Raw genomic sequence first — 57,671 nt, 5'->3', positions numbered from 1 at the left:
CAGGGTCTGGGCCAGTTCTGTGTCAAGCCGGGCCTCGTCCTGCTCCCGGCGGGACTGGCGGGCGACGCCGTCATCCGGGCGGTCGTCGCGGCGGTGGTGCCGTCCGGGCCGCTGCTCGACCCGCGCATGCGCGCGGCGTTCCTCGCCGGAGTCCGCTCCCGCGCGGCGCTCCCCGGCGTCGCGGAACCGCTCGGGGCGGGGGAGGCCGGCGACGACGAGACGCCTCTGGCGGTCCGGCCGGGGTTGCTGACCGTCGCGGCGTCGCGGCTCGCCGAGGGCGGGCCGTACCGGGAACTGCTGGAGGAGTGCTTCGGGCCGGTGACCGTGCTGGTCCGCTACGGCTCGACGGTCGAGCGGGACGCGGTGCTCGGCGCCCTGCCGGGCAACCTCACCGCGACCGTGCACCTGGCCGCCGACGAGCGGGACGCCGCGGCGGCGGAACTGGTCGCCGGGCTGAGCGGGATCGCGGGGCGGGTCGTCGTGGACGGCTGGCCCACCGGGGTGACGGTCGCCCCCGCCATGCAGCACGGCGGTCCGTACCCCGCCTCCACCAGCGGCTCGACCTCGGTGGGAAGCACCGCGATCGAGCGCTGGCTGCGCCCGGTCTGCTACCAGAACACCCCGGACCCGCTGCTCCCACCGGAGCTACGTGAGGCCAACCCGCTCGGCCTTCCCCGCCTGGTCGACGGGATCCGTACGACCTCGTAGCGGCTCGGGTGCGGGCGCGGTGGGCCGCAGGTTCGCGTGATGATGAGAGATGGTCGCCGGAGAATGGAGTGAACGTGGCAGGTGACGACGACATCTCCGGGTGAGATCCCGGATCGGCCGCCGACGGGCGCGTGATCGCGCCCGTCGCCGCGGCCATCTCGTCGTCCCCTGTTCCCGCCGGGCGTCCGCCGTGTGTGCGTGCCCGGGAGCACCTGCAAGCCACGTACGACCATCGCTCGGTCCTGCTGGCTACGGCTGGCCGGCCCGACGAGCAGCGCCGAGAGCGACTTGCCTGACCTCTCCATCCGCCCCTCCCGCCGTCACCGGTCAACGGTCGCAGGATCCGCGTGACGAGATCTAGGATTGCGCCATGGGGGCGATGTTGCGTCGAAGTGCCCTGGTGCTCGAGGTCCCGGAGGCCGAAGCGGCAGTGGGGTGCCACCGTGATGTCCTCGACGCCAGCGCCAGGTTAGGAGTCCCGGCGCACATCACCGTGCTGTTTCCGTTTGTGCCGCCAGCTCAGATCGACGCGATGGTCGTAGCTGAGCTGCAAGGGATCTTCGCCGGCACGGCCGCGTTCGACTTCCGGTTGACCCGCACCGCATGGTTTGGCGACGAGGTCCTGTGGCTCGCGCCGGAGGATTCCCAGCCGTTCCGGATGCTCACCAAGCTCGTGCATGCGGCCTTCCCGGCTTTCCCGCCGTACGAGGGGCAGTTTGACGACGTCGTTCCGCACCTGACGGTGGCTGATGGCTGCGACCTGGCGGACATGCAAGCTGCAGAACGGGCTATCGAGCAGCATCTGCCACTCCGGGGACTTGCCCGGAAGGTGTCGCTCATGGCTCAGATCGATGACAGCGGCACCTGGACCAGACATACCACCTTCCCCTTGGCCGAGCCAGGCAGGAGTTGAAGGTCCTCGCATGCCGCCGCTCGGCCCGGGCGCGGTGGGACGAGGCCAACCTTCGGGGAGCCGTCGCCGAACGCGTCGGCGGGTGGCCGGACGGCGCCTGAAGCGCCACAGTCCGCGGCTCCGACCGGTGGGGACTGGATCTGCGAACCGAGGGCGGAGTGGCGGTGGTCTCGTCGCTGAGTTTGGCCAGTCTGGATCCCCACGCCAGCGCACTGTAGGCGTCGCTACGGGCAGCGGCGGTGGCCGTGACCATCACCGCCACCTCCCGGGGCGACAGGTCTTTTTGGGGTATTCAAGTCGTTTGTCGGGGCATCCCCTGAGGGGTGTCCGGCATTTCGGTCGAATCCGTTCGGACCGGTTCGGCCGGACGGCGGGTGGTGTCGCAACTTTGGCCCCGGTTGGGGATTGACACGTCGGCCCTATCTTCCGAGACTTTCTTCAGCCATCGAATTTGGCTTCGGAAGGAAGTGTGCCGTGACGGCTGCGACCTCAGGTCCCCGCCTGCGAGACGTCAACCGGGTCGCCGTGCTGGCCCTGATCGGGCGACACGGGCCGATCTCGCGTGCTGACATCGCCCGGCGGCTGGGCCTCAGCCCACCGACCGTCACGGCGGTCACCCGCTCCCTGATCGAGGCGGGCGTCATCCACAAGGTCGACGACGGCATGCCGCGCGGCGGACGGCCGAGCGAGCTCCTCGCCGTGGTGGGCCCGGCCGCACACGCGATCGGCGTCAAGGTCGCCGCCGGTCGGCTCACCGGGGTACGCGCCGACCTCGACGGCACTGTCCTGGACACCTTCGCGGCACCGTTCGACGAGAGCGCCGTCAACCCCTTCGACGCCCTGTCCGAGCTGCTCGCGCCGCACGTCGCCGCGGCCGGTCATCCACCGCTGCTCGGCGTCGGGCTCGGTGTTCCCGGCTTCGTCGACAGCCGCACCGGCCTGGTCGAGGCGCCACTGCTCGGCTGGCGGCACATGCCCCTGCGCGACTATCTCAGCCGGCTGCTCAACGCGCCGGTGCTGGTCGACAACGACGTCAACACCCTGGCGGCCTACGAGCACCTCTACGGGCTCGGCCGGCCGTATGAGGACTTTCTGACCATCACCCTCGGGCAGGGCGTCGGTGGGGCCGTCGTCCTGGGCGGCGACCTGCGCCGGGGTGGGCACGGCGCCGCGGGTGAGCTCGGGCACCTGCCGATCGACCCCGACGGGCCGCCTTGCCACTGCGGCAAGCGCGGCTGCCTGGAAACGTACGTGTGTGACGCGGCCCTGCTCGCCGAGGCACGGAAGCTGGGTGCCGTCGGCCCGGACGCCGGATCGGCCGACCTCCGGGCGGCGGCGGACCGCGGCGACCCGACGGCCCGAGCCGTCTACCGCGCCGCGGGCGAGCGCCTCGGCGCCGTCGCGGCCGGGTTGGCCACCGTGCTCGACCCGCAGGCGGTGCTGGTCAGCGGTGAGGGGACGCTGGCCTGGACGCACCTGGCCGAGGGATTCCTCACCGCCCTGCGCGCGGGCATGTTCCCGCCGATGGCCGACGGGGTCAGCGTCCACGTCGACCCGTGGGACGACGCGAAGTGGGCGCTGGGCGCGGCCGCGTTGGTGCTCCGGGCACCGTTCACGCTGAACGCCGAGGCGCAGGGCGACGCGATCCGGGCCCGGCTCGCCGCGTTCCCCGGTGCCGAGGTGTCCCAATGACCGCGCCGCCCGCCGCCGCGACCACCCGACCGGCACCCCGCGACGCGGGGAGGCGCTACCGCCGCCGCACCACCGGCCGCCGGGTGCGGAACATGGCCGCGGCGGCAGGCTTTCTCGCCCCCAGCCTGGTGCTGCTGCTCGGGTTCTGGATCGGCCCGATGGCCGGCACCGCCTGGGTGAGCCTGCAGGACTGGAACCTGATCGGCGTACCGACTTTCGTCGGCCTGGACAACTACACCGAACTGCTGGGCGACGCCGAGTTCCACGCCGCGCTCGGTCACACCCTGGCCTACCTGGCCGGCTACCTGCCCCTGGTGCTGGTCTGCGGGCTCGCGGTGGCGCTGCTGCTCGACGCGAAGCTGCCCGCGATGACCCTCTACCGGGCCGTCTTCTTCCTGCCCGTGATCAGCAGTTGGGTGGCGGTGTCGCTGCTGTGGAAGTGGTTGCTCAACCCGGCCGACGGGCTGGTCAACCGGATCCTCGGCGCGGTCGGCGTGGCCGGACCCGGGTGGTGGACCGACCCGGACTGGGCGATGCCGTCCGTGGTGCTCGCCTCCGTCTGGAAGGACGTCGGCTTCGTCGCGGTGATCCTGCTGGCCGGCCTGCAGGCCATCCCGCGTGACCTGCTGGAGGCCGCCGCCCTCGACGGTGCCGGCTGGTGGCGCAGGCTGCGCAGCGTCACCCTGCCGCTGCTCTCCCCGTCGCTGTTCTTCGTGACCGTGATCAGCCTCATCAACGGCTTCCAGGTCTTCGACCAGGTGTGGGTGATGACGGAGGGCGGCCCGGGTGGCGCGTCCAGCGTCGTGGTCGAGCAGATCGTCAACTACGCGTTCTCGTACGGGCGGGTCGGCTACGCCTCCGCGATGAGCATGGTGCTCTTCGCGGTGATCCTCCTGGTCACCCTGGTCCAGCTCCGACTGCAACGCAGGTGGGTGCACTATGAGTAGGAAGATCCTGCGCTACCTCGCGCTGACCCTCGGCGCGGTGGCGATGCTCGGGCCGTTCGCCTGGATGCTGGTCACCTCGCTCACCGGTGACCCGCAGCTCGCCCGGGTCGACGCGCCCCTGCTGCCCGATCCGCCCACCGTCGAGGCGTACCACCGGCTGGGCGACGCCTTCCCGTTCTGGCGCTTCGCCGCCAACAGCGTCGGCGTCGCCGTCGTGTCCACCCTGCTGCAACTGGTCACCAGCGCCACCGCCGGGTACGCGTTCAGCCGGCTGCGCTTCCCGGGCAGCAACGCGGTGTTCGCGCTCTACCTGGCCACCATGATGATCCCGATGCAGGTGATCATCGTCCCGCTGTTCATCGAGATGCGTCACCTCGGGCTGGTCGACAGCTACGCCGGACTGCTGCTGCCCACGGCGGTCTCCAGCTTCGGCGTGTTCATGCTCCGGCAGGCATTCCTGGCGCTGCCCAAGGAACTGGACGAGGCGGCGTACGTCGACGGGGCCGGCCACCTACGGGTCTTCGCCCAGGTGCTGCTGCCGTTGGTGGCCCCGGCGCTGGCCACGTTCGCCGTCTTCGCCTTCATGTCCAGCTGGAACGCCTTCCTCTGGCCGCTGGTCATCGCGCAGACCGAGGCGCACATGACCCTGCCGGTCGGGCTGTCGTTGCTCCAGGGCCGCTACAGCACCGCGTGGAACGTGGTGATGGCCGGCTCCAGCCTGTCCGTCCTGCCGATCCTCGCCCTGTACGTCTTCGCCCAGCGCTACGTCGTACGCGGCATCACCTTCACCGGAATCAAGTCCTAGCCATCACCCCCACCCCCCGAAGGAGATACCCGATGACCACGAGAAGACGGCTTGTGGCGGCTGCCGCCGGGGCCCTCGCCACGGCGACCCTGCTCGCCGCCTGCGGGCAGGACGCGTCCGGTGGAGCCGACGACGGCGCCACCGGCACGGTCACCTACTTCACCTTCTCGGCCGCCCCCGACCATCTGAAGGATCTCGACGCGATCAAGGCCGAGTTCGAGAAGCAGAACCCCGGCATCACCGTCCAGGTGCAGACCGCCGCGTACGACGACTACTTCACGAAGCTGCAGACGGCGATCGCCGGCGGCACGGCGCCGGACACGTTCGAACTCAACTACGAGAACTTCGTGACGTACGCCCGCGCGGGCGCGCTGCTGCCGCTCGACGAGCGGGCCAAGGCCGACAAGGACTACGACGCGAACCGGCTCTACCCGAAGGCGCTTGAGGCGTTCCAGTTCAAGGGCAAGCTCTACGCGGTGCCGTCGACGTTCTCCGACGTGGTGCTGTTCTACAACAAGAAGCTCTTTGACGCGGCCGGCGTCGCCTACCCGACGCCGGACTGGACCTGGGTCGACGAGCGGGCCGCGGCACAGAAGCTGACCGACAAGAGCAAGGGAATCTACGGCGACTACCAGCCGGTCACCTTCCACGAGTTCTACAAGGCGCTCGCCCAGAACGGCGGATCCTTCGTGTCGGAGGACGGCAAGAAGGCGACGTTCAACGACGCCAAGGGCCTGGAGGCGGCCCAGTGGCTGCTCAGCAAGCCCGGTACGGTGCAGCCGACGGTCGCTGAGATCGGCGGCAAGGCCGACTACGACACCGCGTTGTTCAAGTCGGGCAAGCTCGCCATGTGGCACAACGGGATCTGGCAGATCTCCGGGCTCGCCGGCACCGCCGGCCTGGACTTCGACATCGTCACCGAGCCGGGTAACGCCCGGAAGGCCAACGCGGTGTTCATGAACGCCACCGCGGTGTCCGCCAAGACGAAGAAGGGCACCGCCGCCTGGAAGTGGGCGAGGTTCCTCGGCTCCTCGCAGAAGGCGGTGGAGACCCGGCTCGCGTCCAACTGGGAGCTGCCCGCGGTCAACGACCAGGCCGCGTTCGACAGCTACCTCACCAAGACTCCGCCGGCCAACCGTAAGGCCGTTTTCGACGCGCTCGAGAACATCGCGCTGCCGCCGGTCCTCGACGCTCAGCAGGCGAAGATGCAGGACACGGTCACCAAGGCGCTGGAGAAGGCCGCCTCCGGGCAGGCCACCCCGCAGCAGGCCCTCGACGAGGCGGCAGCCGCCGTCAGCGCCCTCATCAAGTAGGTGACCGTAAACGGGGGTGCGGCCGTTCCGCGCTCGGCCGCACCCCCGCACGTACCATACCGACGTTTCCTCAAGGAGCCTCCCGTGCCGACCGCCGCACGGTCCGACCTGCGTACCCTGGTCGAGTCCAGCCTCACCCTCATCGAAGCCCACCAGCATCCATCCGGCGCGTACCCGGCCAGCCCCGACTACCCCGTCTACCGGTACAGCTGGCTGCGGGACGGCGCGTTCATCGCCGACGCGATGAGCCGCGCCGGCCGGGCCGACAGCGCCGACCGGTTCCTGCGCTGGTGCGCCACCGTGATCGACGCCCGGGCCGACCGGATCGCCGACCTGGTCGCCCGGGCCACCGGCGGCGAGCAGATCCCCGCCGACGAGATGCTGCCGACCCGCTACACCCTCGACGGCGGTGACGGCGACGAGCCCTGGTGGAACTTCCAACTCGACGGCTACGGCACCTGGCTGTGGGTCCTGGCGACGCACGCGACGCGGCACGCCCGCCCACTCGCCGCGTACCGACCGGCGATCGAGTCCACGGTGGACTACCTGGTCGCGTTCGGGGACCGTCCCTGCTACGACTGGTGGGAGGAGCACGCCACACACCGCCACGTCGCCACCGTCGGCGCGGTACTGGCCGGCCTGCGGGCCGCAGCCGAGGCTCGTGACGAGCACGGCGACCCGGTGCTCGACGCCGCCCGCGCCCGCGCCGCCGCCGACCGCGTCACGGCGCTCGAGGCGCTCGTCACCAGCGAAGGAGTCGCGGACGGGCACCTCACCAAGTGGCTCGGCGGCACCGCCGTCGACGGCAGCCTGCTGGCCTGCCTCACCCCCTTCGAGGTGGTCGACCCGCGCGGTCCGGTCGCCGAGCACACCTATGACCAGGTACGCCAGCAGCTGCTGCGCGGCGGCGTCTACCGCTACCTCGGTGACACCTTCTACGGCGGCGGGGAATGGCTGATCCTCACCGCCTGGCTGGGCTGGCACGAGGCACGCACCGGCCGTACGGAGGAGGCAATGCGCCGGCTGGACTGGATCGCCGCGCAGGCCACCATCGAGGGGCACCTGCCCGAGCAGGTCAGCGGCAACACCCAACGACCCGAGTACATCGCCGAGTGGACCGACCGCTGGGGCCCCGTCGCCACGCCCCTGCTGTGGTCGCACGCCATGTTCGTCACGCTCGCCCTGGAGGTCGGACTGTGACCGCTCCACCGATCAGCCACCGTCCGGCGGGCACCGGCCACCCCTACCGCCACGACCTCGACCAGCGCGTCCCGCTGCACCCGCTGCGGGGCGAGGAGTACGAGATCCGGGTACTCGCCGCCCCGGAGGTGACCGCCGTCGACGTCGAGTTCGGCGACGGCAACCGGGTGAGCGCCGACCGGGTCGACCCCGCCACCGTGACCCTCGACTTCGGCGCACCGGCCGCGCCCGCCGCCGGCTCCGTCGGCCACCTGGCGGCGGCGGCCACCGCGGCCCCGGACACCGGCGGCCGCACGGCCTGGATCGCCCGGGTGACGGCCGACGCCGACGACACGTACACCGTCGTCGGCCACACCGGCGCGGGCGGCGACGTCCGGACCGGCCCGTTCCCGGTACGGCCGCTGGCCTGGCGGCGCGACGGCGGACGCCTCGAACTGCGCGACCCCGACGCCGTGGACGCCCTCGACCCCGACAGCGTCGAATGGCTGGCCGGCAGCGACGGGCCCCACCGCGTGCGCTTCGCGCTGCGGCTCGCGGCGGCCGAGCACGTCGTCGGCTTCGGCGAGCGCTACCACGCGCTCGACCAGCGCGGCCAGGTGCTCGACGCGACTGTCTTCGAGCAGTACAAGCGGCAAGGTCACCGCACCTACCTGCCGATGCCGTTCGCCGTGGTCACCGGCGGGGACACCGGCTGGGGCTTCCACGTGGTGACCAGCCGGCGGACCTGGTACGACGTCGGCGCCAGCCAGCCGGACCGCATCATCGTCGAGGCCGAGATCGACCCCGCGGACCCCGCGCTGCCACTACGGTTCTACACGGGAGAGCCGGCGGTGGTGGTCCGGCAGTTCCTCGGCGAGACCGGGCAGCCCACCGTGCCGCCGTCCTGGGTGTTCCGGCCGTGGATGAGCGGTAACGAGTGGAACACCCAGGCCCGAGTGCTGGCCGAGGTACGCCGCAGCCTCGCCGAGGACATTCCCGTCGGCGCGATCGTCATCGAGGCATGGAGCGACGAGGCGACCTTCGTCGCCTTCCGCGACGCCCGCTACCGCGTGCACCCGGACGGCGCACCGCACCGCCTCGCGGACTTCGAGTTCCCGTCCGACGGCGCCTGGCCCGACCCGAAGGCGATGATCGACGAGCTGCACGAGGCCGGGGTGAAGGTGCTGCTGTGGCAGATCCCGCTGATCCCGACCGATCGGGGTGACGACGGTCAGATCGCCGCCGACCTGGCAACCCTGGCGGAGCGTGGGTACGCCGTCCGCGACGCCGACGGCTCGCCGCACCGCAACCGCGGCTGGTGGTTCCCCGGCGCGCTGCTGCCCGACTGGACCAACCCGCAGGCGCGGCAGTGGTGGCTGGACAAGCGTCGCTACCTGGTCGAGGATCTCGGCGTCGACGGCTTCAAAACCGACGGCGGCGAGCACCCCTGGGGGCATGACCTGCGATATTTCGACGGGTCGCGGGGCGACGAGGCGAACAACCTGTTCCCGGTGCGCTATGCGGCCGCCTACCACGAGCTGATGCGTTCGGCTGGGGTCGACGGGGTGACCTTCAGCCGGGCCGGCTTCACCGGGTCGGCCGCGGCACCGGCGCACTGGGCGGGTGACGAGGACTCCACCTGGGAGGCCTATCGGGCGTCGATCACCGCCGGGCTGACCGCCGGTGTCGGTGGCATCTACTTCTGGGGTTGGGACCTGGCCGGCTTCTCCGGCGAGGTTCCCGACGCCGAGCTCTACCTGCGCTCGGCCGCGGCCGCGTGTTTCGCCCCGCTGATGCAGTACCACTCGGAGTTCAACCACCACCGCGAGCCGTCGGTGGACCGCACGCCGTGGAACATCGCCGAGCGGACCGGCGAGCCGCGCGTGCTGGAGGTGTTCCGACGCTTCGCCCGGCTGCGCGAGGACCTCGTGCCGTATCTGGTGGAGCAGGCGGAACGGTCGGTACGGACCGGCAAGCCGCTGATGCGGCCACTGTTCTTCGATCACCCCGGCGACGAGCGGGTGTGGAACTGGCCGCAGCAGTGGCAGCTCGGCGACGATCTGCTGGTGTCACCGGTCACCGAGCCGGGCGTGACGACCTGGCCGGTGTGGCTGCCAACGGGGGAGTGGGAGGACTTCTTCACCGGCGAGCGGCACGTGGGCCCGGTCGAGGTGCACCGGAGCGTGCCGATCGACGAGATCCCCGTCTACCGGCGCCTGCCGGGGTGACCTGAACCGCCGGTCGCTGGCGTGGCGGGCCCCCGGGCGCGGCCCGCCCCCCCGGGGGTGGGGGGGGGGGGGGCGCGGGGGCCCCCGGGGGGGCCCCCGGGGGGGGCCCCCCCGCCCCCCCCCCCCCCCCCGGGGGCGGGGGGGGGCGCCCCCCCCCGCGGGGGGGGGGGGCGCCCCCCCGCGGCGCGCGCCCCCCACGCCGGTGTGTCGCGGCGGGCTGGCAGCGGGCGCCCGGCGAGGGCGGCCCCGCTTCGCGGACCGCCCTCGCCGGACCGATCGGATGGCTGTCAGTGGCAGTTGTTGGTGCCCCGGTCGGCGTAGCTCTTACCGGCCTCCGGCACGAACTCCCAGTCGTAGCTGTTGGTGTGCAGGGTGAACTTCAGCACCCCGTACGTGTCGCTGTTGCGTGCCTCGCTGTTCGGCTGAATGGTGCCGAAGCCGTAGTGGCCGGCGCCGCCCATGCCGGCGACGAACGCCCGGATGCCGCGGGCGTTGTCCAAGCCGCTGCTGGGGTTCTGCGGGGCGAACCGCTCGTACTGGTGGTTGTGACCCCACACCACGACGTCGGCGTTGTGGTCGTACAGCGCCTGATAGAGCGGCCGGGTCGAGGTGGACGGGCCGTGGTTGGCGCCCGAGGTGAACAGCGGGTGGTGCCAGTACGCGAGGGTGCACGGCTTCGTGCTGGCCGTCAGGTCCGCCCGCAGCCATTGCTCCTGTGCGGAGCCGGCGGACATGCTGACGTTGGAGTTCAGCGACACCACGTGCCAGTTGCCCACGTCGTAGGAGTAGTAGCCCCGCCCGGACGGGCCGGCGTTGGCGTCGAAGTAGCCGTAGTAGCCGGTGGCGCCAGCGGTGTTGTAGTCGTGGTTGCCCGGCGAGGGACGGGTGCGGGCCTTGTGCCGGCCCCAGGTCGGCTCGTAGTAGGTGTTGAACTCGGCTGCCGTGCCGTTGGTGTAGACGTTGTCGCCGGTGGTGAAGACGGTTCCGGAGATGTTGTCCAGCAGGGCGGCGGTGGCCGTGTCTCCCGAGCCGGAATCCGCGATGTCGCCCGCGCCCACCAGCACCGGGTCGCTGCTCGACGTGCCGGTGGTCACGACCAACTGGGGTGCCGTGGTGCCGGACTCGCGGGAGTCGTAGTCGGCGCCGTCGCTGTTCGACGAGGTCACGCCGATGCTGATGGTGCCGTTGCCGGTGACCAGCCGGGTCACGTCCACCTCGTACCACGTGTTCCGGGCGACGCTGCCGAGGGAACCGAGGGTCACCCCGTCGATGGCGGGCTGGTTGTTCCAGGTGACCCCGGTCTCCGACCAGGTGGTGTTGGTCATCGCCTTGAAGGTGCCGCCGCTGGGGCTCTCGGCACCTGCCACGTCGTCGGTGTGGATGCGGAGCCGGGCGCTGCTCGCCGGCGCGGTCAGGCCGTTGACCGAGAAGCGCAGGAACATCCGCTTGATCGGCGAGTTGTCGATGCCGAGCTGCGACCTCGTGCCGTAGTTGGTCGAGGTGGCGCTGTTGTCCACATAGGTGTCGGCGACGGAGGTGAAGGTGGTGGTGGCGGCCATTGCCGGGCCGGCCACGGGCACCACCGCCCCGGTGGTGACTGTGGTCAGCGCGGCCATCGTTGCGACGGCCGTGGCAAGCCGGATTCGGCGGGTACCCATGGTGATCCCTTCTCCCCGGGGCGGCTGTCCCGGGACCAGTGATCGACGAATGTAAGGATCCGCCGAAACGGTAGGGGCACGGCCGGGTGAACGGTGAGCATGCCGGGGGTTAGCTCTTCCGTCGGGGCGCCGGACCTGCCGCCGGCGTTTGCCGGATGCGTTGTTGGGGAGGGACGGCTCCGGCTCCGTGCCAAGTGGTCATCGCCCACTTGTTCGATTGAAGGAAACTTCCGCTCGATCTCTTGCGCGTGTCAGTGCTTGCCGCCGACAGTCTGGATCACCACCAGCCTTCGACATCCGTCGATGCGCTCTCCCGGTGGGCAGCTGAGGAGGAAGCATGGCACCCGTCGCCCCCCGCCACAGAAGCCGCCTCGTCACACTCGCGGTCGCCGTCCTGGCCGGCCTGGCGCCGGCCGTGCTGTGGGCGTTGCCCGCGCAGGCGGCCGCGCCGCTCTACACCGCCCTCGGCGACTCGTACGCCTCCGGCGTCGGCACCCGCTCGTACTACTCCGACGGCACCAGTTGCTCCCGCTCGCCGTACGCGTACCCGGTCCTCGACGCGAATCAGATCGGCGCCAGCCTCACGTTCGCCGCCTGCTCCGGCGCGAAGGTCGCCGACGTGTCCAACAACCAGCTCGGCAGCCTCAGCTCGTCGACCAGCTACGTCACGCTGACCGTCGGCGGCAACGACGCCGGGTTCTCCTCCGTCATCACACAGTGCGCCAAGCCTTGGCCGTACACCTGCTGGGGTGACATCGACAACGCCAACAACTACATTCGGAACACCCTGCCGGGCACCCTGGACGCGCTCTACACAAAGATCCGCTCAAAGGCACCGTCCGCCCGCGTGGTGATCGTCGGGTATCCGCGCCTGTTCAACGAGACCGACTGCCAGTCGCTGTCCCGGATCAGCCCGGGGGAGCAGGCGGCGCTGAACGACACCGCCGATCTGCTGAACCAGACGATCAAGGCCCGGGCGGTCGCGCACTCGTTCCCGTTCGTGGACCCCCGAGCCGCCTTCACCGGGCACGCCGTGTGCGACGCCGTCGAGTGGATCAACGGCCTGTCGAACCCGATCTCGGAGTCGTACCACCCGAACCGCACCGGCCAGTCGGGCGGATACGCCCCGCTGGTCAAGAGCGCCATGGTCGGCACCACGACGGCGGCCGCCGGCAAGGCGTAGTCACCGCCGGCGGTGCCGGCCGGTGCACGCGGTGCCAAGGGCAGCGCGGCGCCTCAGGTTCGCCTAGGGTGGTCGGGCGGGATCGGTGATCACTTTTCGGTCCCGCGCCGGCCATCTGCCGGTGGCCGCCGACGGTTCACGTTGGACGGGAGTAGAGGCGTGGCGAGCAGGTTGAATCGTAGGACCGCGCTGGGCGTCGGCACCGTGGCCACCGCCGGAGCGGTACTCGGGCTGGCGAGCCCGGCCGCGGGGGCGTCGCGCGGTGCGTCCACTTCGCACGGCGGAGAAGGCGGATCCCCGGTGAACCAGGTGGCGGCGGCCTACCAGCGGGAGCGGACCCGGGCCGGCGGAAACTGGTACTCCTACCTCAGTGTCGCCGGTGCCGGCGGCGCGCCCCGGGTCGCGGTGCAGGAGAACGCCGACACGGTGGTCGAGGCCTACAGCGTCAACAAGGTCGCGGTGGCCGTGGCGGTGCTGGACAAGGTCGATCGGGGCCTGCTCACCCTGGACCAGCGGGTGGAGGTCACGGCGGCGATCGTGGTGCCGGGCGGTGACGGCATCTTCGGCCTCGACACGGGATATCCCAGCTCGGTGACCCTGGGTCATGCGCTCGCCGCGCTGCTGACGGTCTCGGACGACACCGCTGTGCGGCTCTGTGGGCTGGTCTGCCCGGCCGCCGAGCTCAACCAGATCCTGGTCGCCAAGGGGTTCCCCCACACGCAGGTTCAACCGGTCGCCAACCCGAACCGGTTCTTCCTCGGCACCAGCACCGCTCGTGAGACGCACGATCTGCTGCAGGCGCTGGTCGCGGGCACGCTGCTCTCGCCCGCCTCGACCACCTTCCTGATCAACCTGCTGCGTTCCCCGATCGCCTTCACCGACGGGATCCGGCGCACCATGTCCTCGGCGGAGCGGGCCCGGGTGGCCACGAAGGCGGGCTGGTTCGCCGACGCCCGCCACGAGGCGGGGATCGTCTTCGACGCGGCCGGCGCCCCAGTGCTGACCTACGTGCTGTTCGCCGACGGGCAGGCGGATTCCGACAACTTCGGCGCCACCCATCCGGCGGTGCAGGCCCGGGCAGCGATGGGCCCGAAGTTCCTGACGGCGGTCGGTGGGGTGACCAATCCGGCCGCACCCGCCCGCCGACCGCGTACCTACCGGCCGACCAACGGCGGCTGACCCGGCCAGGCTCGGCGCAGCCGCACGGCCCGGTAAGGGCTCGCCCGGTGTGGATCAGGCCAGCTCGCGGTCGAGCACGGTGGGGGAGAGGACATGTTGGACGACCATCGCGGCGGCGCCGACCACGCCCGCGTTCGCGCCGGCCTGTGAGGTGACGATGCGCAGGCGCTCGGTGGCCAGCGGCAGCGAACGGCGGTAGATCGACTCCCGGACGCCCGCCAGCAGCATCTCGCCGGCCTGCGCGACCGCCCCGCCGATCACGATCAGCGACGGGTTGAACAGGCTGACGCCGGCGGCCAGCACCTCGCCGATGTCCCGGCCGGCCTGCCGTACGGCTTGGCCGGCGATCGGGCTGCCGGCCTGCACGAGGGCTACGACGTCGGCGTTGTTCGTCGCGTCGAGCCCGGCGGCGCGGAGCTTCGCGGCGATGGCGGGGCCGCTGGCCACGGCCTCCAGGCACCCGCTGTTGCCGCAGCGGCATTGCACGTCGCCTGCGTGTGGGGCCAGGATGTGTCCGAGGTCGCCGGCCGCGCCGACGTCGCCGCGGTGCAGTTGGCCGTTGCTGATGAGGCCGGAGCCGATGCCGGTCGCGACCTTGACGAAGACCATGTGCGCCTCGTCCGGAAAGCAGCGGACGTGCTCCCCGAGCGCCATCAGGTTGACCTCGTTGTCCACCAGGACCGGCACGGCGAAGTCGACTGCGATCCGCGCGGGCACGTCGTATCCGTTCCAGCCGGGCATGATCGGCGGGTGGGTCGGCTTGCCGGTCGAGTGCTCGACCGGGCCGGGCAGCCCGATGCCGACGCCGGCGATGGGGGCGGCGGGGTCGTGGTTGGCGCACAGCCGTCGCCAGGTGTCGATGAGCAGGCTGAGCACCGCGTCGGGCCCGTCGGCGATGTCCAGGGTGAGCCTCTCGACGGCCAGCGGCTCACCGGTCAGGTCGGCGATGGCGGCGGTGGCGTGGGTGGCCCCGACGTCGGCTGCCAGCACCGCCCGGCCGCGAGCGTTGAACACGAACCTGCTGGCGGGCCGACCGCCGGTGACGGCGTCGCTGCCCCAGTCGGTCACCAGTCCGGCATCCGTGAGCGCGTCGAGGCGCAGGCGCACGGTCGACCGGGCCAGTCCGGTTTCGGTGGCCAGCTCGGCTCGGGTGCGTGCCTGCCCGTCGCGCAGCAGCTGAAGCAACTCGCCGGACGATGTCGGGGCGGCGCTGTGCCCATTGTTCATCCCCCAATTAAACCGAAGCGGCCGCGTTACGTCGGCCGGCGCGAGGGTTCGAGATGTTGATCATCTGAACGCGGTCGATGTAGATACATCTTTTGATTGACGATCGTCATAAGTGGACGTTACCGTCGTCACATGTCTGTGACCGATGTCATTACGGCGTCTGGTGGTGGCCTCGAGTCCGACCAGCAGACGCTACGCGTGGCGGTGGTCGGCGCGGGGTTCATGGGCCAGGTGCACGCGGAGGCGGCCCGGCGCGCCGGAGCGACCGTCGTGGCCGCGATGGCGTCGCGCCCCGAGGGCGCCGCCGCTGCGGCTCGCGCCGTCGGCGCGGACGAGGGCTACCCGAACCTGGCGGCCCTGCTCGACGGCGCCGAGATCGACGTGCTGCACGTGTGCACTCCCAACGCGTCGCACGCCGCCGTGGCCGCCGCCGCGCTCGCCGCCGGCGTGCACGTCATCTGCGAAAAGCCCCTCGCCACGGGCAGCGCCGAGGCCACGGCGCTGATGGCGGCGGCCGGCGATCGAGTAGCCACGGTGCCGTTCGTCTACCGCTTCCACCCGATGGTGCGCGAGTTGCGTGCCCGGCTGGCCGCCGGCGAGGCGGGCGTCGTCGCCAGCGTGACCGGCGGCTACCTCCAGGACTGGCTGTCCCGCCCGTCCGACGACGACTGGCGGGTCGACGCCGCGCTCGGCGGGCCGTCGCGAGCCTTCGCCGACATCGGCTCGCACTGGTGCGACCTGTTCGAGTTCGTCACCGGTGACCGGATCGCCCGGCTGTCCGCGCGCACCGCGGTCGTGCACGAGCGCGCCCGCAGGGCCGGGGAGCCCACCGAGGACCTGGCCACCGTGCACTTCACCACGACCGCCGGCATGGTTGGCACGCTGGTGGTGTCGCAGGTCGCCGCGGGCCGCAAGAACCGGCTGCACCTGGAGCTTTCCGGCACCGAGGCGAGCTTCGGCTTCGACCAGGAGGACCCCGAGCGGCTGTGGGTCGGCCGGCGCGAGGGCGGCCAGACGCTGCTGCGCGACCCTGGCACGCTGCACCCCTCCGCCGCGCGCTACGTCCGGCTGCCCGCCGGGCACGCGCAGGGCTACCAGGACTGCTTCGACGCGTTCGTCGCCGACACCTACCGAGCGGTGCGTGGCGCGGACGTCCCGGACGGGCTGCCCACGTTCGCGGACGGCCTGCGCGCCGTCCGAATCACCGAAACGGTGCTGGCCTCCGCGGCGGCGGACGGCGCATGGACAGAGGTGCCGGCATGACACCCGGCCCAACGACGAGCGTGCGCCTGACCGGGATCACCAAGTCCTTCCTCGGCGTGCAGGTGCTGCGCGGGGTGGACCTGGAGCTGCGGGGCGGCGAGGTGCACGCCGTGATGGGCGAGAACGGCGCGGGCAAGTCCACGCTGCTCAAGGTGCTGGCCGGGGTGCACCGGCCGGACGGCGGCACCATCGAGGTCGACGGCGCCGAGATGTCGTTCGCCGGTCCCACCGACGCGCAGCGGGCCGGCATCGCCATCATCCACCAGGAATTCACCCTACTGCCGCACCGCAGCGTCGCCGAGAACGTCTACCTCGGCCGCGAGCCGGTGCGACGGATGCAGGTCGACCGCCGGCGCATGATGGCCGACACCCGCGAGCTGCTGGACTGGCTCGGCGAGGACGGGATCGATCCGGCCGACACCGTGTCGTCACTGTCGGTCGCCCAACGACAGGTCGTGGAGATCGTCAAGGCGCTGTCGACCGACGCGCGGGTGCTGGGCATGGACGAGCCGACCGCCGCGCTCGCCGATCACGAGGTCGAGCTGCTCTACGACCTGGTGCGCCGGCTGCGCGAGCGGGGCATCGCGATCCTCTACGTCTCGCACCGGATGCGCGAGGTGTTCGACCTCTCCGACCGGATCACCGTGCTCAAGGACGGCCAGTTCGTGACCTGCGCCCCGACCAGCGACCTGACCTCGGAGGACCTGGTCCGCCACATGGTGGGCCGTGACCTGGGCGAGTACTACCCGGACCGGGCGGCCCCCGACGACCTCGGGGCGGTCCGCCTCGCGCTGCGCGGCGCCGGCAACGACCGCCTCCGCGACCTGAACCTCGAGGTACGCGCCGGGGAGATTGTCGGGCTGGCCGGCCTGCAAGGGTCTGGCCGCTCGGCGGTCGCGCGCGCCGTGTTCGGCGTCGAGCCGTTCACCCGCGGCTCGTTGGAGGTCGACGGAGCGACCCAGCGGGTGACCCGGCCCCGCACCGCCGTACGCCTCGGGATCGCGCTGGTCACCGAGGACCGCAAGGGGGACGGGCTAGCGCTTGGACAGTCCGTGCGGGACAACACACTGCTGGTGCGCCGCGCCGCGCTGCGCGGCGGGCGCTCCCGCGAGAAGTCGGATGTGGCGCAGCTGCTCGACCTGGTGACCGTGGTCGCCCGCGGGGAGCACCAGGAGGTGCGCTTCCTATCCGGCGGCAACCAGCAGAAGGTCGTGCTCGCCAAGTGGCTGGCGGTCGAACCAAGGGTGCTGGTGGTCGACGAGCCGACGCGCGGCATCGACGTCGGCGCGAAGCGGGCCGTGCACGAGCTGCTGCGCGACCTCGCGAGGCGCGGGGTGGCGGTGCTGATGATCTCCTCGGAGCTTCCCGAGCTGATCGGGATGAGCGACCGGATCCTCGTCATGCACGACGGTGCGCTGGCCGGTGAGCTGCCCGCCGGCGCGAGTGAGGGGGCTGTGATGGCGCTGGCCACCGGACACGGGATCGGTGAGGCGGCGTGAGCATTCTTCAGGAGAACACGGTTCCGGTCGAGCAGAAGGCCATGCGGCCGGCGATGCGCCGGCGACTCACCCCGACCGTCATCGTCTACCTCGCTCTCGTCGCACTGCTGGTCGTCGGCAGCGTGCTCGTCGGGCTGCGCGGCGAGGTCCTGCTCGACCAGGGCGGCATCCTCAACATCCTCACCCGGGCCACCGCACTCGGCCTGGTGGCGATAGGACAGACGATGGTGATCCTCACCGGATCCCTCGACCTGTCCGTCGCCTACCTGGTCGGCCTCACCTCACTGATCGCCGCGGAGACGATGGCCGGGCGGGACGGCATGCTCGTGCCCGGCGTGCTGCTGGCGCTCGCCGTCGCCGCCGGCGTCGGCCTGGTCAACGGGCTGGTCATCACCATCCTCAAGGCCAACGCGTTCATCGCCACGCTCGGTGTGGCGCTGATCCTGCGAGGCTATCTCGAGGACAACTACACCGGCCCGGCCGGCGACGTGCCGCGCGGCTTCCAGCACCTCGGCTACGACCGGATCGGCCCGATACCGGTCGCGGCCCTGCTCATGCTGGCCGCCGCCGCACTGGCCTGGTGGTACCTGTCGCGGACCCGCCCCGGCTACCACATGTACGCCGTCGGCGGTGACATCGAGGTGGCCCGGCTGTCCGGGGTGCCCACCCGCCGGGTCATCGTCACCGCGCACGTGCTGTGCTCGGTCGCCGCCGGTCTCACCGGGATCTACCTCGCCAGCCGGCTCGGGTCGGGGGCACCGTACGTCGGCACCGACGCCGGGTACGACCTGGAGTCGATCGCCGCCGTCGTGCTCGGCGGGACGCTGCTCGCCGGAGGCCGGGGCGGCGTCGTCGGCACCATCGGCGGCGTCCTCATCCTCGCCACCCTGGACACCATCTTCGACGACCTCGAGGTCGACCCGTTCTTCAAGGACGTGGTGCGCGGCGTCGTCCTCGTGACCGCGGTCGCGCTCTACGCCCGCCGCATGATCGCCAACCGTTCCCGCGGGAGGTTGACATGACCTGGCGTCCCCGCCTTGCCGAGGGCACCGCGCCGGTGCTCGTCGTCCTGCTCCTGCTGCTGGTCGGGCTCGCGATCGCCGGCCCGGCCTACGCCGAGCCGTCCGGCTACCTGGCACTGCTCAAGCGGGCCGCGCCGCTGATGATCCTCGCGATCGGGCAGTACTTCGTCATCGTCTCCGGCGGGTTCGACCTGTCGGTCGGCGCGCTGGTGACCGCCGGGGTCGTCATCGCCGCCCGTCTGATCAACGGCAGCGAGTCCGCGACCGCGCGGGTGATCCTGCTCGTGCTCGGCTTCGGGCTGCTGGTCGGCCTGGTCAACGGGCTGGTCACGACGAAGCTCCTGGTGCCGTCGTTCATCGTCACGCTCGGCATGCTGCTCGTGCTCAACGGCGCCATCTTCCTGTGGACCGGCGGCGCCCCACGCGGCGCCCTGTCCACCGGGTTCCGGACGTTCGGGCGCGGCGCCGTGGAGGTCCCCGTGCTCGGCGAGGTCCCCTGGTCGGTGCTCATCCTGCTGGCGATCCTGGTGGCCGCGGCGCTGTTCATGCGCGGCGGCACCGGCCGGGCGCTGGTCGCGGTCGGCGACAACGAGGCCGCCGTGCGGCTGTCCGGCGGCCAGGTCGACCGGCTCCGCTTGCTCGCGTTCGTCCTGTCCGGGCTGCTCGCGGCGGTCGCCGCGATCCTGCTGGGCGGGTTCGCCGGCGTATCGGCGCAGGTCGGCAACGGCCTGGAGTTCCGGGCGATCACCGCCGTCGTGCTGGGCGGCGTGCTGCTCGGCGGCGGACGCGGGTCCGTGGTCGCGGCCGCCGCCGGCGCCCTCTCGCTGGAATCCCTGTTCACCCTGCTGAACCTGCTCGGCGTCAGCGGCGCCCTCGAGTCGGCCGTACAGGGCGTGATCATCATCGCCGCCGTCGCCTACGCCTCCCTCGGCAGCGGCGTGCGGCAGCGGCTGCAGTGGCGGCCAAAACAGCGGAACAGCGCGGCCCCCGCGCAACCCGCCTCCTCCTGAAATACCCAAGGTTAGTAAGGAGATCAACGATAATGACCAAGAAATGGGCCACGGTGGTCGCGGCGGGCGCGCTCGCGCTCGCCGGATGCTCGAGCGACCTGCCCGACGACAAGGCCACCGTCGGCGGCACACCCAGTTCGGAAGCGAGCAAGTCGACCTTCTTCGACCAGGCCGAGTACAACCGCCAGCTGGCGTTCCGCGGTGCCACGCCGCAGGGCCCGGACGGCAAGCCGTGGGAGCAGATGCTCGAGCCGGAACTGGTCGACACCGCGAAGTTCGCCAAGCCCGGCGGAAACTACACGATCTGCTTCTCCAACGCCGCGGTGAACAACCCGTGGCGGCAGGTGGGCTTCAAGACCATGCAGCAGGAGGTGAAGCAGCACCCGGAGATCACCACGTTCACGGTGCTCGATGCGGAGGCCAAGGACGACAAGCAGATCAGCGACATCCAGTCGCTCACCGGCAAGAAGTGCTCCGCGATCATCATTTCACCGAACACCACCGCCACGCTGACACCAGCCGTCGAGCAGGCGTGCCAGACCGGCGTGCCGGTGATCGTGTTCGACCGAGGCGTCAACACCAAATGCCCGGTCACCTTCATCCACCCCATCGGCGGCTTCGCCTTCGGCGCGGACGGCGCGGAGTTCCTGAAAGAGAAGGTCAAGCCGGGCGGCAAGGTCCTCGCCCTGCGCATCCTGCCCGGCGTGGACGTGCTCGAGCAGCGCTGGGCGGCCGCCAACGAGATCTTCGCCGGCAGCGAGCTGAAGGTGGTCGGTGTGGAGTTCACCGACGGCGACGCGGCGAAGACCAAGAGCATCGTGGCCGACTACATCCAGCGCGAGGGCCGGATCGACGGCGTGTGGATGGACGCCGGCGCGACCGCCGTCGCCGCGGCCGAGGCGTTCCAGGACGCCGGGGTCGACGTCCCGGCCATCGTCGGCGAGGACCAGCAGGACTTCCTGCGGCTGTGGGTCGACGAGGGCCTCACCGCGGTCGCGCCGACCTATCCGACCTACCAGTGGCGCACGCCGATCATCGCCGCGCTGAAGATCCTCAAGGGCGAGCAGGTGCCGAAGGAGTGGGTGCTGCCGCAGCCGCGGATCACCGGCGACAACGTCAAGGACTACGTGAAGCAGGACATGCCGCCACTGCACTACGCCATGTGCGGCTGCGAGGGCATGCCGGGCTACCCGGGGCCGTGGCGGTGATCAGTCATCCGCTCGGGGTCAACACCTGGGTGTGGGCCTCGCCGCTGACCGACGCGACCTTGGCCGCCCTCGCGGCCAGGGTCGCGGGGTGGGGCTTCGACGTGCTCGAGCTTCCGGTGGAGAACCCGGGCGACTGGGAGCCGAGGCGGGCCGCCCAGGTGCTCGCCGACCACGGCCTGGGCGCCACCGTGTGCCTCGTGATGCCGCCCGGTCGTGAGCTGGTCGCGGCGGACCCGGCCACCATCCGGTCCACACAGGATTACCTGTTGCGCGTGGTCGACGCCGCCGCGGCCGTCGGCTCGCCGGTGATCGCCGGACCGGCGTACGCCTCGGTCGGCCGGACCTGGCGGCTGTCACCGGCCGAGCGGGCCGCGGCGTACGCGCAACTGCGGGAGAGCCTCGCCCCCGTCGTCGAGTACGCGGGCGCGGCCGGCGTCACGGTGGCCGTCGAGCCGCTCAACCGTTACGAGACGAGCCTGCTCAACACCGTCGGCCAGACCCTCGAGGCGATCGGCGACCTGCCGCACTGCGGCGTCGCGCTCGACCTCTACCACCAGAACATCGAGGAGACGGACATCCCGGCGGCGATCCGCTCGGCCGCCGGCCGGGTGGCACACGTCCAGGTGTGCGGCAACGACCGCGGCACGCCCGGCGCCGATCACCTGGACTGGTCGGCGATCCTCGCCTCGATCGACGCGGCGGGCTACGGCGGCCCCCTGTGCATCGAGTCGTTCACCGCGGAGAACGCGACGATCGCGACCGCCGCCTCCATCTGGCGTCCGCTCGCCGCGAGCCAGGACGCGATCGCCATCGACGGCCTGAAGTTCCTGCGGGCGGTGATGCCCTAGCACCGACAGTCGACTCCACGCAGTCCGACGGCGCCGGCACGCCGCATGGTCACGGCCATCCCCGTAGTTCCTCGCGTCCCAGGAGGTACCGCATCTTTTGACTTCCTCCGCCGCCTGAGAGTCGGCGATTCCTCCCCTCGCAGGGTGGACCTTCCTGCTTCACCGGCGATTGCCCCCGGGACGAACCCAAGCCGGGGTCTTACATGGCCTCCACAGGCTTCACATCCCGCCAGCCCGGCGGTAGACCGGCCGAGTTTCCTCAACCGGCACCACCGAGGTTATCACCACTTTGCAGACCCCTACGGCCGGGTGGGCGGTGGACGGCTATCCGCCGTGGCGGCGGATTCCCTATCCCTGTCCTGCTTGGCAGGAGTCCGTTTCCTCTCCGGCCTACGGCCGGGGTATCCACGGAAGGTATCTGATGAACGTGACCTGGCGTTCCCGGTGGGGACGACTGTTAGCGATACCCGTCGTCGGCGCGCTCGCGCTGTCCATGATCAGCCCAGCGCCGGCGGTCGCCCACCCGGGCGACCATGGCCAAGCGCACGTGCTGATCTTCACCAAGACCACTCAGTTCCGGCATACCGAGGCGATCGAGCAGGGCGTTCCCGTGCTGCAGGCCGCCTTCGCCGACGCCGGGATCACCTCGCAGCACACCGAGGACTCGTCGATCTTCAACGACGAGGACCTCGCGCACTTCGACGCCCTGGTGATGTTCCAGGCTTCCGGCGACCCGTGGACCGCCGACCAGAAGGCGGCGATGGAGCGCTACATGAAGGCCGGGCACGGCATCGTCGCCATCCACAACGCCACCGACATGCGCGGGAACTACGCGTGGTGGGACAACATGATCGGCTCGCTGATGCCCGGCCACGCGGCCACCGGCACCAGCCCCGGCCTGCCCGGCACTGTCCGCGTCGAGGACCACAGCCACCCGTCGACCGCGCACCTGCCCCAGCGGTGGGAGCGCGCCGACGAGTGGTACAACTACGCGCTCAACGTCCGCGGCAACGCGCACGTGCTCGCCACGATGGACGAGACGACGTACAACCCGGGCAACAACGCCATGGGCTACGACCACCCGATCTCGTGGTGCAAGCCGTACGACGGCGGCCGTGCCTGGATGACCGGCATGGGCCACTTCGGCGCGCACTACACCGGCGAGCCGGGCCTGGTGCAGCACATCGTCGGCGGCGTGAAGTGGGCGGCCGGCATGGTCGAGGGCGACTGCGGCGGCACGGTGTGGGACCAGTTCGAACGGGTCCCGCTGGACCAGAACACCAGCGCCCCGTTCGCCATGGACGTCGCACCGGACGGCCGGGTCTTCTTCACCGAGCTGGTACGCGGCCAGATCCGGGTGTACGACCCGCGGACGAAGACCACCTCCACCGCGATCACGATCCCGGTGTACTCCGGCGGTGAGGACGGCCTGCTCGGCATCGCGCTCGACCCGAAGTTCGCCCAGAACGGCTACCTCTACATCTACTACGCGCCGGCGAGCACGAACGACAGCGACCCGGCGAACTTCGTCAGCCGCCTGTCCCGGCTCACCGTCGGGCCGGGCTCGCAGATCGACCGGGCCACGGAGAAGGTCCTGCTCGAGGTGCCGGCGCGCCGGCTCCCCGACGAGCCCGGGCACACCGGCGGCGGCCTCGCGTTCGGCCCGGACGGGAACCTCTACCTGAGCGTCGGCGACGACGTGAACCCGCACTCCGAGCCGTCCGGCGGCTACGCGCCGCTGTCCGAGCGGGACGGCACGTTCCACGACGCGCGGGCGACCTCGGCCAACACCAACGACCTGCGCGGCAAGCTGCTGCGGATCCGCCCCGAGGCGGACGGCACCTACTCCATCCCCGCGGGCAACATGTTCCCGCCGGGCACCGCGAAGACCCGGCCGGAGATCTACGCGATGGGCTTCCGCAACCCGTTCCGGTTCTCGATCGACTCGCAGACCGGGGCCATCGGGCTGGCGGACTACTCGCCGGACAACAGCAACGACAACCCGGACCGCGGGCCCGCCGGCATCGCCGAGTGGAACCTCATCACCGAGCCCGGCTTCTACGGCTGGCCGCTGTGCATGGGCAACAACGAGCCGTTCCGGGACGTGGACTACCGGACGAACCCGGTGACGGTCGGGGCGTACTTCGACTGCAACAAGCCGATCAACGACTCGGTGCGCAACACCGGCCTGACCGAGTTGCCGGCGGCCAAGGCACCCAAGATGTGGTACGGCTACAAGCGTTCCTCGGTGCCGTCCGTGATCCCGCAGGGCGGTGGCCTGGCGCCGATGGGCGGCCCGTTCTACAAGTACGACCCGAACCTGCAGTCCGACACCAAGTTCCCGGCGTCCTACGACGGCAAGCCGTTCTTCTACGAGTGGTCGCGGAACAAGATGTACTCGATCATCCCGAACGGGCAGGGCGGGGTCGAGAAGGTCAACCCGTTCCTGCCGCAGCAGCAGTTCCTCGCCCCGATCGACTCCAAGTTCGGTCCCGACGGCTCGATGTACGTCCTGGACTGGGGTGGCGGCTTCGGCCGCGACAACCCGAACTCGGGGCTGTACCGGGTCGACTACATCTCCGGCTCGCGCTCGCCGACGGCGAAGATCAGCGCGACGCCGGACTCCGGCCAGGCGCCGCTGCAGGTCCGCTTCGACGGCACGGGCAGCACCGACCCGGAGAACGAGCAGCTACGCTACGAGTGGGACTTCACCGGTGACGGCTCCGCCGACTCCACCGAGCTGAAGCCGAGCTTCACCTACACCGCGAACGGCGTCTACAACGCCCGCCTCACGGTGACCGACCCGGCCGGCAAGACCGGGACGGCGACGGTGCCGATCACGGTCGGCAACACCCGGCCGAAGGTGAAGTTCAACCTGCCGCCCAACGGCGCGTTCTTCGACTTCGGCGACGAGGTGAGCTGGGACCTGTCGGTCAGCGACGCTGAGGACACCCAGATCGACGACGCCGATGTGGTGATCCAGCCGGCGATGGGCCACGACGAGCACGCGCACCCGGCCGACCCGTTGCACGGACGCACCGGCAAGGTGGTCACCGCCCTCGGCGGCGGGCACGGCGAGGACATGAACGTCTTCTACGCGATCGACGGCCGCTACGCCGACTCCGGTGGCGCGGGTGGCATCCCGAGCCTGACCGGATCGGACACCACCCTGATGTTCCCGAAGCAGCGGGAGGCGGAGTTCTTCGACAACTCGTCGAACATGACGGTCGGCTCGTCGCGGGACGTCGAGGGCCATGGAAGCTCCATCGCCGGCCAGAACGGCGCCTGGGCCTCGTACGACCCGGTCAACCTGCACAACGTCGACCGGTTGATCCTGCGCGCGTCGGCCGCCAGTGCGGGCAAGATCGAGCTGCGGCGGGGCGCGCCGGACGGCGCACTGCTGGGCACCGCGCAGGTGCCGGCGACCAGCGGCGGCGGCTACGTGGACGTCCCGGTCGAGGTGGCCGACCCCGGCGAGACGTTCACCCTGTACGCGGTGTTCCCTGGTGCCGGTGAGCGGCGCCTGAACTTCATCGAGGCCGACGGCAAGGGCGTCTCGCCGACGAGCAAGCCGAAGGTGGCGGTGACCTCCCCGACGCCGACCGACGAGCTGGAGCCGGGCGAGATCCAGGTGACCGCGGCCGCGAGCGACGCGGAGAACACGATCACCAAGGTCGAGTTCTTCGTCGACGGCACGTCGATCGGCGTCGACACCACGGCGCCGTACTCGATGAAGTGGAACGCGTCCACCCAGAAGCGCTACCAGCTGACCGCGGTCGCGACCAACGACAAGGGCTACCACGCCAAGTCCCGCGTCGTGCAGGTCGAGGTCGGTGACCTCTACGGCGCCTGGCAGACCTACAGCAACACCACCGCCGCGTTCGACCGGCCGGACCAGGACACCTGGATCATCAACGCCGGCGGCGAGAACATGTGGCAGGGCACCGACCAGTACGGCTCGGTGTACCTGACGGCGGCGGCCGGCAACACCTGGACCGCCACGGTGAAGATCGAGAGCCAGACGAACACGAACAACTCCGCCAAGGCCGGCCTGATCGTCCGGAACGACGCCACTCAGCCCGGCAGGTCGCCCGGGTACGCGGCGATGACGATGCGGGCGGGCCTCGGCTTCGAGTGGCTGCGCGACACCGACGGCAACGGCCAGCTCGACGCCAGCACCGGCGCCAGCAACACGAGCTACCCGTCCTGGGTGCGGATCGTGCGCGACGGCGGGAAGTACTACGGGTACTGGAGCAAGGACGGGAAGTCGTTCACCCTGGTCGGCGACCCGGTGACGCTGCCCGGCGCGGCCAGCCCGCAGGACATCGGCCTCGCGGTCACCGCGCACAACGCGTCGGCCACCAGCGAGGTGAAGTTCACCGGCTTCACCCTGGTCGACAAGGCCATCCACCCAACACCGCCGGAGACCGCTCCGGGCTGCGCGATCCGCGGCTCGGACACCTTCGACGGTGACACGCTGAACACCAACCGGTGGACCACCGTGCGCAACGCCCCGAACCTGCCGGTGCGGGTCACCAACGGCGGGCTGGTGCTGCCGGTCACCAACGGCGACATCAACGAGGCGAACACCGGACCGATCAGCTACGCCGGCCAGCGCGCCAAGGTCGGACCGTGGACGATCACCACGAAGGTGACCGTCCCGCACGACCGCGAGTGGCAGCACGCCGGTTTGCTCATGCACGGCACCGACAACGACTACGTCAAACTGGCGTTCACCCGCTCCTCGTCCGGCGGTCGGATCCTGGAGTTCCAGACCGAGGCCGGCGGGACGCGGACCTGGCACGCCAACGTGGGTCTGCCGGCGGACTTCCCGGCCAGCGCGCACCTGCGACTGGTCAGCGACGGTCAGAAGCTGACCGCGGCGTACTCCGCCGACGGTCAAAGCTGGACGGCGCTCGCCGGCTCCGCGACCGTCATCCCGAACGCGACCGTCGGCCCCATGGCCGCCGGCGACACCGGGGCGGCGCGGGTCAACGCGGTGTTCGACCACTTCACCATCACGCCGGACGGCACGGACGACGGGGTCCGCGCGCCCAGCGACGAGTTCGACGGCAGCACGCTCGACGGCTGCCGGTGGAACTCGGTGGTGCGGTACGACTCGACCAAGGCCGCGGTGAGCGGCGGTGCGCTGCGCATCGAGACCCAGCCGGGCGACATCAACGGCACCAACAACGACTCGCCGCGGAACTTCATCCTGCAGAAGATCCCCGCGGACGTCGCGGCCGGCGACTGGACGATCGAGACCAGGCTGACGCCGTCGATGCTGCACAAGTGGCAGCTGGCCGGCTTCCTGGTCTACAACAACGACGACAACTACGTGAAGTTCGACGTCGTGGCGAACAACAATGCCGGAACGCCGACCAACCTGCGCGCCGAGCTCGTCTCGGAACGCAACGCGCAGTTCGGCAACGGCGGCAACCGGTCGATCGACATCGCCGACTCGTCCGAGAGCGGCTGGTACCACCTGCGGCTGAGCCGGAGTGGGAACACCTACTCGGCCCAGATCAGCGACGGCGGGGTCAACTGGACCTCGCTCGGCCAGCCGGTCACCAACGACGCCGTGATGACCTCGTTCGGTCTGATGGCGTTGGGTCCGGAGCAGGCGCAGCCGGCCACGGTCGGCTTCGACTACTTCCGGATTCTCGACACGACGGCGCCGAGCCTGACCGTGGCGGTCGACCCGGCGCAGCCGAACGGCAAGCGCGGTTGGTACACCTCGCCGGTGACGGTCACCGCCTCGGCGAGCGATGACCGCGGCGGGCCGGTCCGCATCGAGTTCGTCGAGGGCGACGGTGCCTGGACCGAGTACCGCGAGCCGATCAAGGTGACCGAGGACGGCCGGTGGGAGCTGCGGCTCCGGGCGATCGATGAGGCCGGCAACATCTCCGCGCTGAAAGCGGTGTCCCTGGCCGTGGACACCACGGACCCGGTCGTGACCGTCGACGGCGTGGCGAACGGCGGCAAGTACGACCTCGGCAGGTCACTGCCGATCGCCGCCACGGCCCGGGACGCCGCGTCGGGCGTCGACTCGGTGGCCCTCCGCCTGGACGGGGTGGCGATCGAGAGCGGCGCGGGTGTCCAGCCCACGGCCGGCGGTCACGAACTGACCGTCGTGGCGATCGACCTGGCCGGCAACGCCACGGAGGTGACCGTCTCGTTCGAGATCGTCGCCACCTACGACAACGCTCAGGCGCTGGTGCGGCGATACCAGGCGGACGGCCTGATCAGCGAGGATCTCGCCGACCACCTGTTCGGCCAGCTCCAGGCGGCCAAGAGCACGGCGGCGGCGGGCCGGCCGGAGCAGGCCAAGGCTGCTCTGGACCGGTTCGCGGCGGCGGCCAGGACCGCCACCGACGAGTCGGCCCGCACGCAACTGCTCGCAGCCGGCGCCTACCTGAAGGCCCGTCTGTGAGGAGATGACGGCGAGCCGGTGCCGGCCGGCTCCCCGCCGGTGCCGGAGCACGCCACGCGTGCTCCGGCACCTGGTCTTCTCAGATCACCTGGGTCAGGTTGATCAGGTTGCCGTCAGGGTCGTGCACGTGCGCCACCCGTTGGCCCCACGGCATGTCGTTGGGTGGGCCGAGCACCCGCCCGCCGGCTGTCACCACCTCGTCCAGCAGCGCGTCCACATCGTCGACGTCCACGCTGAGCAGGATCCGCGGCGGCGTGGACAGGTCGGTGTCGGGCTGGCTGACCAGGCCGACCGCCGAGTCGCCCAGCATGAGGCTGACGAAGAACGGCGGGCCGTCAGCTGGGAACCGTCGCACCTGCACGGCGTTGAACAAGCGTTCGTAGAACGCCTGCAGGCGGCTCAGGTCGGGCGTGCTGATGACGGGCTGGACCGTTGTCATTGATTGCTCCTCCGATCGGCGTGGCTGTCACCCACCGGGGGTATACGCACCGGAGTCGCCGGACTCATCGGTGCGCCGCGCGGCGGCCCGCGACCGGCCCGACGACCCCTGGCGGGCCGGCCGGCAAGGCCCCGACCGGCGGCCGGGGCTCGGCCGGCGGGCCGAACAGTTGGACCAGCCGGCCGGGGTCGAGGTAGGTGGTGCTGCCGGTGACCAGACCCTGCCACACGTCGAGGACGACCAGCCCGAACGGCACGTGCACGCCGTTCTGATCCGGCCGGGTCTGCCAGTACGCCGGCGATCCGTTCGCCGTCACCGGCACCAGCCGGGCTCCTTCGCACGTTCCCGGTGCCAGCAGAGCCTGTCGGATCTCCGCCCGGCCGCGGATCCACCAGCGGAACGGTGGCATCGATATGGTGGCATCCTCGTGCAGCATCGCCACCAGCGCGGTCACGTCGTGTCGCTCGAACGCGTCGCAGTATCGGGCGAGCAGGTCGCGTTGGGCCCGGTCGTCCGGCCGCAGTGGCTCGCCCGGCGTCACCCCGGCGGCCTTGAGCGTCGCTCTGGCTCGTTGCAGGGCGCTGGTCACCGCCGCCACGGTGGTGCCCAGCAGATCCGCGACCTCCTCGGCCCGCCAGCACAGCACGTCGCGCAGGATCAGCACGGCCCGCTGGCGGGGCGGCAGATGCTGGAGGACGGCGACGAAGGCCAGCCGGATCGTCTCCCGGCGCACGGCCTGCTCCTCCGGGCCGCCGTCCGCCGGCAGCACCAGGTCGTCCGGCACGGGCTGCACCCAGGCTCGTTCGGTGGCCGGCGCGCCGATCTTCGAACCAGCCCTCGATGGGCCGCTGAGATCCATCGCGAGGGCACGGCGCCGCGCGCCGCGCAGCATGTCGACACAGACGTTCGTCGCGATGCGGTACAGCCAGGTCCGCAGCGACGCCCGCCGCTCGTCGTAACGGTCGAGCGACCGCCAGGCGCGCAGCAGGGTTTCCTGCACCGCGTCCTCGGCTTCGAACCCGGACCCGAGCATCCGGTAGCAGTAGCCGGTCAGCTCCACCCGGAACGGCTCCAGCCGGTCCACCGTCGTGTCCACCACGCCCCCGACCATACGGATACCGGCCGACGTACGGCGGCAGCGATGAGTTCGGAACGCCTCCGTCGTATCCCCTGGTGCGGATCCGGACGGGTCCGCGCAACGGACGGAAGGCGGATGATGGAAGATCGGCTCCGAGCCGCGGTGGCGGCGGAACGGCGCGAGTTAACGGACCTGCTCGCCACCCTGCCGACCGAGCGATGGGATTCGCTCACCCTGTGTGATGGCTGGCGGGTGCGGGAGGTCGTCGCGCACCTGACGATGCCGTTCCGGACCTCCCTCCGGCGGATCCTCATCGACCTGATGAAGGCGCGCGGCAGCTTTGATCGGATGGCCGACCGCGCCGCCCGCCGCGACGCGGCAGGCATGCCCACCGAGCGGCTGATCGCGGCGCTGCGAGACAACATCGACCACCCCTGGACCCCGCCCGGCGGCGGGGTCACCGGAGCGCTGTCGCACGACGTCATCCACGGCCTCGACATCACCGTGGGCCTCGGGCTGCCTCGCCGCATCCCGCCGGACCGGGTGGCGCTGGTGCTGGCCGGCATGCGGCCACGGAACATCGCGTACTTCGGCACCGACCTCACCGGGGTCAGCCTGCAGGCGACCGACCTCGACTGGGTGTACGGATCAGGAGCACCCCTGCGTGGACTCGCTCAGGACCTGCTGCTCGTGATCTGCGGCCGCCGCCTACCCCCGGGACATCTCGACGGTGCGCCCGCGGCACGGTTCTCTCGGTGACCGGGGGCGGGGGACCGGCGCGGCGGCCGCCGGTGGCGGGCACTTGTTATCGTCGCCGCGACGCCGATGACCTCGGCAGCGATAGGGGAGGGGGCCGCGGTGGGGCTGATGGACAAGCTCCGGGGCGAGTTCGTCGACATCGTGGAATGGCTGGACGACAGCCGGGACACGATCGTCTGGCGCTTCCCCCGGTACCAGAACGAGATCAAGATGGGCGCCCAGCTGGTCGTCCGGGAGTCCCAGACGGCGGTGTTCGTCAACGAGGGGCAGATCGCCGACGCCTTCCTACCCGGCACGTACACGCTGGAGACCCGGAACCTGCCCATCCTGTCCACCCTCAAGGGCTGGAAGTACGGCTTCAACTCGCCGTTCAAGGCCGAGGTGTACTTCGTCAACACCCGGCAGTTCACCGACATGAAGTGGGGCACCCAGAACCCGGTGATCCTGCGGGACGCCGAGTTCGGCGTGGTCCGGCTGCGGGCGTTCGGCGCCTACGCGGCGCGGGTGGTGGACGCACAGCAGCTCCTGCGGGAGCTGGTCGGCACGGATCCGCAGTTCCGCACCGAGGAGGTGCAGGAGTACCTGCGCCAGCTCATCGTGGGGCGGCTCGGCGGCGCGCTTGCCACGGCGGGGGTGCCGCTGCTGGACCTGGCGGCGCACCAGGACGCGATCGGCCGGCGGCTGGCCGCCGTGCTGACCGAGGAGCTGGCCGAGGTCGGCATCGCCATCCCCAAGTTCGTCATCGAGAACGTCTCCGTGCCGCCGGAGGTCGAGCGGGCGCTGGACAAGCGGACCGGCATGGGCGCGGTCGGGGACCTGGACCGGTTCACCCGCTACCAGGCGGCGACCGCCCTGGAGGACGCGGCGAAGAACCCGGGCGGCGGCGCCGGGGCCGGCCTCGGGCTGGGCATGGGCATGGCGGTGGGTCAGCAGGTGGCCAGGTCCATGTCGGGCGGCGCGGGGACGCAGCCGGCGCCGGTGCCCACGCCGCCGGGGGCCACCGAGCCGCCGCCGCTGCCGAACCAGACGCAGTGGTACATCGGCGTCGCCGGGCAGCGACAGGGCCCGTTCGACCTCGGTGGGCTGGCCGAGCAGGTGGGCGCGGGCACGCTGGGCCCGGACACGCTGGTCTGGCGGGCCGGCATGGCGCAGTGGCAGCCGGCGGGGCAGCTGCCGGAGCTCGCGTCGGTGCTGGCCAGCGTCCCACCGCCGCTGCCCCCGCAGTGAGCGCGCGGTATCGGAGGGGGCCGCGATGAGCGAGCGTCAGCGAGTGCCGGCATGAGCGACACGGCCGTCTCCCCGCCGTCGTACCAGTGCGGCGGCTGCGGTGCCCGGGTGGAGTACGCGCCGGGCATGGCGGTGCTGCGCTGCCCGTACTGCGGGCACCGGCAGCAGATCGCCGGTGCCGGCCGGGAGGTGCGCGAGCACGCGTACGCGGAGCTGGCAACGTTGCCGCGCAAGCCGGCGGCCAGCGTCGGCGCGTACACGTTCGTCTGCCCGGGTTGCGGCGCCCGGACCGAGAGCGACGCGCTCGCCCAGCGCTGCCAGTTCTGCGCCACGCCGCTGGTGGTGGACGCCGCGGCGGTCGAGCTGGTCGCTCCGGAGGCGGTGCTGCCGTTCGCGGTGGACCAGGCGGGTGTGCGCACCGCCCTGGGCCAGTGGTGCCGCAGCCGGTGGTTCGCGCCGAACAGCCTGAAGAAGGTCAGCGAGGCGGAGACGCTCAAGGGCACCTACCTGCCGCACTGGACGTTCGACGCGCGGACCGTCTCGGACTACCGGGGCCAGCGCGGCGAGTACTACTACGTCACCGAGACGTACACGGTGACGGTGGACGGCAGGCAGGAGACGCGCACCCGGCAGGTGCGGCACACCCGGTGGTATCCGGCGAGCGGCACCGTCCGGCGGGACTTCGACGACGTGCTGGTGCCCGCCACGACCCACCTGCCCGAGAAGCAGCTGGACCAGCTGACCCCGTGGCCGCTGGCCGAGGCGGTCGCCTACCACGGGGACTACCTGGCCGGGTATCACGCGCTGCGGTACGACACCGAGCCCGAGGCGGGACTGGCGGCGGCGAAGGCCCGGATGGCGCCGGTCATCGAGCGGGACTGCCGGTCGGACATCGGCGGCGACGAGCAGCGGGTCACCTCCGTGCGCACCACCTACTCGGACGTCACGTACAAGCTGCTCCTACTGCCGGTGTGGATCGCCGCGTACCTGCACGCCGGCCGGTCGTACCAGGTCCTGGTCAACGCCCGGACCGGCGAGGTCATCGGCGAACGTCCGTACAGCGCCGCCAAGATCACCGCCGCGGTGCTGGCCGCGCTGGCGCTGGTCGCGGCGATCGTGGTGGCGTACCTGATGACCCGCCAGTAGTGGTCGCTGCCGAGGGCACACAGTTCCCCACGGCCTGCCGGCTGGGTGCTGGCCGGCGATACGAGGCGTCTGATGTCCACGGAGGCGTCCGGCTGCGGTCTTCGTGAGGCCATTCGCCGGCAATGTCGGTCCCAAGAATCGGTGGTGATCATCTACCACCTCTGGAGGGACGTCGAATGCCTCAACTCCACCGGCGTGCATTCCTCGGGCTGGCCGGCGCGGCCGGAGCGGGTGCCGCCGCCGCCATCGCCGGCTTCTCCGCAGCACCGGCGTGGGCCGACCCCACCTTCGCCGACAACCCGTTCACCCTGGGCGTCGCCTCCGGCGACCCTTATCCCGACGGCGTCGTCCTGTGGACCCGCCTGGCACTGGACCCGCTCGCCGTCGACGGGATGGGCGGAATGCCGCCGCGGGTCGTCCCGGTGGCCTGGCAGATCGCCGAGGACGAGCACTTCCGGCGGGTGGTCCGCGCCGGCGCGGAGCGGGCCACGCCGGAGCTCGGTCACTCGGTACACGCCGAGGTGACCGGACTGCGGCCCGACCGCGAGTACTACTACCAGTTCCGGGTGGGCACGCACCTCAGCCCCGTCGGGCGGACCCGCACGGCACCCGCGTACGACGCGGACCGGCGGCGCCTCGCCTTCGGCTTCGTGTCCTGCCAGAACCTGCCCGCGGGGCACTTCACCGCCTACCGGCACCTGGCGGAGGAGGACCTGGACCTGGTCCTGCACCTGGGCGACTACCTCTACGAGGGCCCGGGTGCCGGCTCGATCGGTCGCCCGCACCTGCCCGCCACCGAGATCTTCTCGCTCAGCGACTACCGGATCCGGCACGCCCAGTACAAGACGGACCCGGACCTTCAGCTCGCGCACGCCAGGTTCCCGTGGGCGGTCACGTGGGATGACCACGAGGTGGAGAACAACTACGCCGACGGGACCTCCGAGGACCCGAAACAGTCGCAGGAGAGCTTCCGTCAGCGCCGGGCGCTCGCCTACCAGGCGTACTACGAGCACATGCCGCTGCGCCGGCTCAGCATCCCGCAGGGACCGGACATGCGGTTGTACCGGCGGCTCCGTTACGGCAACCTCGCCGAGTTCAACATCCTCGACGGCCGGCAGTACCGCTCGGACCAGGTGCCGGCCGGGATGGACAACCCGTCGCGAACCATGCTCGGCAGCGCCCAGGAGCAGTGGCTGCTCGACGGCCTGGCCGCCTCGATCGCCCGGTGGAACGTGCTGGGCAACCAGACCGTGATCGCCCAAGCCGACCGGGACCCCGGTCCCGGCAAGCGGCTGTCGGACGACAACTGGAACGGCTACGCGGCGGCCCGGCAGCGCCTCTTCGACGGGGTGGTCGAGCGCGGCGTGGAGAACATGGTGGTGGTCACCGGCGACGCGCACTGCAGCATGGTCGCCGACCTGAAGCAGAACTTCGACGACCAGTCGTCCCGTACGGTCGGCGTCGAGTTCCTCGGCACCTCGATCACCTCCGGCGGCAACGGCGCGGAGCTGGACGCCCGGGGTACCGAATGGCTGGCCAGTAACCCGCACATGCGGTTCTACAACGGCCGGCGAGGGTACGTCCGCTGCCAGCTCGACGAGCAGCAGTGGCGCACCGACTATCGCGTCCTGCCGTACGTCACCGAGCCCGGAGCCCCGGTGTCCACCAGGGCCAGCTTCGTGGTGGAGAGCGGCCGGCCGGGCGCCCAGGTGGACGTCGCCTGACCAGCTCCGACGCCGCGCCGGGCCGCACGAGGGCCGTGCTGCATCGACGTCGACGGGCCCCGGTCACCGTTCTCGGCGACCGGGGCCCGTCGGGAGTCAGGCGAGGTCGTACCGGTCCAGGTTCATGACCTTGACCCACGCCGTGACGAAGTCCTGGACGAACTTCTCCTGCGCGTCGCGGCTGCCGTAGACCTCCGCGATGGCTCGGAGCTGGGAGTTCGAGCCGAAGACGAGGTCAACGGCGGTGGCGGTCCACCTGACCTCGCCCGTGGCGCGATCCCGCCCCTCGAACACGTTCTCGGCCGAGGTGGCTGCCGTCCACTCCGTGCCGGTGTCGAGCAGGTTCACGAAGAAGTCGTTCGTCAACGCCTCGGGCCGGTCGGTGAAGACGCCGTGTCGTGCGTTCCCGGTGTTGGCCTGCAGGGCCCGCATGCCGCCAAGCAGGACCGTCATCTCGGGAGCGGTCAGCGTCAGCAGGTTGGCCCGGTCCAGCAGCAGCGTCTCCGGCGGCAACTTCTGTCCGGCTCGCAGGTAGTTGCGGAATCCGTCTGCCCTCGGCTCGAGCACGGCGAACGACGCCACGTCGGTCTGCTCCTGCGAGGCGTCCGTACGGCCCGGCCGGAACGGCACGGTGATCTCGTGGCCGGCGTTCCTCGCCGCCTGCTCGACCGCCGCGCATCCGCCCAGGACGATCAGGTCGGCAAGCGACACCTTCGTGCCACCGGACTGGGTGTTGTTGAACTCCTGCTGGATCTGCTCCAGGGCCCGCAGCACCGTGGCCAGTTCGGCCGGGTCGTTGACCTCCCAGTTCCGCTGCGGCTCGAGGCGGATCCGGGCCCCGTTGGCGCCGCCACGCATATCGGTGCCGCGGAAGCTCGCCGCCGACGCCCACGCGGCGCGGACCAGCTGTGCGATGGACAGTCCGGAGTCCAGGATCATGCCCTTGAGGGCAGCGATGTCCTCAGCCCCGATGAGCTGGTGGTCGACCGCGGGGACGGGATCCTGCCACAGTTGCGGCTCGGGAACCCACGGGCCCAGGTAGCGCGTGACGGGCCCCATGTCGCGGTGCAGCAACTTGTACCAAGCCTTGGCGAACGCGTCCGCGAGCTGATCCGGGTTCTCCAGGAAACGCCGCGAGATCGGCTCGTAGATCGGGTCCACGCGCAGCGCGAGGTCGGTCGTCGCCATCATCGGGGCGTGCCTGACCGCCGGGTCGTGCGCGTCGGGCACGGCGTCCGCCCCGGCGCCGCCCTTCGGCTTCCACTGCTTCGCGCCGGCCGGGCTCTCGGTCACCTCCCACTCGTAACCGAAGAGGGTCTCGAAGAAGCTGTTGTCCCACGTGATCGGGGTGGGCGTCCACGCACCCTCGAGCCCGCTGGTGATCGTGTCCCGGCCCTTGCCGCTACCGAAGGTGTTCTTCCAGCCAAGGCCCTGGCTCTCGACGGGAGCGCCCTCGGGCTCGGGGCCGACGTATTCAGCGGAGGCGGCACCATGGGTCTTGCCGAACGTGTGACCGCCGGCGATCAGCGCCACCGTCTCCTCGTCGTTCATGGCCATGCGGCGGAAGGTCTCGCGGATGTCCCGGGCCGCGGCCAGCGGATCCGGGTTGCCGTTGGGGCCCTCCGGATTCACGTAGATGAGGCCCATCTGCACGGCGCCGAGCGGTCCGGCGAGCTCCCGGTCACCGCTGTAGCGCTCGTCCCCGAGCCAGGTGTCCTCCGGCCCCCAGAAGATCTCCTCGGGCTCCCAGACGTCCTTCCGCCCGAAGCCGAAGCCGAAGGTCTTGAAGCCCATCGACTCCAGGGCGACGTTGCCGGTGAAGACCAGGAGGTCGGCCCACGAGATCTTCCGCCCGTACTTCTGCTTGACCGGCCACAGCAGCCGGCGGGCCTTGTCGAGGTTCGCGTTGTCGGGCCAGCTGTTGAGCGGAGCGAATCGCTGGGCGCCGTCGCCAGCGCCGCCACGGCCGTCCTCGATGCGGTACGTGCCGGCGGCGTGCCAGCTCATCCGGATGAAGAGCGGCCCGTAGTGGCCGTAGTCGGCCGGCCACCAGTCCTGCGACGCCGTCATCACGTCGAGGATGTCCTGCTTGAGCTCGTCCACGTTGAGGGTCTTGAACTCCTCGGCGTAGTCGAAGTCCGCGCCCATCGGATTGGCTCGCGGCGAGTGCTGGTGCAGAACCTGCAGGTTCAGCTGATTCGGCCACCAGTCCTGGTTGGTCCGGGGCCGGTGCGGGGTCGGAGTGGGGGACGGGATTACCGGGTTTTCGCTCTCGCTGCCGCGCTCAGACACGTCGCTCCTTCTCCTGTCGTGGTTCTCGTTCGTTCAACTGTTGGCGTTTGCCGCGAGACACTCGCGGCAAACGCCCCAGTAGGTGACGTCGGTCAGCGCGCGCAGCACGTCGTACCCGGCCTGGTGGGACACCTCGGGCAGTTCCTACGCACGGCACCGAAGATCGAGACGGTGTCGGCGTGCGGATGCGCGTGCACCGCGGCCAGCACCGCCCGCCGCGGACGGGTCACGCGGAGCGCGGCACCGCGCAGCATGCGCTCGAAGTCCGAGGGTCGCGACCACAGTGCGCAGTATGCTCCATTTTATTCTTGAATGCACCAGATCCAACGGCGCGCGGCGGGAGCCTGAGCCGGCCCGGCTGATCCAGGGGCGGCGGCGTCGCGGTGGTCAACTCGCCGCGAGCAACGCCATGATGTTCTTCTCGGTGACGCTGGAGCCAGTCAGTTGCCCCGCGACGGCGCCGTCGCGCAGCACCAGGACACGGTCGCAGGTGCCGACGAGTTCCTCCAGATCGGAGGAGATCAGCATGACCGCCAGCCCGTCCACCGCGAGATCGTCGATGAGCGCCTGTACCTCGGACTTGGTGCCGATGTCGATACCGCGGGTGGGCTCGTCGAGCATCAGCACCCGCGGGTGAGTGGCGAGCCAGCGGGCCAGCAGCACCTTCTGCTGGTTGCCGCCGGAGAGTTCCCCGACCGGTTGGTGCGGGCCGGTTGCCTTGATCCGGAGCCGGCGCACGAAGGTCTCGACGATCCGGTCGAGGCGGGCCTCGGAGACGATGCCGGCGCGGGAGAGCCGGGGGAGCGCGGCGAGCGCGATGTTGTCGCGTACCGACAGCGAGGCGATGATGCCCTCGGTCGTACGGTTCTGTGGCAGCAGTCCCACCCCGGCGCGGACGGCGCCGGCGATCGAGCGTCGGCGTAGGCGGGCGCCGGAGACGGTCACCTGCCCGGCGTCCAGCGGCATGGCGCCGGCGATCGCCTTCGCCGTCTCGCTCCGGCCCGCACCCAGCAGCCCGCTGAGGCCGACGACCTCGCCCGGCCGGAGGTTGATCGACACGCCGCCGAGAACGTGGCGGCGGGTGAGTCCGGTGGCCTGCAGGATCGGTGGGTCGGCGGGCTCTGCGGCCACGCCTCCGGGGGGCGGCGTCCCGAGCGTCACCCGCCGGCCGAGCATCAGCGACACGAGCCGCATCCGGTCGAGGCCGGCGAGCGGACCCGTGTGCACCAGCCGGCCGTCGCGCAGCACGGTGGCCCGGTCGCAGATCCGCTCGATCTCGGCGAGGCGGTGGCTGACGTAGACGATCGACCGGCCCTGGGCCCGCAGCGCGTCGAGCATGGCGAGCAGTCGTTCGACCTGATCGTCGTCCAGGCCGGCCGTGGGCTCGTCGAGGACGATCACCGAGGTGCCGATGGCGACCGCGCGGGCCACCGCGACCAGCTGCTGGATCCCGGCGTCGAACGACTCGACGGGCTGGCGTACGTCGATCCGTAGGCCGCAGCCGGCCATGATGTCGCGCGCCTGGGTGTTCATCGCCGCGACGTCGATGAGGCCGAGCCGGTGGCGCGGTTCGCGGCCCAGGAACAGGTTGCGGGCGACGCTCATCTGGGGGACGAGGTTGGCCTCCTGGTGGACAGCGCCAATTCCGGCGCGCTCGGCGTCGCGCGACGAGGAGAACCGCACCGGCGTGCCGTGCAGCCGCAGCACGCCCGCGTCCGGCCGGTCGATGCCGCAGAGCACCTTGACCAGCGTCGATTTGCCGGCGCCGTTCTCGCCGAGGATGGCGTGCACCTCGCCGTGTCCGAGGGTGAAGGAGACGTGGTCGAGCGCGCGGGTGCCGGGGTAGTTCCGGACCACGCCCGCGGCTTCGATCACGGTGCTGCTGCCTACCACGGTGCCTCCTCGCAGCGGCCGGCGAGCCGGCTGAGGCGAATGATCGCGCACGGCGGGTGGAATGGTAAAGCCGTCAGGGCCGGGCGACGTGCAGCCGGACGGCCCGGTTGGCCAGTTCGTCGAGCACGTCGCGGGGGGCGGCGTCGTCGGTCACGAGGTGGTCGATCTCGTCCGTGGGGATGGTCTGCACCATGGTGTCGACTCCGATCTTGGTGTGGTCGGCGAGTACGACGATCTCCTCGGCCGCCGCGGCGAGCGCCCGGTCGACGCTGGCGACCTGCATGTTCGGCGTGGAGACGCCGCGTTCGGCGGTGAGGCCGTTGCCCGAGATGAAGGCGCGGCGGACCCGCAGACCCGCGAGCGAGCGTTCGGCGGCGCTGCCGACCAGCGCGAGGATGGCGCCGCGCAGCGTACCGCCGGTGAGGACGACCTCGACCCGCGGCGCGTTGGCGAGCGCCTGGGCGACCAGCAGCGAGTTGGTCACGACGGCGAGTTCGGCATACCGGGTGAGCTGTTGGGCGAAGAGCTGGGTGGTGGTGCCGGCGCCGATGACGATGGCGTCGCCGTCCTCGACGAGCGATGCCGCGAGCTCGGCGATGGCGGCCTTCTCGGCGGCGGCGACCTGGGCCTTCTGGGCGTACGTGGGTTCCCGGGACAACGCACCGGGCAGGGTGGCCAGCGCACCGGGCAGGGTGGCGCCGCCGTGATGGCGGTTGAGCAGCCCGTCGGCCTCCAGGATCCGCAGGTCACGTCGGACGGTGACCTCGGAGGACTGCACGGCCTGGGCGATGTCCCGCAGCGAGACCGCGCCGTTGGCGTGCATCAGTTCGAGGATGCGTTGCCGGCGCTCGGCGGCGAACATGGTCCGCCGGCCCTCGGTCGCCGTCCGGGAGTCGTCGCCAGGTGCCACATTGTCCTCTCTTCGTGAACGGGTCGGTCTGGTTCTGATCGTACTCTGCATGGTCGGAGGCCAGTTGAGAGCGCTCCAGGATCGTTTCTGATCGGATCTGATCGAATGCTATTGACTTGGGATCGTGACGATGATTGATTGTTTCCCAACGATTTCAGGCAGGCCTCCACCCGGTCCGGCCGGCTCAACTCCGGCCCGCTGCCCGGGCGTCCCGGCCTGCCCTCTCACGCCACGCTCGTGAGAAAGGGGCCCTGAACGATGAGAAGAGCAGCCACCGTGCTGATTGCCGTGGCCTGCGTGCTCGGCGGCGTGCCAGGGGTCGCGCGCGCCGAGGCGACCTGGCATCCGGGCACACCACCGGTCGCCACGCCGTGGACCGGCCAGGTGTCGCCGGACAACGCGCTTCCCGACTACCCCCGTCCCCAGCTGGTCCGTAAGAGGTGGGAGAGCCTCAACGGGGTCTGGCAGTTCGCGGGGGCGCAGGAAGGCGAAGCTCCGCCGATCGGCGAGCAGCTCAGCGAGCGGGTGCTCGTGCCGTACCCGATCGAGTCGGCGCTGTCCGGCATCCAGCGGCACGAGGACCGGATGTGGTACCGGCGCACGTTCGGCGTGCCGGCGAACTGGCGGATCGGCGGCGACGAGCGGCTGCGGCTCAACTTCGGCGCCGTCGACTACGACGCCACGGTCTGGGTCAACGGCGTCAAGGTCGCCACCCACCGCGGCGGCTACGACGGCTTCAGCGTCGATGTCACCGACGCCCTGCACGGCCGGGGAGCCCAGGAGCTGGTGGTCGGCGTCGAGGACCGCACCGACCAGACCTGGCAGCCGGTCGGCAAGCAGCGCAACCGGCCCGACCGCGGCATCTTCTACACCTCGTCGTCCGGCATCTGGCAGAGCGTGTGGATGGAGCCGGTGTCGGCGAGCCACGTCGAGCGGTTGCGGATGACCCCGGACGTCGACGACGCCAGCCTCCGGCTCACCGCGCAGGTCGCCGGCGGCAGCGGCCGCACGGTCGAGGCCGTCGCCTACGCCGGCAACAAGGTCGTCGGCCGCGCGTCCGGGCCGGCCGGCGCCGAGCTGCGCGTCCCGGTGCCGAACCCGCAGCTGTGGTCGCCCGACTCGCCGTACCTCTACGACCTGCAGGTGCGGGTGCTGGACGGCCGGAAGGAGGCCGACCGGGTCGAGTCCTACTTCGGCATGCGCGAGGTGACCAAGGTCAAGGGCGCCGACGGCAAGCTCCATCTGGCCCTCAACGGCAAGATCCTGTTCAACATGTCCACCCTGGATCAAGGCTTCTGGCCGGACGGCATCTACACGGCGCCGACGGACGAGGCGCTGCGCTTCGACATCGCCGAGACCAAGCGGCTCGGCTTCAACACGATCCGCAAGCACATCAAGGTGGAGCCGGACCGCTGGTACTACTGGGCCGACCGGCTGGGCCTCATGGTGTGGCAGGACATGCCGGCCATGCGTACCGGCGGCATCCCGCCGGTCGACGCGCAGCAGGAGTTCGAGCGGCAACTGAAGGAGATCGTCGCCGAGCACCAGAGCTGGACCTCGATCACCGTCTGGGTACCGTTCAACGAGGGCTGGGGCGAGTGGGACCGCTCGGCGACCGGGCGGATCGCCGACGAGCTGCGGGCCCAGGACCCGAGCCGGATGGTCAACGCGCACAGCGGCGTGAACTGCTGCGACTCCAAGGGTGATTCGGGGCGCGGCGACATCATCGACTTCCACCAGTACGTCGGACCAGCCTCGCCGGTGCCTGGCGGGGACCGGGTCGCCGTGGACGGCGAGCACGGCGGCTTCGGTCTGAAGGTCGACGGCCACATGTGGTTCGGCGACGGCCACGCCTACGAGATGACACCGGACAGCGCCACGCTCACCCGACGCTACGTGGAGAACCAACGTGACCTGCTGACCGTGGCCAACCGGTGCGGGCTCTCCGGCGCCGTCTACACCCAGACGACCGACGTGGAGCACGAGGTCAACGGCTTCTACACCTATGACCGCCAGATCCAGAAGATGGACTTCGACCGCGTCCGGGACGTCAACCGGGCCATCGTCCGCTCGGTCGACGGCACCGGCGCGAACGCCCCGCAGCTGCCGCCGGGCACGCCCGGGCTGACCGGGGTGGGCTGGTGGCCGCTGGACGAGGGTGCCGGCACGGTGACCGACGACAGGGCCGGCAACCACGACGGAACGTTGGTGAACGGCGCGACCTGGACCACCGGCCACTCCGGCGCCGCGGTGCAGCTCAACGGCGTGAACCAGTACGTCGACACGGGCGCCGCGATCCTCGACACCACCGGCAACTACTCCGCGTCGGCGTGGGTCAAGCTGGACAGCCGCGGCGGGTTCGCCACCGCGGTCAGCCAGGACGGCGGCAGCCACAGTGCCTTCTTCCTGCAGTACTCGGGCGCGGACAACCGGTTCGCGTTCAGCTTCGCCGGGGTCCGGGCGCTCGCTCCGGCCGCACCCGAGACCGGCCGCTGGTACCACCTGGTCGGCGTGCGGGATGCCGCCGCCGGCACGTTGACGCTCTACGTCGACGGTCAGCAGGCTGGCACGGCCAGCTCCTGCCTGGGCGAGGCGTCCAGCGGACCGACCGTCATCGGGCGGGCCAGGTTCAACGGCGGCCCGGTCGACTACTGGCGCGGCGCGATCGACCAGGTGCGGATCTACGACCGCGCGCTGTCCGCCACCGAGGTCGGTCAGCTGTACGCCTCCGGAGGCCTGCGGTGAGGCGAATCCGCCTCCTCGCCGCCGCCGCGGTGCCCACCGCGGCGGCGACGGCCCCCGACCCCATCCCCGCTGAGTGAGAACCGCCTCGGGAAAGGAAGCCCTCATGTCCAGGACATCCGGATTGGCGGCGGTCGCGCTGGCCACCCTGCTCGCCACCGCGGCGTGCGCCAAGGGCGAGGACAGCGGCGACACGCCCGCACCGGCCGGCAGCGCAGGTCAGCAGGTCGTGCAGAGCCAGGGCGCCGCCGGCCCGACCTGCACCTTGCAGAGCTTCGGCGGGCAGAAGTTCGACCTCAAGAAGGACGTGGTCGGCTTCTCCCAGTCGGAGAAGGAAGCCAACCCGTTCCGAATCGCCGAGACCAGGTCCATCAAGGACGAGGCCGCCAAGCTCGGCATCGCCAACCTGCGGGTCACCAACGCGCAGTCCCAGTTCTCCAAGCAGATCTCGGACGTGCAGCAGCTCATCGCCCAGGGCGCCAAGCTGCTGGTCATCGCGCCGTTGAACTCCGACGGCTGGGAGCCGGTGCTGAGGCAGGCGGCGGAGAAGAAGGTCCCGATCATCACCATCGACCGCAAGATCAACGCTCAGCCGTGCACCGACTACCTCACCTTCATCGGGTCGGACTTCTATCAGCAGGGCGAGCGGGCGGCCGACCAGATGATCCAGGCCCTCGGCGGCCAGGGTGAGGTCGCCATTCTGCTCGGCGCGCCCGGCAACAACGTCACCACCGACCGGACCAAGGGCTTCAAGGACCGGATCCAGGAGAAGGCACCTGGCATCACCATCTCCTTCGAGCAGACCGGCGAGTTCACCCGGGAGAAGGGCCAGCAGGTCACCGAGCAGCTGATCCAGTCCCGCCCCGGCACCAAGGGCATCTACGCCGAGAACGACGAGATGGCGCTCGGGGCGGTGACGGCGCTCAAGGGCGCGGGGAAGTCGCCCGGCCAGGTCAAGATCGTGTCGGTGGACGGCACCCGCGCCGCCGTGCAGGGCATCGTCGACGGCTGGCTGTCCGCGGTCGTCGAGTCGAACCCGCGCTTCGGGCCGCTCGCCTTCTCCACCACCCAGAAGTTCCTGGACGGGGAGGGGATCCCGGCCACGGTGATCATCAGCGACCAGGAGTACACGACGGCGAATGCCAAGGAGAGCCTGGGAAACGCGTACTGATGGCGACCGCGGTTCTGGAGGCCCGGGGAATCTCGAAGGGATTCCCCGGGGTCCTCGCCCTGGACGACGTGTCCTTCCGGCTGGATGCGGGGCAGGTACATGCCCTGGTCGGTGAGAACGGCGCCGGCAAGTCGACCCTCATCAAGGTCCTCACCGGCGTGTACCGGCCGGACCGGGGGACGCTCCTGCTGCGCGGCGAGCCGGTCACCTTCGACCACCCCCTCGCCGCCCAACAGGCCGGGATCTCGACCATCTATCAGGAGGTCAACCTTGTCCCGCAGATGAGCCTCGCGCACAACCTGCTGCTCGGGCGGGAACCGCGCGGCCGGCTCGGGGTCATCGACATGACGCAGCTGTACGCCGAGGCCGAGCGCGTGATGAACCGGTACGGCATCCGCATCGACGTGCGCCGGCCGCTGCGCTCGCTCGGCATGGGCACCCAGCAGATGGTGGCGCTCGCCCGCGCGGTCTCCATCGACGCCCGCGTGGTGATCATGGACGAACCAACCTCGGCCCTGGAACCGCGGGAGGTGGACACCCTCTTCGGCGTCATCGCCGACCTGCAGGCGCAGGGCATCTCACTGATCTACGTGAGTCACCGCCTCGACGAGCTGTACCGGATCTGCGACCGGGTCACCGTGCTGCGCGACGGCAGCGTGGCGCACGCCGGACCGCTCGACGAGCTGCCGCGGGTGGATCTCGTCGCGCTGATGCTCGGCCGCGACCCCGCCGAGATCCGGCGGGAGGGGGCCACGAAGTTCTCCGGCGAGCACACCGCCGCGGCCAGCGGGCCGCTGGTGGAGGCCCGATCGCTGTCCCGCCGGCCTGCCCTGCGTGACGTGTCCGTGCAGGTCCGCCCCGGCGAGGTGGTGGGCCTGGGTGGACTGCTGGGCGCCGGGCGCAGCGAGACGGCCAAGGCGATCGCGGGTGCCCTCCCGCTCGACGGCGGCACGGTGCTGGTGGCTGGGCAGGAGGTGCGCCGAGGTTCTCCGGCTGCCGCGATCCGGGCCGGCGTCAGCCTCGTCCCCGAGGACCGCAAGGCCGAGGGCATCGTGCCGACCCTGTCGGTAAAGGACAACATCGCGTTGGCCGCCCTGCCCCAGCTGTCCCGGTCCGGAGTGGTGTCCGACGCCCGGGTTGACCGGATCGTCGACAGCTTCATGCGGCGGCTCCGCATCAAGGCCGCCTCCCCCGACCAGAAGGTCGCCGAGCTGTCCGGCGGCAACCAGCAGAAGGTCCTGCTGGCCCGCTCGCTGGCGACCGGCGCGAAGGTGCTGCTGCTCGACGAGCCGACCCGGGGCATCGACGTCGGGGCCAAGGCCGAGGTGCAGGCACTCATCGACGAGTTGGCGGCCGAGGGGCTCGGGGTGCTGCTGATCTCCTCAGACCTGGAGGAACTCGTCGAGGGGGCGGACCGGGTCGTGGTCCTGCGCGACGGCGCAGTCGCGGGCGAGCTGAGCGGGGACCAGGTTACGGAAGAAGCGATCATGGCAACGATTGCCGCGACAGGAGAGACCGATGGCTGACCTCGCGGTCGCGCCGCGCGCCTGGGACGGGCGGGTACGCCTGCTCGCGTGGCTGCAGGAGTACGGCGTCTACGTGTCGGTGCTCGCGCTCCTGCTCTTCAACGTGGTGTTCACGCCCCACTTCCTCGAGGTGGCGAACTTCCGGACCCAGCTGATCCAGGTGGCGCCCGTCGTGATCACCTCGCTCGGGATGGCGCTGGTGATCGGCACCGAGGGTATCGACCTGTCCGTAGGTTCGGTGATGGCGCTCGCCTCGGCGGTGGTGGTGCTCTACCTCGGGTACGGTGCTCCGGTCGCGATCGTCGCGGCCCTGATCGGCGGCGCCGCCGTCGGCGCCGGCGGCGGCGCGCTGGTGGCGTACGTGGGGGTGCAGCCCATCGTGGCGACGCTGGCACTGCTGGTGGGCGTACGCGGCCTGGCGAACGTGCTGGTGCCGCAGCTCACCGAGTTCCGCAACCCCACGCTGATCACCCTCGGCAGCCGGTCCGTGCTCGGCCTGCCGCTGGTGGTCATCATCGCGGCGGCGCTCACCGTGCTGGTCGCGTTCCTGGTCAAGCGCACCACCTTCGGCCGCCAGCTGGTCGCCGTGGGTGGCAACCGGGCCGCGAGCCGGCTGTCGGGCCTGCCGGTACGACGCGTCCTGGTCACCGTCTACCTCATCTCCGGCCTGCTCGCCGCGGTGGCCGGGGTGCTGGCCACGTCCCGGCTGCAAGCCAGCGATCCCACCTCGCTGGGCCTGCTCATGGAACTGTCCGCGATCACCGCCGTGGTCGTCGGCGGGACCCCGCTCACCGGCGGCCGGGTCCGGGTGCTCGGCACCGTGCTGGGCGCCCTGCTCATCCAGCTCCTCCAGGCCACGCTCATCAAGCACAACCTGCCGCAGTCCTGGACCCAGATGGTCCAGGCGGTCATCATCCTGGCCGCCGTCTACGCCGCCCGAGGGAGGCGCGCATGACCACCACCATCGCCGACGCGGACGCCAGCGCCGAGGCGCGGCGCCGGTCGGGCGCACCGCGCCGTGAACGGGTCGGTCATCTCCTCCAGCATCACGGCGCGCTCATGGTGCTGGCCGTCACCGTCGTGGTCGGGGCCGTCGCCTTCGACTCGTTCGCCACCCCACAGAACGCCGCGAACATCGTGGTGTCGTCGTCGTTCCTGGCGATCGTCGCGATCGGGATGACGTTCGTCATCATCAGCGGCGGCATCGACCTCTCCGTCGGCTCGTCCTTCGTGCTCGCCGGGGTGCTGGCCGCCTACGGCTCCCGGTACGGGCTGCTCGTCGCGTTGCTGCTGCCGCTCGCGGTATGTGGCGCGATCGGGCTGGTGCAAGGGCTGATCGTGGCGCGCACCGGCATGGCGCCGTTCATCGTGACCCTGGCGGGCCTGCTCGGCATGCGTGGCCTCATGCTCGCGGTGTCCGACGAGGGGGCGAACACCTACCTGGTGCAGAACGACGCCTTCAGCGCGCTGGGCCAGGCGTCCGTCCTCGGCCTCACCGCGCCGGTCTGGATCACGCTGGGTCTGGTCCTGCTCGGCGGGGTGCTGCTGCAGCGCACCGGCTTCGGGCAGAAGGTGTATGCGATCGGCGGCAGCGAGGAGGCCGCGGTGCTCATGGGCGTGCCGGTCACCCGGGTCAAGGTCCTCGTCTATCTCATCTCCGGACTGCTGGCCGGGTTGGCGGGCGCCCTCAACGCCGCCCGCCTGTCCTCCGGCGTCACCATCCTCGGCGCCGGCATGGAACTCGACGTCATCGCCGCCGTGGTGATCGGCGGCACGCTGCTCACCGGCGGCGCCGGCGGACTCACCGGGACGATGGCCGGCGTGCTGCTGCTCGGCGTGATCCAGAGCCTGATCAATCAGATCGGCGTGCTCACCTCGTCGTTCCAGCAGGTCGTCAGCGGCGCGTTCCTCGCTCTGGTGGTGGTCCTGCAGCGGATCCTGCACCGGGCGCAGCGGCTGTCCTGAGGGTGGTACCCGTCGCCAGTCCACTCGCGATCGGCTGGGGCTCCACTCGCGACGGACCTCGATTGTCACGAGCATGTCTCGCAGGTCAAATAGCTTTTGATCTCTATTGCCACGCCGCCCGAGCGAGTGGTACGCAGTTTGGGCCAGGTTGATCCCCAAGCGGTCAGGAGGCGGCGATGACCGTTGTCCTTCCCTGGCCGAACGGCGGCTGCTGCCACCGGCCGACCATCCGGCCGCGTCGTCGCGTCCGGCCGCCCTCGTCTCCGCGGACGCGGGTTGGCCGTGCTCAGCATCTGTGGACGGTGGTGGGGCCCCACGGGCGCGGCCCACCACCGTACGGATCGCGTGACGCCGCACGATTCCTCGATTCCTGAGAAAGGTGGACCCATTCATGAACCACGCGCAGAACGAAGGGCTGAGCCGGCGCCGCATCCTGGGCGGGGCTGCCGGGCTGGCCGCGGGAGCCGCGGCCGTCGCGGCGGGGCTGCCATCCGGCGGCGCGTCCGCCGCCCCCGCGCAGCACGCGCCCGACCTCGCCCGCTGGCGTAGGCAGGCTGCGCACGTGACGATCACCCGGGACGACTGGGGCGTCCCGCACGTGGTGGGCAAGACCGACGCCGATGCCGTGTTCGGGATGATGTACGCCCAGGCCGAGGACGACTTCAACCGGATCGAACGCAACTACCTGGTGAGCCTCGGCCGCCTCGCCGAGGCCGAGGGTGAGAGCGCGATCTGGCAGGACCTGCGCCAGCGGCTGTTCATCGACCCCGAGGTGCTGAAGGGGGACTACGCGAAGAGCCCGGCCTGGTTACGCGAGCTGATGCAGGCGTGGGCGGACGGCCTGAACTACTACCTCGCGACCCACCCCGAGGTGCAGCCACGCGTGATCAACCGGTTCGAGCCGTGGATGCCGCTGAGCTTCTCCGAAGGCAGCATCGGCGGCGACATCGAGCGGGTGCCACTCACCCAGCTCGAAGCCTTCTACGGCAGGCGCGCGGTGCCGATGACCGATGAGGAGCGCGGGCTGCTGTTCCGCGAACCCAGCGGCTCGAACGGCATGGCGATCGCGCCGAGCCACACCCGAGACGGCCATGCGCTGCTGCTGATCAACCCGCACACCAGCTTCTTCTTCCGCTCCGAGCAACATGTGACGAGCGGCGACGGGCTCAATGTCTACGGCGCCGCCACCTGGGGGCAGTTCTTCATCTACCAGGGCTTCAACGCGAACACGGGCTGGATGCACACGTCGAGCGGCGTCGACAACGTCGATGAGTTCGCCGAGACGATCGTGACCGGAGCGGACGGCAGCCGCTCCTACCGCTACGGCAACGAGCTGCGGCCGGTGACGACGAAGACGATCACGTTGTCGTACCGCACCGCGGCGGGCGGGCGGGCGCAGCGCAGCTTCACCACCTTCGCCACCCACCACGGCCCGATCGTGCGCGAGGCGGACGGCAAGTGGATCGCGTTCGCGCTGATGAACAAGCCCGTCGAGGCGCTGCAACAGAGCTTCCTGCGCACCAAGACGCGGGACTACGAGGACTTCATCCAGGTGGCGGGCCTCAAGGCCAACAGCTCGAACAACACGCTCTTCGCGGACTCGACGGGCGAGATCGCCTTCCTGGTGCCGCAGTTCATGCCGGTCCGCGACGATCGCTTCGACTACCGCAAGCCCGTCGACGGCAGCGATCCGGCAACCGACTGGCGCGGGCTGCACAGCCTCGGCAGCCTGCCACAGGCCGTGAATCCGGAGAATGGCTGGGCGTTCAACACGAACAACTGGCCCTGGACCGCGGCCGGCGCGGACAGCCCCAACGCCGCCGACTATCCACGCTACTTCGACCAGGCCGGGGAGAACCCGCGTGGCCCGCAGGCCATCCGGGTGCTGACTGCGCGGCGGGACTTCACCCCGCAGACGCTGATCGCGGCCGCCTTCGATACGTATCTCACCGCGTTCGCCCGGCTGGTGCCGGGGCTCGCCGCGGCGTGGGACAAGCTGCCCGAGGGCGACCAGCAGAAGGCGAAGCTCGCCGGGCCGATCGGCCTGCTGCGCGGCTGGGACTATCGCTGGGCTGCGCAGTCAACCGCGACGTCGTTGGCCGTGTTCTGGGCAGAGGCGCTCTGGGCGCCCCTGGCCCAGGCGGCGCGAGATGCCGGTATGTCGATGTGGGACTACCTCGCCGAGCGCGCCACCGATGCGCAGCGGCTCGCGGCGCTCGAGGCGGCGGTGGAGCGGCTGACCCAGGATTTCGGCAACTGGCAGGTGCCCTGGGGCGAGATCAACCGGTTCCAGCGCAACGACGGGGCGATCGTCCAGACGTTCGACGACGCCAAGCCGAGCAGCCCGGTGCCCTTCACCTCCGCGCAATGGGGCTCCCTCGCCTCGTTCGGGGCACGGCGCTACCCGGGCACGAAGCGCTACTACGGCACCAGCGGCAACAGCTTCGTGGCGGTCGTGGAGTTCGGACCGCGGCTGCGCGCCTGGGCGGTGACGGCGGGGGGCGCGAGCGGGCATCCCGACTCACCGCACTTCAACGACCAGGCCGAACGGTACGCGAGCGGCGACCTCCGGCCCGTCTACTTCTATCCCGAGGAGCTCAAGGGGCATGTCGAGCGGACCTACAAGCCGGGCAAGTGATCAGTCGCCAGCGAGGAGCTGACCGGCGAGCCGCTCGGCTGCGCTGAGCCGCCCCGATGGTCTTCGTCGATGCCGATGCGCGTGCTGGCCACCCGGTCCGTGCGCGCGTCGGCGTCGGCGCTGATCCGGGCCACGATCGTGCGAGGGCCCTTTTGTCCGGCCGCCACGGCTTCGCCGCGCCGACCTGCTCGGCCTCGGAGACGTCACGCACGGGCGCGGTCTGTCGGCGGCCCGGAGTGGGTCAGCCGACAGAAAGCCCGGGTAGCGCGTAGCGGACCGGCGGGAACCGCCATGATGAGCAGGTGAAGATCCTCTCCATCCAGTCGTCGGTCGCCTACGGCCACGTCGGCAACTCGGCGGCCGTCTTCCCCCTCCAGCGGCTCGGGCACGAGGTCTGGCCGGTACTGACCGTCCACTTCTCCAACCACACCGGGTACGGCGCGTGGCGCGGGCCGCTGCTCGCGCCGGTCGACGTGGCCGAGGTGATCGCAGGCATCGCCGATCGCGGGGTCCTCGGCAGCGCCGACGCGGTGCTGTCGGGCTACCAGGGCGACCCGGCGATGGGCGCGGTGATCCTCGACGCGGTGGACAGGGTCAAGGCGGCCAACTCGGACGCGGTGTACTGCTGCGACCCGGTGATGGGCGACGTCGGCCGCGGCCTGTTCGTCCGGCCGGGCATCCCCGAGTACATGCGGGACCTAGTCGTCCCGCGCGCGGACATCATCACCCCGAACCAGTTCGAGCTGGACTTCCTCGCCAGCCGGAGGACGAACTCGCTCACCGAGTTGCTGGCGGCGGTCGACGTGGTCCGCGAGACGGGACCACGGCACGTCCTGGTCACCAGCGTGCTCCACGGCGACGTGCCGGCGGGGTCGCTGGAGGTGGTGGCCGTCTCCGACGAGGGCGCCTGGGCGGTGACCACGCCGCTGCTGCCGATCAACCCGAACGGCGGCGGCGACGTCACCGCGGCGCTGTACCTGGCGCATCTGTGGACGACCGGCTCACCCGCGACGGCACTGGAACGCACCATCGCCTCCGTCTTCGCCATACTCGAGGCGACCCTCGCGGCGGGCACCCGGGAGCTCCAGCTGGTCGCGGCCCAGGATGCGATCGCCGAGTCGCCAATCACGTTCACCGCCCGGCGGCTGCGCTGACGCGACTTCCATCGGCGCCACGGGTGCCGCGCGGTCAGACCTCTCGCGCTCCGGCGTGGGCGACCGCCAGGAGGTGATCCGCACTATTCTCCAGCCCATGACTTCGATCTCACCGGACAGGCGCGGCGTCGACTCCGCCCTGGACCCCTCGGCGGAGCAGATCCGGGACATGGGTGAGCGCGCCGTCGAGTGGATCGCCGCCCACCACGACTCGATCCGGGACCTGCCCATCGCCCCGCGCACCTCCGCCGCCGCATTGAAGGAGCTGCTCGCCGAGCCGCTGCCCGTCGAGGGTCGGGACTTCACCGACCTGCTCACCGTCTTCCGTGAGGTGGTCGTCCCCGGCAGCCGGCACAACGGGCATCCCCGCTTTTTCGGGTACGTCTCGGCACCGGGCACCGCGGTCGCCGCGGTGGCCGACCTCCTCGCGTCGGCGCTGAACCCGAACCTCACCGCGTGGCGGTCGGCACCGGCTCCGGTCGAGCTGGAGCACGTGGCCATCGACTGGATCAAGGAGGTCCTGGGCTGCGACCCGGGCGCCGGGGGCCTGTTCATGAGCGGCGGCTCGATGGCCAACTTCACCGCGCTCGCCGCCGCACGACACCGGCACTGCGGCGAGGCGGTCGCCACCCACGGCGCGGCCGCCCACCCCGCGCCGCTGCGCGTCTACACCTCCACCGAGACCCACCACTCGATCCACAAGGCCGCCGCGCTGCTCGGCATCGGCCGCGCGAACGTCCGCGAGATCCCGGTGGACGCCCGCTTCCGGATGGACGTCGACGCCCTGGTCCGCGCCATCGAGGAGGACCGGGCCGCCGGAGCGGAACCGCTCTGCGTGGTGGCGAACGCCGGCACCGTGGTCACCGGCGCGGTCGACCCGCTCGCCGAGATCGCGGCGATCGCCCGGCAGTACCGGCTGTGGATGCACGTCGACGCGTGCTATGGCGGATTCGCGCGGCTCGCTCCCTCGGCCCGTCCGCTCTTCGACGGCATGTCGGAGGCCGACTCGATTGCCCTCGACCCGCACAAGTGGCTCTACCTACCCGCCGACTGCGGCTGCCTCATCTACCGCGACCCCGAGGGGGCGCGGCCCGCCTTCAGCCTGGACGCCGACTTCATCCGCGTCATGCAGACCGAGCCCGCCGAGGCCTTCGCCTTCTGGGACTACGGACCCGACCTGTCCCGGCGATTCCGGGCGCTCAAGGTCTGGATGGCGCTGGCGCACGCCGGTTCGCGAGCTGTCGGCGACGCGATCGAGGGCAACCTCGACTGCGCCCGCCACCTGGCCGACCTTGTCGACGCCAGCGCCGACTTCGAGCTGCTCGCCCCGGTCGAGCTCTCCATCTTCTGCTTCCGCTACCTGCCGCGCACCGAACCCGCCGGCCCACGGTCCGAGGCAGACGAGGAGGAACTCGACCGCCTCAACGAACGGATCATGGTGGCGCTGCAGCAGGCCGGCAGCTCATACCTGTCCAACGCGACCATCAACGGCCGCTTCGCGCTGCGCGGCTGCGTGCTCAACTACCGCACCACCCGCCGCGACATGGAGATCCTGCTCGACGACGTACGCCGCGCTGCCGAGCAGGTGATCGAGGAGACACGCTGACGAATCGACCGGAGTTGCCGGCGACGGGTCGCCACTCTCGCCGAGGCCTCCGGTGCCGCCGCGCAGATCACCGATCGTGCCGGCGACTCCCGCACGTTTTCACGCTCCTTCCACAGTGCTTCCACCACCCGCCGGCACATTCGAAGTCAGTCAATGTTCACGGCCGTTGCCGGCGGCGAAGTGACCGGGTCCCGGTGGCAGGTCCTGCCCGCCGCGACCCCTGGATCACGGGGAAGGACTGATCACCGTGCAATCGACATCGTGCATGGCCCGGACGAGGGAGTTGAGTGCCGCATGACCAGAAAACCGTATCTGCGCGGCCTCGCCATGGCCGCCGCCGTGCTGACGGCGGTCTCGCTGCCGGCGGCGCCGGTCGCGGCGGGAACCGCCGCCGAGGCGGCCGCTCCCGCCGCGGCGGCAGTGGTCCCCATCGCCGCCGGCGAGGTCTACAACTACGCCTGGTTCAACAGCAAGCAGGAATTCCCCGACATGCACAAGGGGGTCGGCGCCCACGTGGCCCGGCTCATCAACGCGACGCCGACCGGGGCGAACCTCTCGCTCACCCTCTACTTCTTCAACCGTCAGGAGGTCCTCGACGCGCTCAAGGCCGCCGCAGCGCGTGGGGTGCGGGTACGCATCGTCATCAACGGCAGCCAGGTCTGGGCCGGGGACGCCTTCTACCAGGCCCTCAAGGCGACTCCGTCGATAACGGTCGTGGAGTGTGGCACGAGGCGCCCCGACAAGCAGTCGACCCGCGGCTGCATGACCAACCGTACGGGGTCCCCGTTGAACAACCCGCCGCTGCTGCACGACAAGTTCATGACGATCTCCAGCGTGCGGCTGGCGGGAGGTGGAACGGCGAGCAACGTCCTCTACGTCTCGTCGGCCAACCTCGACTACTACGCGGCGTACGAGGATGCCATCACCATCAGCCACGCCGGCCTGTACGCGGACTACCTGCGGTACTTCAACGACCTGATGGCGCACGGCAGGTCAGGGGCGAGCGACGACAACGCGGGCCGGACCTACGCCGCCGGCGCACACCGCCTCTACACCTTCCCCCGCCGGGAGGCCGCCGGCAGCACCCCGCGCAGCGGGAGCAACGACCCGGTCGTACGCATTCTCAAGGGCCTCACCTGCTCCAGTTCGACCAAGGTCGACCTGGCGAACTTCCGGATCCAGCGCCGGGCCGTGGTGAACGAACTCATCGCCGCACGCAAGCGCGGGTGCCAGGTCCGGATCGTCACCGGCGCCAAGTCCGGCGCCCCGCACGACAAGGGCACACCCATGCCCGCGCTGGTGGACCTCGCCAGGGCCATGCCCGTCCACCTCTGCGGCTACACGGAGAACGAGAAGGGCGAACAGCAGGGCATCCCGATGCACGAGAAGTTCATGATCATCCGTCAGGGTGCCCAGTCGACGCTCTACCTGGGCAGCCACAACCTGACGTACCGGGCGCTGCGGCAGAACGACGAGAACATCCTGGCGCTGCGTAACCACCCGCTCGCCACGCCGTTCCAGCGGCGGTTCGAGTCCCACCACAGCACCTGCTGGGTCTACAACCCGCCGGCGGGCGTCGCCTTGACGCCGAGCGACGCCGACGACGAACCCACCGCCTGAACACGACGGGCCGGCGGCTGAAGCCCTGATGCCCACTCCGCCGGCACCGCCGCGCCAGGGCCGACCGTCCGCGGTCGGCCCTGGCGCCGCTGACCGCTGATCGTTCCCCGGACGGCGCTGTCGGTCGGCGCCTTCGGGCGTGATCTTCGACGTGGTGCATGTGGACGTCAAGCTGACGGCGTCTCGTTCTCGAGCCGGGTCAGCCGCCGTGGTTGTATGGTGCGCCGACGGTGTAGAGCAGGGTGGCGAGTGCGGCTAACGCAAGAGCGATTCTCAGCTTCATGGCACTCGATATCGATCAGTGGTGGTCGTATCCTCCGACATCGCTGTCGAGGGACCGTCCGCCAGGGCGGCAGCGAAACGCGTCGCGAGCGTCGCGATCGCGGCACGGAGCTCTTGTCCGCCAACGACGCGGAAGGCGAACGGCACACTCGCCAACCACTCCTGGGCATACATCACCGGATTGCTCGTGCTGCCGACGAGCACGCACCCGTCTCCTGACGGTTCAAGCCGTCCCATGGGAGGCCGGATCCACGGGGCCACCTCAGCCAGCGGAGCGTCGAACACCATGTGGGTGGGGAACTCCCACCCCATGCCCAGGTTCTCCTCCAGTGCGGCGACCGGGTCGAGGTCGTCGGGCGGCTCGAACTCGCGCGTGGTCTGCTGGACCGCGCGGACCCGGTCGACGCGGTAGGTGCGGATCGCGTCCACCCGATGGGAATGACACAGCAGGTACCAGCGCCCGTGGCGGACGACGACTGCCCAGGGGTCCACCTCGGCGTCCCACTGGTTGCCGGTCTCGCTCCGATACGTGACCAGCACGCGGCGTCGGGCCGCGACGGCAGCGACGAGTGCGCTGGTGGTGGCGGGGTCTGGACGGGCCGAGTACCGGTCGGGCGCCGCTGACGCATGCTGCCGCAGCGCGGCCGCTTGCCGGCCGACGCTCTCGGGCAGGGCCTGGATGACCTTGCTGAGGGCAGAACCTACGAGGTCGTCGACGTCGGCGGCGGCCGGCTGGCCGTCGAGCACCGCCATGACCAGACCAAGTGCCTCGGCCTGCGTGAAGATCACCGGGGGCAGCCGCGCCCCGCGCCGGAGCCGGTACCCGCCGTGAGGGCCCCGGGCCGACTCGACGGGGATGCCCGCCTCCCGGAGGATCCCGACGTACCGGCGCGCGGCGCGCTCCGTGACACCCAGCCTCTCGGCGAGTTGGTCGGCGGTCGTGCCGGGGCGGGTCTGGAGGATCTCGAGGGCACGTAGTGCTCTTGCGGTGGGGCTGGGATCGGTCGGCACACGAGCAGGCTAGGAAATCACGAGATGAACCGGAAGTGGATCGTCCGGAACTGGCCCTAGCGTGACGTCCGTGACCGAGTTTCAACCGCTGCCGAATGCGCCGCGGAGGTTGCTTGCATCGAGCCGGGATGGCCCCGGTTTGACCGCTTTCCCGGCAAGGAATGTCTCCGCATCCTCCTCACCGAGGAGTGGGAGCACCGGCGCTATGCCGAAACGTGATCTGACCGCACTGGAAGAAGGGAACTGATCATGGAGATCCTGCTCGCCGCTGGCCTGTGGCTCGACGGATCCGTCTGGGACGACGTCGTGTCCGCACTCGAGTCACTCGGCCATCGCCCCGTACCGCTCACCCTCCCCGGCCAGGGTGACGGGTCCGCGTCCGCGACGCTCGACGACCAGGTGGCAGCGGTCGTCGCCGCCGTGGACTTGGCATCGGGAAAGCCGATGGTGGTGGGGCATTCCGCCGCCTGCACCCTGGCTTGGCTGGCCGCTGACGCGCGACCGGCACAGGTCGCCAATGTCGTCCTCATCGGGGGCTTCCCGTCCACCGACGGGGAGGCCTATGCGAACTTCTTCGAGCTGAAGGATGGCGTCATGCCCTTCCCCGGCTGGGGTCCATTCGAGGGTCCAGACTCTGCGGACCTCGACGAGGAGGCCAGGCGAGCCATCGCGTCCGCGGCGATTCCGGTCCCCGAGGGGGTGGCCAAGGGCGTCGTGCGGTTGGCCGACGAGCGGCGGTTCGACGTCCCGGTCGTGCTCGTGTGCCCCGAGTTCACCCCTGCCCAAGCCAAGGAGTGGATCGAGGCCGGTGACGCGCCCGAGCTCGCGAAGGCCAAGCACCTCGACTTCGTCGACATCGACTCCGGCCATTGGCCCATGGTGACCAGGCCGGTCGAACTCGCCCGGCTCCTTGCCGCAGCGGCTGCCGAGGTCTGACCGCCGCGGCGCGGCGGCTGGACACCTGACGTGCCCTGCTGCCGGCTTTGGCCACGTTTCTCGAAGTCATGGCAGTGCATCGACCGACCAAGCGGCAAGCGGTTGTGGGCGTTCAGGTCGCGAGCCGGGACGATGTGACGCGCGAAAGGATCCACCCGATGTCATACACGATCCGACCCCTGGATGCCACGACGTGGGACGCATTCGCGGAGCTTGTCGAGCGCAACAACGGCATCTTCGGTGGATGCTGGTGCATTGGCTACCACCCGGAGTGCGGCCAGCGAGGGATCAGCTACCGCGCGGCCAAGGAGGACCGGGTCCGGACTGGCCGGGCTCATGCCGCGCTCGTCCTCGACGAGGACGGCACCGCGCAGGGGTGGTGCCAGTACGGCAGCCCCGAGGAACTACCGGGCATCAAGCACAGGCGCGAATACGACAAGGATGCACCGCCTCGCCCGGACTGGCGGATCACCTGCTTCTACGTCGACAAGAAACATCGCCGGCAAGGCATCGCCCGCGCGGCGCTGGAAGGCGCCCTCGACCACATCGCCCATGCCGGCGGCGGCCTCGTCGAGGCCATCTCCGAGGTGACCACCGGCCGTGAGGCGCCAGGCCGTTTCCTGTTCAGCGCGACCTTCGAACTGTTCGAGCAGTTCGGATTCACCCGCGGCCGGCAGGTTGGTAAGCACGCATGGGTCGTGAGCAGGGTGGTCGATGCGGTGTGAAGATCCGCTTCCGTGGCGCGATCGAAAACTCGTGATCATCACCGCCGCCGGCCGGCTACCATCCCCATTGATGGCGGAGTTCGTGCACATCACCACGGCGCAATCGGCTCGACGCATCGCGCGCTCGGGGATCGCCGCGCGCAGCCCCGGGCGGGCCGGCGGACAGGGCGTGTACTGCATGCCGGTGCTGCCGTCGTTCACTCTCACCTACCAATGGGTGCGCGAGCTGCGGCGTTGGCACTCGGGCGTGCTGGTCGCGGTGCAGCTGAGGCTGCCCGACGACGAGCCGGTCACCGTCGGGCGGTACTCTGCCCAACCGCGCCAGGCCACCGCCGCACAGGCGGTCGCGGGGGTGCGCGAGCTCGACGATCCGCGCGGCTACGAGGTGTTCGTGCCCCGCGCGATCGTCGCCGCCGAGGTGCGCCGGATCCGTGATGTTCCGCAGGGAGTCGGTTGGCGGTACCTGCCGGCAGCCCACGGCCGGCGGCCCTGCCCGTGTCCCGCCTGTCTGC

40 protein-coding genes and 1 pseudogene (1 of these 41 cut by a window edge) are annotated in these 57,671 nt (G+C 70.8%); 32 read left to right on the top strand and 9 right to left on the bottom strand.

Features of this window, described 5'->3' with window-relative positions:
• The 8 genes from ACFYM6_RS15420 to ACFYM6_RS15385 all read left to right on the top strand — a co-directional run.
• Positions 1 to 708 carry the 3' portion of an aldehyde dehydrogenase (NADP(+)) gene (locus tag ACFYM6_RS15420; protein ID WP_387275830.1) on the top strand. The gene continues 822 nt to the left of window position 1, outside the view, so the window shows 708 of its 1,530 coding nt (coding positions 823-1,530); its start codon lies beyond the left edge, outside the window; the stop codon is at positions 706 to 708.
• 370 nt (positions 709 to 1,078) lie between these two features.
• On the top strand, positions 1,079 to 1,621 hold the full coding sequence (locus ACFYM6_RS15415; protein WP_387275828.1) for a 2'-5' RNA ligase family protein: 543 nt from the start codon (positions 1,079 to 1,081) through the stop codon (positions 1,619 to 1,621).
• Positions 1,622 to 2,095: 474 nt separating this feature from the next.
• A complete protein-coding gene (locus tag ACFYM6_RS15410; protein ID WP_387275826.1) occupies positions 2,096 to 3,313 on the top strand; it encodes an ROK family protein in 1,218 nt (405 codons plus the stop codon).
• Positions 3,310 to 4,260, top strand: coding sequence for a carbohydrate ABC transporter permease (locus ACFYM6_RS15405; RefSeq protein ID WP_387275824.1), 951 nt, complete (start codon positions 3,310 to 3,312; stop codon positions 4,258 to 4,260). The genes ACFYM6_RS15410 and ACFYM6_RS15405 overlap by 4 nt, the downstream gene beginning before the upstream one ends.
• Complete coding sequence (locus ACFYM6_RS15400) at positions 4,253 to 5,065, top strand: carbohydrate ABC transporter permease (protein WP_387275823.1); 813 nt, start codon at positions 4,253 to 4,255, stop codon at positions 5,063 to 5,065. Before ACFYM6_RS15405 ends, ACFYM6_RS15400 begins: the two co-directional genes overlap by 8 nt.
• Before the next feature lie 32 nt (positions 5,066 to 5,097).
• On the top strand, positions 5,098 to 6,378 hold the full coding sequence (locus ACFYM6_RS15395) for an ABC transporter substrate-binding protein (RefSeq protein ID WP_387275821.1): 1,281 nt from the start codon (positions 5,098 to 5,100) through the stop codon (positions 6,376 to 6,378).
• Positions 6,379 to 6,462: 84 nt separating this feature from the next.
• Positions 6,463 to 7,578, top strand: a complete 1,116-nt coding sequence (locus ACFYM6_RS15390) for a glycoside hydrolase family 15 protein (RefSeq protein ID WP_387275819.1) — start codon at positions 6,463 to 6,465, stop codon at positions 7,576 to 7,578.
• On the top strand, positions 7,575 to 9,785 hold the full coding sequence (locus ACFYM6_RS15385) for a TIM-barrel domain-containing protein (protein ID WP_387275817.1): 2,211 nt from the start codon (positions 7,575 to 7,577) through the stop codon (positions 9,783 to 9,785). Before ACFYM6_RS15390 ends, ACFYM6_RS15385 begins: the two co-directional genes overlap by 4 nt.
• A gap of 287 nt (positions 9,786 to 10,072) precedes the next feature.
• Here ACFYM6_RS15385 and ACFYM6_RS15380 read toward each other — a convergent pair whose 3' ends face one another.
• The gene (locus ACFYM6_RS15380) at positions 10,073 to 11,443 is read right to left on the bottom strand and encodes a DNRLRE domain-containing protein (RefSeq protein ID WP_387275815.1); all 1,371 of its coding nucleotides are present in this window, start codon (positions 11,441 to 11,443) and stop codon (positions 10,073 to 10,075) included.
• 337 nt (positions 11,444 to 11,780) lie between these two features.
• On the opposite strand from ACFYM6_RS15380, the gene ACFYM6_RS15375 reads away from it, so the two are divergent.
• On the top strand, positions 11,781 to 12,626 hold the full coding sequence (locus ACFYM6_RS15375) for an SGNH/GDSL hydrolase family protein (protein WP_387275813.1): 846 nt from the start codon (positions 11,781 to 11,783) through the stop codon (positions 12,624 to 12,626).
• 300 nt (positions 12,627 to 12,926) lie between these two features.
• Positions 12,927 to 13,805, top strand: coding sequence for a serine hydrolase (locus ACFYM6_RS15370; protein ID WP_387275811.1), 879 nt, complete (start codon positions 12,927 to 12,929; stop codon positions 13,803 to 13,805).
• A 54-nt stretch (positions 13,806 to 13,859) separates the two neighbouring features.
• Here the strand turns inward: ACFYM6_RS15370 and ACFYM6_RS15365 are convergent, their stop codons facing one another.
• Entirely contained in the window at positions 13,860 to 15,032 is a 1,173-nt protein-coding gene (locus ACFYM6_RS15365; protein ID WP_387275809.1) for an ROK family protein, read from the bottom strand.
• Positions 15,033 to 15,164: 132 nt separating this feature from the next.
• Between ACFYM6_RS15365 and ACFYM6_RS15360 the strand changes: the two genes are divergently transcribed.
• The 7 genes from ACFYM6_RS15360 (at position 15,165) to ACFYM6_RS15330 (ending at position 28,315) form a co-directional block, all read left to right on the top strand.
• The gene (locus tag ACFYM6_RS15360; RefSeq protein ID WP_387275807.1) at positions 15,165 to 16,295 is read left to right on the top strand and encodes a Gfo/Idh/MocA family protein; all 1,131 of its coding nucleotides are present in this window, start codon (positions 15,165 to 15,167) and stop codon (positions 16,293 to 16,295) included.
• On the top strand, positions 16,292 to 17,794 hold the full coding sequence (locus tag ACFYM6_RS15355; protein ID WP_387275805.1) for a sugar ABC transporter ATP-binding protein: 1,503 nt from the start codon (positions 16,292 to 16,294) through the stop codon (positions 17,792 to 17,794). The genes ACFYM6_RS15360 and ACFYM6_RS15355 overlap by 4 nt, the downstream gene beginning before the upstream one ends.
• Entirely contained in the window at positions 17,791 to 18,816 is a 1,026-nt protein-coding gene (locus tag ACFYM6_RS15350; RefSeq protein ID WP_387275803.1) for an ABC transporter permease, read from the top strand. The genes ACFYM6_RS15355 and ACFYM6_RS15350 overlap by 4 nt, the downstream gene beginning before the upstream one ends.
• On the top strand, positions 18,813 to 19,826 hold the full coding sequence (locus tag ACFYM6_RS15345) for an ABC transporter permease (RefSeq protein WP_387275801.1): 1,014 nt from the start codon (positions 18,813 to 18,815) through the stop codon (positions 19,824 to 19,826). The genes ACFYM6_RS15350 and ACFYM6_RS15345 overlap by 4 nt, the downstream gene beginning before the upstream one ends.
• Before the next feature lie 32 nt (positions 19,827 to 19,858).
• A complete protein-coding gene (locus ACFYM6_RS15340; protein ID WP_387275799.1) occupies positions 19,859 to 21,034 on the top strand; it encodes a substrate-binding domain-containing protein in 1,176 nt (391 codons plus the stop codon).
• A complete protein-coding gene (locus ACFYM6_RS15335) occupies positions 21,031 to 21,882 on the top strand; it encodes a sugar phosphate isomerase/epimerase family protein (RefSeq protein WP_387275798.1) in 852 nt (283 codons plus the stop codon). Before ACFYM6_RS15340 ends, ACFYM6_RS15335 begins: the two co-directional genes overlap by 4 nt.
• A gap of 421 nt (positions 21,883 to 22,303) precedes the next feature.
• Entirely contained in the window at positions 22,304 to 28,315 is a 6,012-nt protein-coding gene (locus tag ACFYM6_RS15330; RefSeq protein ID WP_387275796.1) for a ThuA domain-containing protein, read from the top strand.
• A gap of 79 nt (positions 28,316 to 28,394) precedes the next feature.
• On the opposite strand, the gene ACFYM6_RS15325 is transcribed toward ACFYM6_RS15330, so the two are convergent.
• Complete coding sequence (locus ACFYM6_RS15325; RefSeq protein WP_387275794.1) at positions 28,395 to 28,754, bottom strand: VOC family protein; 360 nt, start codon at positions 28,752 to 28,754, stop codon at positions 28,395 to 28,397.
• A 64-nt stretch (positions 28,755 to 28,818) separates the two neighbouring features.
• Positions 28,819 to 29,853, bottom strand: coding sequence for a sigma-70 family RNA polymerase sigma factor (locus ACFYM6_RS15320; RefSeq protein WP_387275792.1), 1,035 nt, complete (start codon positions 29,851 to 29,853; stop codon positions 28,819 to 28,821).
• Positions 29,854 to 29,967: 114 nt separating this feature from the next.
• Between ACFYM6_RS15320 and ACFYM6_RS15315 the strand changes: the two genes are divergently transcribed.
• The 4 genes from ACFYM6_RS15315 (at position 29,968) to ACFYM6_RS15300 (ending at position 34,688) form a co-directional block, all read left to right on the top strand.
• Complete coding sequence (locus ACFYM6_RS15315) at positions 29,968 to 30,591, top strand: maleylpyruvate isomerase family mycothiol-dependent enzyme (protein WP_387275791.1); 624 nt, start codon at positions 29,968 to 29,970, stop codon at positions 30,589 to 30,591.
• A 99-nt stretch (positions 30,592 to 30,690) separates the two neighbouring features.
• Positions 30,691 to 31,818: an SPFH domain-containing protein gene (locus ACFYM6_RS15310; RefSeq protein WP_387276034.1), complete on the top strand. Its 1,128-nt coding sequence runs from the start codon at positions 30,691 to 30,693 to the stop codon at positions 31,816 to 31,818.
• 51 nt (positions 31,819 to 31,869) lie between these two features.
• Positions 31,870 to 32,964 carry a hypothetical protein gene (locus ACFYM6_RS15305; RefSeq protein ID WP_387275789.1) on the top strand — a complete coding sequence of 365 codons (1,095 nt, stop codon included), beginning with the start codon at positions 31,870 to 31,872 and terminating at the stop codon, positions 32,962 to 32,964.
• A 176-nt stretch (positions 32,965 to 33,140) separates the two neighbouring features.
• Positions 33,141 to 34,688: an alkaline phosphatase D family protein gene (locus ACFYM6_RS15300; RefSeq protein ID WP_387275787.1), complete on the top strand. Its 1,548-nt coding sequence runs from the start codon at positions 33,141 to 33,143 to the stop codon at positions 34,686 to 34,688.
• 96 nt (positions 34,689 to 34,784) lie between these two features.
• Here ACFYM6_RS15300 and katG read toward each other — a convergent pair whose 3' ends face one another.
• The 4 genes and pseudogenes from katG to ACFYM6_RS15280 form a co-directional block, all read right to left on the bottom strand.
• Positions 34,785 to 36,980 carry a catalase/peroxidase HPI gene (gene katG, locus ACFYM6_RS15295; RefSeq protein WP_387275785.1) on the bottom strand — a complete coding sequence of 732 codons (2,196 nt, stop codon included), beginning with the start codon at positions 36,978 to 36,980 and terminating at the stop codon, positions 34,785 to 34,787.
• Positions 36,981 to 37,070: 90 nt separating this feature from the next.
• Positions 37,071 to 37,234, bottom strand: a pseudogene (locus tag ACFYM6_RS15290) (transcriptional repressor); the annotation flags it as partial.
• Positions 37,235 to 37,367: 133 nt separating this feature from the next.
• The gene (locus ACFYM6_RS15285) at positions 37,368 to 38,873 is read right to left on the bottom strand and encodes a sugar ABC transporter ATP-binding protein (protein WP_387275783.1); all 1,506 of its coding nucleotides are present in this window, start codon (positions 38,871 to 38,873) and stop codon (positions 37,368 to 37,370) included.
• Between the two features lie 73 nt (positions 38,874 to 38,946).
• Complete coding sequence (locus ACFYM6_RS15280; RefSeq protein ID WP_073833977.1) at positions 38,947 to 39,783, bottom strand: DeoR/GlpR family DNA-binding transcription regulator; 837 nt, start codon at positions 39,781 to 39,783, stop codon at positions 38,947 to 38,949.
• A gap of 258 nt (positions 39,784 to 40,041) precedes the next feature.
• Between ACFYM6_RS15280 and ACFYM6_RS15275 the strand changes: the two genes are divergently transcribed.
• The 9 genes from ACFYM6_RS15275 to ACFYM6_RS15235 all read left to right on the top strand — a co-directional run bounded on the left by ACFYM6_RS15275 (position 40,042) and on the right by ACFYM6_RS15235 (position 54,205).
• On the top strand, positions 40,042 to 42,528 hold the full coding sequence (locus tag ACFYM6_RS15275; RefSeq protein ID WP_387275781.1) for a LamG-like jellyroll fold domain-containing protein: 2,487 nt from the start codon (positions 40,042 to 40,044) through the stop codon (positions 42,526 to 42,528).
• Positions 42,529 to 42,631: 103 nt separating this feature from the next.
• Entirely contained in the window at positions 42,632 to 43,696 is a 1,065-nt protein-coding gene (locus tag ACFYM6_RS15270; protein ID WP_387275779.1) for an ABC transporter substrate-binding protein, read from the top strand.
• Entirely contained in the window at positions 43,696 to 45,222 is a 1,527-nt protein-coding gene (locus ACFYM6_RS15265) for a sugar ABC transporter ATP-binding protein (protein ID WP_387275777.1), read from the top strand. Before ACFYM6_RS15270 ends, ACFYM6_RS15265 begins: the two co-directional genes overlap by 1 nt.
• On the top strand, positions 45,215 to 46,177 hold the full coding sequence (locus tag ACFYM6_RS15260; protein WP_387275775.1) for an ABC transporter permease: 963 nt from the start codon (positions 45,215 to 45,217) through the stop codon (positions 46,175 to 46,177). The genes ACFYM6_RS15265 and ACFYM6_RS15260 overlap by 8 nt, the downstream gene beginning before the upstream one ends.
• The gene (locus ACFYM6_RS15255; RefSeq protein WP_387275774.1) at positions 46,174 to 47,187 is read left to right on the top strand and encodes an ABC transporter permease; all 1,014 of its coding nucleotides are present in this window, start codon (positions 46,174 to 46,176) and stop codon (positions 47,185 to 47,187) included. The genes ACFYM6_RS15260 and ACFYM6_RS15255 overlap by 4 nt, the downstream gene beginning before the upstream one ends.
• A 391-nt stretch (positions 47,188 to 47,578) precedes the next feature.
• Positions 47,579 to 49,825 (top strand): penicillin acylase family protein, encoded by a 2,247-nt coding sequence (locus ACFYM6_RS15250; protein ID WP_387275772.1) that lies wholly within the window; start codon positions 47,579 to 47,581, stop codon positions 49,823 to 49,825.
• Positions 49,826 to 50,127: 302 nt separating this feature from the next.
• Positions 50,128 to 50,979, top strand: a complete 852-nt coding sequence (gene pdxY, locus ACFYM6_RS15245) for a pyridoxal kinase PdxY (RefSeq protein WP_387275770.1) — start codon at positions 50,128 to 50,130, stop codon at positions 50,977 to 50,979.
• 97 nt (positions 50,980 to 51,076) lie between these two features.
• The gene (locus tag ACFYM6_RS15240) at positions 51,077 to 52,585 is read left to right on the top strand and encodes a pyridoxal phosphate-dependent decarboxylase family protein (protein ID WP_387275768.1); all 1,509 of its coding nucleotides are present in this window, start codon (positions 51,077 to 51,079) and stop codon (positions 52,583 to 52,585) included.
• Positions 52,586 to 52,879: 294 nt separating this feature from the next.
• Positions 52,880 to 54,205 carry a phospholipase D-like domain-containing protein gene (locus tag ACFYM6_RS15235; RefSeq protein WP_387275766.1) on the top strand — a complete coding sequence of 442 codons (1,326 nt, stop codon included), beginning with the start codon at positions 52,880 to 52,882 and terminating at the stop codon, positions 54,203 to 54,205.
• Positions 54,206 to 54,484: 279 nt separating this feature from the next.
• On the opposite strand, the gene ACFYM6_RS15230 is transcribed toward ACFYM6_RS15235, so the two are convergent.
• Entirely contained in the window at positions 54,485 to 55,498 is a 1,014-nt protein-coding gene (locus tag ACFYM6_RS15230) for a helix-turn-helix transcriptional regulator (protein ID WP_387275764.1), read from the bottom strand.
• Between the two features lie 249 nt (positions 55,499 to 55,747).
• Here ACFYM6_RS15230 and ACFYM6_RS15225 point away from each other — a divergent pair, with 249 nt between their 5' ends.
• Both ACFYM6_RS15225 and ACFYM6_RS15220 read left to right on the top strand, forming a co-directional pair.
• Positions 55,748 to 56,434, top strand: a complete 687-nt coding sequence (locus tag ACFYM6_RS15225) for an alpha/beta fold hydrolase (RefSeq protein ID WP_387275762.1) — start codon at positions 55,748 to 55,750, stop codon at positions 56,432 to 56,434.
• A gap of 158 nt (positions 56,435 to 56,592) precedes the next feature.
• A complete protein-coding gene (locus tag ACFYM6_RS15220) occupies positions 56,593 to 57,159 on the top strand; it encodes a GNAT family N-acetyltransferase (protein ID WP_387275760.1) in 567 nt (188 codons plus the stop codon).
• The last annotated feature ends 512 nt before the right edge of the window (positions 57,160 to 57,671 follow it).

The sequence above is a fragment of the Micromonospora sp. NPDC006431 genome, from assembly GCF_042870725.1.
In the GTDB taxonomy this organism is placed as follows: domain Bacteria; phylum Actinomycetota; class Actinomycetes; order Mycobacteriales; family Micromonosporaceae; genus Micromonospora.
The sequence above is the reverse complement of the archived record's forward strand: the minus strand, read 5'-3'. Positions and strand labels throughout refer to the sequence as shown.

Bases quoted from the DNA above. Each gene is read 5' to 3' on its own strand.
- ACFYM6_RS15395 (WP_387275821.1), top strand. From the start codon at position 5,098: ATGACCACGAGAAGACGGCTTGTGGCGGCTGCCGCCGGGGCCCTCGCC.
- ACFYM6_RS15415 (WP_387275828.1), top strand. From the start codon at position 1,079: ATGGGGGCGATGTTGCGTCGAAGTGCCCTGGTGCTCGAGGTCCCGGAG.
- ACFYM6_RS15225 (WP_387275762.1), top strand. From the start codon at position 55,748: ATGGAGATCCTGCTCGCCGCTGGCCTGTGGCTCGACGGATCCGTCTGG.
- ACFYM6_RS15270 (WP_387275779.1), top strand. From the start codon at position 42,632: ATGTCCAGGACATCCGGATTGGCGGCGGTCGCGCTGGCCACCCTGCTC.
- ACFYM6_RS15305 (WP_387275789.1), top strand. From the start codon at position 31,870: ATGAGCGACACGGCCGTCTCCCCGCCGTCGTACCAGTGCGGCGGCTGC.
- ACFYM6_RS15220 (WP_387275760.1), top strand. From the start codon at position 56,593: ATGTCATACACGATCCGACCCCTGGATGCCACGACGTGGGACGCATTC.
- ACFYM6_RS15240 (WP_387275768.1), top strand. From the start codon at position 51,077: ATGACTTCGATCTCACCGGACAGGCGCGGCGTCGACTCCGCCCTGGAC.
- ACFYM6_RS15405 (WP_387275824.1), top strand. From the start codon at position 3,310: ATGACCGCGCCGCCCGCCGCCGCGACCACCCGACCGGCACCCCGCGAC.
- ACFYM6_RS15375 (WP_387275813.1), top strand. From the start codon at position 11,781: ATGGCACCCGTCGCCCCCCGCCACAGAAGCCGCCTCGTCACACTCGCG.
- ACFYM6_RS15315 (WP_387275791.1), top strand. From the start codon at position 29,968: ATGATGGAAGATCGGCTCCGAGCCGCGGTGGCGGCGGAACGGCGCGAG.
- ACFYM6_RS15325 (WP_387275794.1), bottom strand. From the start codon at position 28,754: ATGACAACGGTCCAGCCCGTCATCAGCACGCCCGACCTGAGCCGCCTG.
- ACFYM6_RS15255 (WP_387275774.1), top strand. From the start codon at position 46,174: ATGACCACCACCATCGCCGACGCGGACGCCAGCGCCGAGGCGCGGCGC.
- ACFYM6_RS15340 (WP_387275799.1), top strand. From the start codon at position 19,859: ATGACCAAGAAATGGGCCACGGTGGTCGCGGCGGGCGCGCTCGCGCTC.
- ACFYM6_RS15355 (WP_387275805.1), top strand. From the start codon at position 16,292: ATGACACCCGGCCCAACGACGAGCGTGCGCCTGACCGGGATCACCAAG.
- ACFYM6_RS15300 (WP_387275787.1), top strand. From the start codon at position 33,141: ATGCCTCAACTCCACCGGCGTGCATTCCTCGGGCTGGCCGGCGCGGCC.
- ACFYM6_RS15260 (WP_387275775.1), top strand. From the start codon at position 45,215: ATGGCTGACCTCGCGGTCGCGCCGCGCGCCTGGGACGGGCGGGTACGC.
- ACFYM6_RS15345 (WP_387275801.1), top strand. From the start codon at position 18,813: ATGACCTGGCGTCCCCGCCTTGCCGAGGGCACCGCGCCGGTGCTCGTC.
- ACFYM6_RS15330 (WP_387275796.1), top strand. From the start codon at position 22,304: ATGAACGTGACCTGGCGTTCCCGGTGGGGACGACTGTTAGCGATACCC.
- ACFYM6_RS15400 (WP_387275823.1), top strand. From the start codon at position 4,253: ATGAGTAGGAAGATCCTGCGCTACCTCGCGCTGACCCTCGGCGCGGTG.
- ACFYM6_RS15235 (WP_387275766.1), top strand. From the start codon at position 52,880: ATGACCAGAAAACCGTATCTGCGCGGCCTCGCCATGGCCGCCGCCGTG.
- ACFYM6_RS15275 (WP_387275781.1), top strand. From the start codon at position 40,042: ATGAGAAGAGCAGCCACCGTGCTGATTGCCGTGGCCTGCGTGCTCGGC.
- ACFYM6_RS15265 (WP_387275777.1), top strand. From the start codon at position 43,696: ATGGCGACCGCGGTTCTGGAGGCCCGGGGAATCTCGAAGGGATTCCCC.
- ACFYM6_RS15250 (WP_387275772.1), top strand. From the start codon at position 47,579: ATGAACCACGCGCAGAACGAAGGGCTGAGCCGGCGCCGCATCCTGGGC.
- ACFYM6_RS15365 (WP_387275809.1), bottom strand. From the start codon at position 15,032: ATGAACAATGGGCACAGCGCCGCCCCGACATCGTCCGGCGAGTTGCTT.
- ACFYM6_RS15380 (WP_387275815.1), bottom strand. From the start codon at position 11,443: ATGGGTACCCGCCGAATCCGGCTTGCCACGGCCGTCGCAACGATGGCC.
- ACFYM6_RS15360 (WP_387275807.1), top strand. From the start codon at position 15,165: ATGTCTGTGACCGATGTCATTACGGCGTCTGGTGGTGGCCTCGAGTCC.